The sequence below is a fragment of the Maribacter sp. C-4077 genome (genome assembly GCF_055378385.1).
In genome coordinates, this window is the sequence record NZ_AP038807.1 from 806,970 (window position 1) to 864,640 (window position 57,671).

The window sequence follows — 57,671 nt, forward strand, 5'->3', positions numbered from 1 at the left end:
CAGAAGCTGATACCGAAACCGAAATAATTGAACCTGAAGATTTAGTGGTTGAAGAAATAGAGGAAGAGGTCAATGTAAACTGGATAACGATAGAAGATGTGCCCGTTTTCCCAGGTTGCGAAAATGCCAAGGACAAACGGGAATGTTTTAACGAAATGATGCAAAAGCATATCCAAAAAAACTTCCGTTATCCAGAAATGGCCCAAGAAATGGGGATTCAGGGTAGGGTCAGTACCCAGTTTGAAATCAAAAGCGATGGATCTATTGGAACCATACAAAAAAGAGGACCCCATAAAATTTTGGAGGAAGAAGCTATTCGAATTCTTTCAAAACTTCCTAAAATGACCCCAGGAAAACAAAGAGGAACTCCTGTAAAGGTCTCTTTTAGTATTCCCATTCATTTTAAACTTCAGTAATACTTCGGCATACAAAAAATAAAACGGTCTCGCCAATAATGGCAGGACCGTTACTATTTTAGAAATAATTAAATAAAAAGGTCTTACTGAACTTCTTCCTTAACCTCTTCGACTACTTTTTCGATTTGGACTTTAACACCTTCACTAGATTTGTTGAAGGCCTCGATTTTGGCTTTCACTTCCTCCTCAGTTCCTTCAAAAACTTGCTCGCTTATGGACTTTTGACCATTTTCGGTTAAGGTAGTCACCACAGTAGCCTTTACCATGGTATCTCCAGTTTTTTCCATTTTTACCTCAACTTGTTTTTCAACTTGCTTTGCAACAACTTCGGTAGCGATTTTCTCTTCGTTATAAGCCGTCATGCTGTCGCCGCTCATTGCAATACTTGGCGCAATTACCAAAGCCACAACGGACATTAACTTCAAAAGAATATTCAAGGAAGGACCTGAAGTATCCTTGAAAGGATCTCCTACCGTATCACCTACAACCGCCGCTTTATGGGCGTCCGTACCTTTACGTCCGTCACTTTCTATGGTTTTTTTAGCGTTATCCCAAGCACCACCGGCATTGGACTGGAAGATGGCCATCAAAACTCCACAAGTAGTTACACCTGCCAAAAGTCCGCCCAACATTTCGGCACCACCTATAAAACCAACGGCAACAGGAACTGCAATGGCCAAAAGACCTGGCAATACCATTTCCTTAATGGAGGCCTGTGTAGAAATGGCCACACACTTATCATATTCCGCAACACCATCGGCTGCATCAAAAGTAGCTCTTTGGGCTTCGGTGGCTTTGGACATATCGGAATCCACCGCTCTCATAACCTCCAAGGCAGCCTTTAATTGGGGGATATCCCTAAACTGTCTACGAACCTCCTCGATCATGGCCATAGCCGCACGGCCCACCGCATTCATCGACAATGCAGAAAATACGAATGGTAACATACCACCAACCAGTAGACCGGCCATTACAGTCGGTTTTGAAACATCGATTGCCGTTACATTAGCCGTTTGCATAAAAGCAGCAAAAAGGGCCAAGGCCGTCAAGGCTGCAGAAGCAATTGCGAATCCCTTTCCAATAGCTGCCGTAGTGTTTCCTACCGCATCCAATTTATCGGTACGTTCCCTAACCTCGCTAGGCAATTCGGCCATTTCGGCAATACCACCTGCGTTATCGGAAATGGGTCCGTAGGCATCCACGGCCAATTGGATTCCCGTATTGGCCAACATCCCTACGGCAGCAATCGCAATACCGTATAATCCCGCAAAATGATAGGAAACCAAAATAGCAGCGGCAATCAAAAGAATAGGGAACATAGTGGACATCATACCCACACCTAATCCAGAGATAATGTTCGTAGCAGCTCCAGTTTCGGACTGTCTTACAATGCTATTAACAGGTTTTGTACCTGTTCCCGTGTAATATTCGGTAACCTTACCTACGGCAAGTCCGGCCACGAGTCCGGCCAATACGGCTATGAAAACACCTATTGAACCATACTCTACACCCCCAAAAGTCCAGCTTTCCGGTAACATATTGGTAATTATAAAATAACAGGCGACCAACATCAGACCAGCGGATCCAAATTCCCCAATGTTCAATGCGGTCTGTGGATTTCCGCCATCCTTTACCTTAACGAAGAAGGTTCCAATGATGGACATAATGATACCGACAGCTGCCAGTACCAATGGAAGGTACACAGCACCAAGACCATCGAATGAACCTGCAAAAGCGGGAATCTGAACAAAAGCGGCTCCCAATACCATGGTACCGATGATAGAACCCACATAGGACTCGAACAAATCCGCGCCCATACCGGCAACGTCCCCAACGTTATCACCTACGTTATCCGCAATGGTAGCTGGATTCAAAGGGTGATCCTCTGGAATACCCGCTTCTACCTTACCAACCAAATCCGCACCTACATCCGCTGCCTTGGTATAGATACCGCCACCAACACGGGCAAAAAGCGCAATGGAAGATGCTCCCAAAGAGAAACCTGACAATACGTTCAAAACTTCACCCAAGGACCAACCTTGACCACTATATATCATAAAAAGACTGCTCAAACCTAATACTCCCAATCCTACAACACCAAGTCCCATAACGGCACCGCCTGCAAAAGCAACCTCCAAGGCCTTTCCTAAGGAAGTCCTAGCGGCCTGCGTAGTCCTAACATTGGCCTTGGTAGCGACCTTCATTCCAATGAATCCGGCCAAGGCGGAGCATATAGCACCTACAACAAAGGATACGGCCACCATACCGTTGGAGCCAACTTCATTGGTCCCCTTAAAAAACAATAAAACTGCCACGGCAGCTACAAAAACGGCCAAGATTTTGTATTCGGCCTTTAAGAAGGACATTGCTCCATCCGCAATGTTTTTGGCTATTCTCGCCATCTTTTCACTACCTACATCTTGCTTGGAAACCCAGGAGCTCTTAATAAAAACATATGCCAGCGCCAAGAGGCCAAAAGCAGGTAAAAACTTTACGATTAAATCCATTTGATTAGTTATTTTTTTGTGGCTGCTAAAGTAGTAAAATAGAATATAATAAAAAAAGCCCCCTTTTATAATAATAAAGGGGGCTTTACATTCCTTAAAATAGCTATATCATAAAGGTGCGCTTATCCTTATGCTCGCTCTCCTGATACCTTGTAACACACTCATGATAGATTTTAATAGCTTCTTCATGATTGCCCCAGCCACCAGTGTCCACTTTCTTTTTTTCCAGATCCTTGTACACCTGAAAGAAGTGTTCTATTTCCTTGAGCCTATGCGGATTCAAATCGCTAATGTCATCCCTCTTGCTCCAAATAGGATCCGACACGGGAACACAAATGATTTTCTCGTCCGGTCCTTTTTCATCGGTCATGTGAAATACACCTATGGGCTTAACTTCCATGACCACCATAGGGAACGTTGGTTCCGTGCCCAAAACCAAAACATCCAGTGGGTCCCTGTCCAAAGCAAGGGTTTCCGGCACAAACCCGTAATCCCCCGGGTACATCATGGAAGAAAACAAGGTCCTATCGAACCGTATTTTGTGTAAGGTAAAATCATACTCATATTTGTTCCTGCTCCCTTTGGGAATCTCTATCAAAACATCAAATGTTACGTCTTTTTTATTGGCCATGTTCGTGTATAAAATAAATTCTGTTTGTTTTAGTAACGAAGCCTACTTCCGATAATTGCCCTGAAAATCAAAAACTAAATCCGAAGCTTCCGGTAATACCAAAGGGTCTGGCATCTGGATTGTCCAAGTAGTTGCCCCTAAAATTAAAGTCGATCCTGAAAATCCGAAAGATATTCCCTATTCCCAAGGAGTATTCATAATATATTTTCTCCGAAGGCGCCCTTAGCGGCGTATTAACGTTCGCCGGAGCACTTAGGGCAATATTTTCGTCCGATAGGCTTCCCCAAACACCCCTGAGTCCCACAATCTCCCTGAGGTTCAATTTACGTAAAAACGGTATCCTGGAGAAGAGTCTTCCATTAAAATTGTGCTCCAAATGCACCGATGCATAGGTATCGGTAACAAATTCATAAAAATCGAGATTGGGGAAAGTTCCATAATTTGAGAAAAAGGTCTGGTTTCCGGGTACCACGCTCAACAAGCCTAAAGGAACTTCCCCAAAGGTCTTGCCCAATTCCACAGTGCTCATCAATCTTCCAAAACCACCCAATTGCCAAGGTTGGCTATAGGAAAATTGTAATTTCTGATAGTTAAAATCACTGCCCAGGACACCCTCCGTTCCTTTTGTATAATTGAGCAATAGCGTACTATAGGTATCGTTTACATCGCGCCTTTCCACGCCATAGCCTATCGTTTTTTTCCCGGGTGTATAGATCAACAAGGTATTGAAGTCGAACTGCCGTATTTCGGATGATACACCACTGGGGGCATCTGGGTCTATATAATCCAGACTAAAATCGTTGGGCAGGGCAGAGCTCAGGGTCCTGAAGGTTCCGCCCAAGGAGATCCTAAAATTGGTAATGGGTTCCATTTCAAAATTAAGGGCGCTCAAATTAATATTCGTCAGTCTGTTATTTGCCCCCACCGTCAACAACGAAGAAGAAGCGATGCTACGGCCAAGCACATCACGGGTCGCCGTGAGGCTAACACCCAATTGCTCAATATCGCGCCTGTTTCCACCGGAAACTATCAAACGGGTCTTTGGGTCGATCAGAAACTTACCGCTCAATCCATGTTTCACCTTTTGGTCCGTAAATCCATAGGCCATGTAGCCCTCCAAGCGCCATAGGTCGTTCTGGCCCCTATAGGTCCTTGCTCCCAACCGCAACCTTGGTCCTTCCGCCGGATTGAACCCAAACACATCGTACACATTACCAATATCCAAGTCCCATGTATCGATCTCCACATATCCGGACCCAAGTATGCTCACCAAATTATAGTAGGATTTGAATTTTGGAACCGTTTTTAGGGTATCCAGCAGGGTGTAGATTCCCGCTTCATCCTTATTTAGGGATTCCAATCGGTTTTTCTGCCAGAATTCATCGTCCCTAACGATCAAGTTGATATCCAAAGGATTTTGGTCCTTTCGGTAAAAATCCTTCGGCTTTTTGTCGTTGAACACGTAATTGTCATAGACCGTGGTCCGTTTGCCATAAACACCTCTAGATTCCTCCTTTTTTTGAAAGCTGAAATCGCTCAGCATATAATCTCGCTTCAAAAGAAAAAGGGAATCGTTGACCACCTCAAAATCCTGCTCAATATATATTTCCTTGACCCAGTTGATGTTGGCACTTTTGGTAACTTCCAGATTAATGTTCTTGATAGCCCAGGTAGAGTCGTTCACCCAAAAATCGCCCTTAAACGTTAGCTCGTTTTTACGTCTGGGATAGTACACTATATTGTAGCACCACTTAGTATCGATAAAGGCACTATCGCGCAACGCGTAGTTATAGGTGTCTATTCCCGTTCTTGACAGCGGACTCGTAAAACTCTTGTCAAAAAACTTGAGATAGTTATCATAGATATCATAGCTCTGGTAAAGGTCCTGAACGAAGGCAATGATAGCTTGATTATTCTCAAAGCCGGAATTTTTATTGCCCAACACGTCCTCTTTTTCTTCGTTGATGATATTATCGCCATACACCTTTGAAAACGTTTCGTTCAAAAAGATGGGAAGATAGGTTTTACCCGTGATGCGGGAGGTATCCAGATCCTGAAACACGAATTCCAGCCCCTTGAAAATCTTCCTTTTCATCAAGGCACTATCAATGGTGTTCAAATCGAACTCCACCTTTTCGTATTTATCAAAGGCATACTGGTCGAATTTGCGAATACCGTTTTCCCGCTTTTTGGCCCATATCTTTCGTAGGATATCCACGGCGGGATTATTTTTTTTGGATTGCTTTCCCGATATCAAAACTACCTCGTTGAGTTGCTCGGCAGCTTCGGAAAGGACAATTTCCATGTTGAAGTTTATCTTGGAAGTGAGCGAAATCTCCTTGTTCTCATACCCAATGAACGAAACCACCAACACATCATACGTATTGTCCGATTCCAAATAGAACCGACCATTATCATTGGTTATGGTACCTTCCGTAGAACCTTGGAACAGTACATTGGCGAAGGCCACAGGCTGACCGCTTTCATCAGAAACGATACCTCCAACCTTTGTCTGGCCTAGAACACCTAAGGTAAAAAGAAGAAAAAAATGGAAAAAGAATCTATTCATGTATATGATGTACCATTAGGCCCCTGTACAAATAGCGTACCAATAAAAAAGCTTCTTCGACCTATGTCGAAGAAGCTAAGATACTTTACAAAAATTTCCAATTATTTATATAACACTTTTTTAACTGCCTTGATAACATCTTCGTGGTTGGGCAGCCATTCCTCCAATAAAACTGGAGAGTAAGGTGCAGGTGTATCCGCCGTATTGATTTTTATGATGGGGGCATCCAAATAATCAAAGGCATTTGCCTGAATATGATAGGTGATTTCCGTGGCTACATTACCAAAAGGCCAAGCTTCCTCCAAGACGACCAAACGGTTCGTTTTCTTTACAGATTTAACCACCGCATCGTAATCCAAAGGCTTTACGGTCCTTAGGTCGATTATTTCGCAGCTGATGCCCTCTTTTTCAAGTTCATCGGCCGCTTTGTAGGCCTCCTTAATAATTTTTCCAAAGGAAACGATTGTGACGTCGCTACCTTCTCTTTTGATATCGGCCACACCAATAGGAATGGTGTATTCGCCCTCGGGCACTTCGCCCTTATCGCCATACATCTGCTCGGATTCCATAAAAATGACGGGGTCGTCGTCCCTGATAGCAGATTTCAATAATCCTTTTGCATCAGCCGGATTTGAAGGAACGACCACCTTTAACCCGGGACAGTTGGCGTACCAACTCTCAAAGGCCTGGGAATGCGTTGCCGCCAATTGACCTGCGGAGGCCGTAGGTCCCCTAAACACGATTGGACACGGAAACTGTCCGCCGGACATTTGCCTAATTTTGGCAGCGTTGTTTATGATTTGGTCGATTCCAACCAATGAAAAGTTAAAGGTCATGAATTCCACGATGGGCCTGTTGCCAGTCATGGTGGAACCTACTGCCACCCCGGCAAAGCCCAATTCCGCAATAGGCGTATCTATAACCCTTTTGGGTCCAAATTCGTCCAACATACCTTTGGAAGCTTTGTAGGCACCGTTATACTCGGCAACCTCCTCGCCCATTAGATAAATGGACTCGTCCCTACGCATCTCCTCGGACATCGCCTCCGCTATAGCTTCTCTAAACTGTAATGTTTTCATGTCATTAAGAAATAATAGTCTTTAACCTTTCAATTGAAAGCAAGCAAAAATAGGAAAATATATATCAATTAATGGGATGGCCGTTTTAAAAAAAGTAATAAAATTTACTATGCATGCATAGTAAATTTGGAAAATATTGGTTATCTTCGTCTCCAACACAAAAAAGAATTTATTCAATGAAAGTACTAGTTTGTATAAGTAATGTACCGGATACTACTTCCAAGATAAACTTTACTGATGGCGACACCAAATTTGACACCAACGGGGTGCAGTTCGTTATCAATCCAAACGATGAGTTTGGACTTACCAGGGCCATGTGGTTCAAGGAACAGCAAGGTGCCACCGTACATGTGGCCACCGTTGGGGACGCAAGTGTTGAACCTACCATGCGAAAAGCCCTTGCCATTGGCGCCGATGAGGCCATACGGGTAAATGCAACGCCCACAGACGGATTCTTTGTGGCCCAGCAACTCGCCGAGGTCGTAAAGAACGGCGGATACGATTTGGTAATCGGTGGAAGGGAATCCATCGACTATAATGGTGGGATGGTACCAGGGATACTTGCTTCCCTTCTGGACATGAATTTTGTCAATACCTGCATCAAACTTGATATCGATGGCGATAATGTAACGGCCATCCGCGAGATAGATGGAGGAAAGGAAACCTTAAGTACTTCGCTACCCTTAGTTGTGGGCGGACAAAAAGGTCTGGTAGAGGAAAGTGATCTTAAAATACCCAACATGCGTGGCATCATGATGGCCAGACAAAAGAAATTGAACGTCGTAGAACCTATTGAAGGTATCAAGGCCACCCAAGATGTAAAATTTGATAAGCCTGCACCAAAAGGCGAAATAAAACTTGCCGAAACCGTTGACGAGCTTATTTCGTTACTTCACAACGAAGCCAAGGTAATTTAAAAGGTACTCTAAGCGGTAAACAAAAAAATAAAAGAAATGTCAGTTATAGTGTATACAGAATCAGAGAACGGAAAATTTAAAAAGAACGCTTTTGAAGTCGCTTCCTATGCTGCGGAAGTGGCCAAACAAATGGGTACCACGGCCACGGCGGTTTCCATCAATTGTACGGAAAATGAGAGTTTGGGAACGTATGGTATTTCCAAGGTGTTGAACGTTCAGAACGAAGTCCTAAAACCTTTCAATGCAAAGGCCTCGGCAGAAGTAGTTTCCAAAGCCATAGAAGCCGAGAACGCTACAGTGGTCATAGTGAGCTCCAGTTCAGATGCAAAATATATGGCCCCTCTTTTAGCGGCGCGACTCAAAGCAGGCTATGCCCCAAATGTGGTAGCGGCTCCAGAAAGCCTTTCCCCGTTTCAGGTGAAGAGAACGGCTTTTAGCAACAAAGGATTTGCGCATACGGTTATCGATACCGATATAAAGATCGTTGGGGTGTCCAACAATGCCTTTGGAACAGTGGAGACGCCTACCGATGCATCGGTGGAAGATTTTAATGTATCCTTGGATTCGGAATTTAATACCAAGTCTACGAACATCGATAAGGTGGTAGGGAAGGCGACCATCGCCGATGCGGATATCGTCGTATCCGCAGGAAGGGGGCTAAAAGGACCAGAAAACTGGGGAATGATCGAGGAATTGGCCGATGTTTTAGGTGCTGCCACAGCGTGTTCCAAACCGGTATCGGACCTTGGATGGAGACCGCATGGCGAGCATGTAGGTCAAACAGGTAAACCTGTTGCGAGCAATCTGTACATTGCGATAGGAATTTCAGGTGCCATACAGCACTTGGCGGGCGTAAGTGCCTCAAAAACAAAAGTGGTCATCAACAACGATCCAGAGGCACCATTTTTCAAGGCCGCGGATTACGGAATCGTGGGCGATGCGTTTGAAGTGGTACCTGAGTTAATCGAAAAATTAAAGGAATTTAAAGCTCAAAACAGCTAATTTTTGTTAATTTGTGCCCCACAAAGGGCTGTTCGAATAGTTGGGGTCCCAAGTGTTTGAACAGCTTTTTTAGTTTATACGATTTATGAGTTTAGTACGATTGAAAATAAAGGGGATTTCTTACAGCCAAACGCAAAATGGCGCTTATGCCCTTATATTGAACGAAGTAGAGGGAGACCGTAAATTGCCCATTGTCATTGGAGCTTTTGAAGCGCAGTCCATAGCCATTGCCCTTGAAAAGGAAATTAAGCCGCCAAGGCCCTTGACACATGACCTTTTTAAAAATTTTGCGGACCGTTTTGACATCGTCATCAAACAGGTAATCATCCATAAACTGGTGGACGGGGTTTTCTATTCCAGTATTATCTGTGAGCGTGATGGCATTGAGGAGATTATAGATGCCAGGACTAGTGATGCCATTGCCTTGGCACTTCGGTTCAATGCCCCCATTTTCACGTACAAGACCATTTTGGACAAGGCGGGTATCTTCTTGAAGTTTTCCTCCAAAGAGACCGAAAAAAAGGAGAGCGACGATAGTATCGTTGTAGATGAGATTCTGCAGGAGGGCGAAACCGTGGAAATAGATTCGGGTGCTACGGATGGCTATACGGAATTGACCATAGACGAACTCGAACAAGAACTCAAAAAGGCCGTGGCCAACGAAGATTACGAGAAAGCGGCAAAGTTACGGGATGAAATATCCAAAAGAAATTGATTGGACAAGCCCTAGCGCATGAAAAAAAATCCCTGCCTTCAACTTCTCTTTTTTTTCCTTTTTCCAGTACTATTGTTTTCCCAAACCCCGGATACATCCGAGACGATACTAAATTCCGTTGATAGTACCGTCCTAAATGATATAGCCGATAATCAATTGACCTCCGCCATCCCCAACGAAGGTTTTTCTTTCCACAGTTTGTGGCGGGGCATCCTGGGCATGCTGGTATTGATCGGTCTGGCGTTTTTGTTCAGTTCCAACCGAAAAGCCATCAATTGGAAGACCGTGGGAATAGGACTTGCCATCCAATTGGCATTGGCCATTGGTATATTAAAAGTTCCGTTTATCCGGGCCATTTTTACTGTACTCGGGAAAATATTCAACGAGATCTTAAACTTTACCGTTGCCGGAAGTCAGTTTTTATTGGGAAATCTCATGAATCTTGACAACCCTAATATCGGGTACGTATTCGCCTTTCAGATTCTACCAACGATCATCTTTTTTTCGGCTTTGACATCCGTACTTTTTTACCTGGGAATCATTCAGAAAATCGTGAAGGGCTTGGCGTGGCTGTTGACAAAATCCCTAGGAATCTCGGGTCCCGAGAGCCTTTCGGTAGCAGGGAATATATTTTTAGGGCAGACCGAAGCACCATTGATGATCAAAGCCTATTTGGAGCGCATGACCAAATCTGAAATCCTATTGGTAATGATCGGCGGTATGGCCACGGTTGCCGGGGGCGTACTTGCGGCCTACATAGGATTTTTGGGAGGAAATGACGAAGCCCTCAGATTGGAATTCGCCCGTCACCTGATCGCTGCATCCGTCATGGCGGCTCCAGGGGCCATCGTCGTTTCAAAAATACTTTGTCCACAAACCGAGGAGGTGGATACGAACATAAAGGTTTCTACAGAGAAAATTGGGACCAATTTGCTCGATGCCATAGCCAACGGTACTACCGAGGGACTAAAACTGGCAGTGAACGTGGGCGCCATGCTTTTGGTCTTTGTAGCCTTTATTGCCATGTTGAATGGTATTTTTGGGTATGTTGGCGATCTAACCAACATAAATCAATTTGTAGCGGAGCATTCGTCATTTGAAAAACTTTCCTTGGAAGCCATTCTTGGAACCATTTTCGCGCCATTGATGTGGCTCATTGGCGTGGCGAACGAGGACATCGCGTTGATGGGCCAATTGTTGGGCATCAAATTGGCTTCCAGCGAATTTGTGGCCTATACCCAATTGGCCGAGTTAAAAAATGTAGCCATTACCCCAAGCCTGTCCTACCAAAAATCCATCATTATGGCTACCTATATGCTTTGTGGCTTTGCGAACTTTGCTTCCATCGGTATTCAAATTGGGGGAATTGGCTCCTTGGCCCCGGGACAGCGCAAAACCTTGTCGGAGTTTGGAATGAAGGCAGTTTTGGGTGGGTCCTTAGCTTCCCTACTATCGGCCACTATTGCCGGAATGATTTTGGGGTAAAGCCCCCTAACCCCCAAAGTGGGAACCACAATTTGCCGTTAATAAATTTTAATAAAAGCCTAGAGTGATTTGGACAAAGAACAATGGGCATTCCTTATTTTTACAAAAATAAACCAAAGGGAATTCCCCCTTTGGGGGTTAGGGGGCTTATGAAACAATACCACGACTTACTAAAGCATGTTTTGAACGAAGGGAACCAAAAAGGTGATCGTACCGGTACGGGAACGTTGAGCGTTTTTGGTTATCAGATGCGGTTTGACCTGAGCGAGGGATTCCCTATGGTCACTACCAAGAAATTACATCTAAAGTCCATCATTTATGAGCTGTTATGGTTTTTGAACGGTGACACCAATATAGCCTATTTGCAGGAAAACGGGGTGCGTATTTGGAACGAATGGGCCGATGAAAATGGGGACTTAGGTCCGGTTTACGGACATCAGTGGCGAAACTGGAACGGCGACGAAATCGACCAGATAAAGGAGGTCGTGGAAACCTTAAAAAACAACCCAAATAGCAGACGTATGTTGGTATCGGCCTGGAATCCAAGTGTCTTGCCAGATACCTCCAAATCGTTTTCAGAAAACGTAGCCAATGGCAAAGCGGCCCTTCCCCCTTGTCATGCGTTTTTTCAATTTTATGTGGCGGACGGAAAATTATCCTGCCAGCTTTACCAACGCAGCGCCGATATATTTTTGGGCGTACCCTTTAACATTGCTTCCTATGCCCTTTTTACCCTGATGATGGCGCAGGTCTGCGGTTATGAACCCGGGGAATTCATTCATACGTTTGGTGATGCCCATATTTATAACAACCACATGAAACAAGTGGAATTACAATTAAGTAGGGAACCTCGGCCTTTACCAAAAATGGTCCTAAACCCCAACGTAAAGGATATATTCGATTTTAAGTTCGAGGATTTTACCTTGTTGGATTATGATCCGCATCCACATATTAAAGGGGTTGTGGCGGTTTAGAAAAGAACAATTAAGTCAAAAAGAAATAATCGATTGGTTTTTTGCCGTTGGAAACAAAACAAAGCCCGAACTTTTAAAGGTTCGGGCTTTTTGGCCGTTGGATGGTATGATACCATCAATTTTTTAAAATTTTCTTTTTCAATCGGCCATTGCCATTCTGGTAACTTGGATGGAGTTTGAGAAATCATAGAAGCCATCCAAATCCGCTGTATTCATGCCAGGCTCCAAGCCCATTAGTCCATCACTATATGTTAGGTGCCAAATAAAGCAAATACCTACGCCAGCACCATCAAAATCGACCCCTTCAACGGCTTCCAAGGTTGGGGGCAAGCCTAATATATTACCGCTATCATCCGTAATGACGTAGGTTTGTTTCATTCCGTTCAAATCGGTTTCATCCAAGGTAATCCCAGAGACCATATCCGGTGTTCCGTCCACCGTGAACATAAAGGGACCTCCTTCCAAGGCACCGGCATTCAGTGCATTTCTGGTGACCATGATGGAATTGGAAAGGGCAAAGTTGCCTTGCAGGTTTCCGGCATTGGCTCCTGCTTCCAATCCCATGATATCGTCTTCATAGGTGATATGCCAAATGAGGCAAATTCCTTCCCCGGCGGCGTCAAAATCGACCCCTTTAGCGGCCTCCAAGGTTGGGGGCAGCCCTAAAATGTTCAAATCGGCATCGGTAATGATAAACCTTTGATTGCTTCCATTAAGACCGGAGGCATCCAATGAAAGTCCGGTTGCCATATCGGGCGAGCCATCTACCGTAAACTCGTATGGACCGCCTTCCAATTTTCCTGCATTCAAAGCCAATCGATTTACCTCAATCGAGTTTGAAAGTGCGAAAACACCGTTCAAGGCCGCAGCATTGCCGCCTGCTTCAAGCCCCATGAGCCCTTCTTGATAGCTTATATGCCAAATGAGGCACACTCCTACCCCTGCACCATCAAAATCGACTCCTTTTACCGCCTCCAACGTTGGGGGCAATCCCAAGATGTTCAAATCTGCATCGGTAATCACAAAAGAGGAAAGTTCACCGTTTACATTCGACCCGTCAAAAGAAAGGGAAGTTACATTGTCGGTTTTTCCATCGACCACAAATTCATAGGGTCCGCCTGAAAGTAGTCCGGCATCCAGACCCACCCTATTTACCTCTATGGAATTGGATAAATCGAATTCACCCTGAAAATCGTTGATATTCATACCCGCTTCCAGGCCCATCAAAGTTCCGCTGTAGGTCAAATGGTATATAAAACAAGTACCTTCGCCAGCACCATCAAAATCAACGCCCAATACGGCCTCCAACGTTGGGGGCAATCCTAAAATTCCACCCATATCATCGGTAATTACATACGTTTGCATATCCCCGTTCAACTGTGAGTCGTCCAAGGATAACTCCGTAACCATATCCGGGATACCATCGACCAAAAATTCGAAGGGCCCACCTACAAGGGTTCCGGCATCCAACCCACTTCTACTCACCATTAAAAAGTTTGACAGTGCAAAATCACCGTTAAGATTGTCCAAATTCATACCTGGCTCCAAGCCTGACAGCCCTTCTTCGTAGGCCAAATGATAAATATAGCACGATCCGACACCCGCCCCATCAAAATCGACCCCTTCCAAAGCCGCCATATTGGGCGGAAGGCCCAGGATATTCTTACTATCATCCGTAATCACAAAAGTTTGTAAACTTCCGAAAAGATTGGTGGCGTCCAATGTGATATTGGTGACCATGTCCGGGATTCCATCCACGGTAAATGAAAAAGGTCCGCCCGATAAGGTACCGGCCGTAACCGTTGTTGCAATGGGTTCATCCTCATCATTCTTACAGCCAACCATAACCATGATAAGGGATAGAAATAATAGTGTTTTTAGTGTTTTTAGTGTTTTCATAATCAATTGTTTTTTAGATTCTTGGCAAAGGAACCCGTTAGCTGTAACAGAAAAGTCACGGAAAAATCAATTTTTAAATACTGTTTTTCCCTCACTCGTGAAATTTTTTCGAAAAAATGAAAGTAAAAAAGGCTTATACCGACCCAATTACCTACAATAGAGTGCATTCCCAATGCTTGTGAAGGTTTCGTGATAACTATTCCTTTATTTCGCTGTTATGAAAAGAGTTCTGATTATAGAGGATGATATCGAAATCGTCCATCTTCTGGAAATACATTTAAAAGATTTAAACTGTGAGGTAGTATCCTCACAACGGGGAGATGAAGGATTCATCAATGCCTTGGAAAAGGATTTCAGCCTAATCATCCTGGACATTATGCTGCCTGGAATGGACGGCGTGGAAATATGCCAAAAGCTAAGGGCCAAGAATATTGAAACACCCATCATCATGCTCACTTCCAAATCCGAAGAGATTGACAAGGTACTGGGCCTGGAAATTGGCGCGGACGATTATCTGACCAAACCCTTTAGTGTACGGGAATTCATTGCCCGTGTCAAGGCCATTTTCAGAAGACAAAAAATGACCTCCCACACTACCGATGAAAGTATAGAAAAAGTGAACCATTTTGGCCAATTATCCATAAACATAGAAACAAGAAAAATAACCTTGGACGGACAGCGGGTGGACCTTTCCCCAAAGGAGTTTGAGCTATTGGTACTATTATCCTCCAACCCCGGAAAAAGCTACGACCGTAAAAAACTCTTAAACCTTGTCTGGGGCTATGATTTTGATGGGTATGAACATACGGTCAACTCCCATATCAATAGGTTACGTTCTAAAATAGAGCCTGATATGGGCAATCCAAAATACATATTGACAACATGGGGTATCGGGTACAAATTCAACGAAGACTTATGAAGGCCTATTACGGACATTGGTCAGTTAAAGGTAGGTAAATAACAAGATATTAAACACTTAAACCATAGGTTTATAATAAAATATAGATGAAAAATTCCCTTCTTTCCATTTCCTTGATTCGGAAACTAATCCTCTCCTTTTTGGCCATATTGGTGGTGGCCGGAATTGCATATACGATTTCTTCAGTATACCTATCGGAAAAATATTATGCGGAAACCACGCAACGGTTGCATGCCAACTTGGCCCAAGATCTCATCGACGAAAAATTCACCAATGAAAGTCCGTTCCAAGGAAACGGGGAAATCAACAAAGCCTTGTTTGGTGATATCATGCACGATATGATGGCCGTAAACAGAGCTATTGAAGTGTATTTGTTAAACCCTGAAGGAGTGGTTCAATATTCCATAGTATTGGACCATGAGGCCCCTGAGACCAACAACATGAAGATTTCCTTAGAACCTATAAATACGTTTATTGAAAACAAAGGCCAAGGATACTTTTTGGGAGAGGACCCAAAGGACCCGTCCAAAAAACAGGTTTTTTCAGCAGCCAAATTCCAAAAAGAAAATATGGAAGGATATATTTATATTTTACTGGCGGGCAGGGATTTTTTAAACACTAGGGAATTGTTGTTTGGAAGCTATATCCTAAAAATGGGGCTTGGCAACTTGATGTTGACCCTATTGTTCACTTCGCTTTTGGCCATACTCTCAGTATGGTACCTTACCAAAAACTTGCGGGAACTGGTCCATGCCACAAGACGGTTTCAACAAGGCGACCTTCAATATAGAATAAAGGATGCGGAAAAATCGGACCTTGCTACGGTCACCACTACCTTCAACGAAATGGCCGATACCATCCTTGAGGACATGAACAAATTGCAATCCATTGAAAGTTTACGAAGGGAGCTAATCGCCAATATTTCCCATGACCTCAGAACTCCCCTTGCCATTATACAGGGATATATTGAAACCCTACAGATGAAGGGCAAAGAACTTACACAGGAACAAAAAGACCATTACCTGAACACTATAGAAAACGGTAGCAAACGATTGGCCAAATTGATTACACAGCTTTTTGAATATTCCAAACTGGAAGCCAATCAAATCGAACCAAAAAAGGAACCTTTTCTAATAAGTGAACTGGCCAACGACATTTACAGCAACTATGCGATTTTAGCACAAAAAAAGAATATACATCTGGATTTAAACATGGATGATAACCTTCCATTGGTTTTTGCCGATATCTCACTCGTGGAACGGGCCATTCAGAATCTCATGGACAATGCCCTGAAATTTACGCCAGACGATGGAACGATTACCATTGGTATTTTAAAGAAAAATGAGCATGTGGAAATTCACATCAAGGATAGTGGTCCAGGAATACAAACCGAGAACCAAGCCCTAATTTTTGAACGGTACAGACAAACAAAATCCGGGAAGAAAAATGAAGGGGCCGGACTGGGATTGGCCATTGTTAGAAAAATTGTGGAACTCCACAATTCCACCATCAAAGTCGACAGCACTCCCAATGACGGTGCCAAGTTTACGTTTACCCTTCCCGTACATGGGTTGCAGCAGGCCATGCCTTTATAACAAAAAAAGGGAACTTAAAAAGTTCCCTTAATTATCTAGTTTAAAATTATTTACAACTCCAATACCGCATTTTCAGAACCGGCATAATCGTTCCACTGGTAACGGTCCGCCTCAGTTTCGTTTACATAAGTGCCGTCTACCAAGTATTTAAATTCGAACGTACTTTCCTTTGGAAGGTCAAAAGTTCCCTTAAAAGTTCCGTTTTTTAATTTTTTCAATGTGCTTCCCTTAGGGCTCCAATCGTTAAAGTCACCTACTACGGCCACTTTCTTAGCATCCTCTGCAGGAACTGTAAAAGTTACCTTACAAACCGGTTTTGTCTTTAGATATTGTTTTGCGATTGCCATGATTTTAGTTTTTAAATTTAGGGCAAAGCTACGGCATTAAACTCCTCATTGTCAACGGTTAATGTCATTTTTATGAAATTGGCAAAAATTTAGCTGAAATTAACGACTGTCCAAAAATAATGTCTTTCAAATGTTGCAAGTAGGTAATTATCAATAGGATGTTTTTAAGACTTTTATAAGATGTTCAAAGTCATCCATTCCATTATAGAAGTTAAAGCTCACCCTAATTCCGTCTCCCCGCATAGCGCACAATATGTCATTGTCAGACAAGGTCTTAAACACTTTTTGACCTGCCTTTATATTAAATATGGTACTATGGGCTTCCCTGTCGACTATATGTTTCTGTAATAAGCCCATGCCATTTAAAGCTTCTTTTAATTTTTTGGACATATTTTGATTATGCTGAGTAATCTGTTCCATTCCAATGGAGTCCAAAAAATCCAAGGAGAATTTTAGACTTCCAAAGTTCAAACTGGACAAATGACCAGGCTCAAACTTTTTTGCGAGGGCCATGGTTTCCTTATTGTCGAAATTTCCATGCGCTGCATTAAACCCTGTAGTAGGTACCTTGAGCTCGTTCTCCAGATTGTCGGCAAAGAGCATAAACCCATTTCCATAACCGGACAGGAGCCATTTATAGCCGCTAACCCCCAAAACATCGATTCCCGAAGCTTTAAAATCAAAGGACATGGCTCCACAAAACTGTGTACCATCGGCAATAATCAAAAGGTTTGGGTTGTCACGTTTTAGTTTTTTGATGAACTCCAAATCGATTAAAAATCCGTCCAGCCATTGCACAATGCTAAAGGCAAATACATCGATATGCTTTTTTTTGACAGCCTCTGCTATTCTCTCCTCAAGGTCGGAAGTAATACCCAAGGTTGTAATAGCAAACTCCCGACTCTCAAAGGGCCAGTTCACGGAAGGATAGTCGTTCTCCAAAAGCAGTACATTCCTTTTTGCCTGTAACCCCTCCAATAATAAGTTCATTCCCAAGGAATAATTATACACCAAAGCGACCCTTTCCCTGTCGCAATTAAAAAATTGCCCAATTTTTTCACGTGTATCGGACAAGGTTTTAAGTGTTTGTTCCCACATTTCACTACCATGTAATAAAGCATCCAAATCATGTTCCTGTCTCCAATCGATCAAGGAATCATATAATGGCCCAAAAACGGCCGTATTTAAATAGGTACACTTTCTTAGCAGGGGAAACTCCATTTTTATTTTATCCATTAATCGATTCTTTTTTGGAACGCATTTGTTCGCTTTTTAAAACAACAGCTATCTCTATGTACAAATCCGTAACTTTGAATTATAAAGATAGCCATAGCAATTTATATGGCTCGTTTTTTGTTCAAGCATAGCTACATGAAGGCCGAAAAAATTATAATAATGATTGCTGCCGCAGGTGAGGATGATTCCCTTGGAAGGGATAATGATTTGCTTTGGCATCTTCCCGATGATTTCAAGAGGTTCAAACGATTGACCTCCGGACATAAGATTATCATGGGTAGAAAAACATTTGAAAGCTTTCCGAAGCCCTTGCCCAATAGGTTGCATATTATCATTACCCGTGACAAAAACTACAAGGTGTCTTTTCCCGATTGCATCGTTGTGCATTCCTTGGAAGAAGCCCTGGACCTAGTCAACGAAGAAAAAGCATATATTATTGGTGGCGGAGAAATATATAGACTTGGAGAAAAATATGCCGATGGTATCGAACTCACTAGGGTTCATGGTACTTTTAACGCAGATACCTTCTTCCCGCCTATCTACGCTACTGTTTGGGAGTTGGTGGCCGAGGAATACCATCCAAAAGATGAGAACCATGAATACGATTTCACCTATCGTACCTATACGAGAAAAAATAACGAAGCAATAAATTTAGGAGATTCTAACAATTAAAAGTCCAAGTATTGGGCCGTTACGTTAGGAGCAGCGTTTAAGACAAACCTTTCCAGCACTTCCAAATTTCCATTTGTATAAAATTGATACCTGCCAAAAGCATTCAAACTATTTTGGAGATGTTGTTTGGCCAGGATTGCTTTGGTCTGCCTTGCCACGGCCTCGCCAGAATCGATTATCTGTACGCCAGGGGGCAATATTTCCCTTAAAATCGGTATTAAATATGGATAATGGGTACAGCCAAGTACTAGGTAATCAATGCCTTTCTCCAACATGGGTTGTACAAACTGATTTAAAAGCTTTTTTAAGGAACCACTTTCCAAATCGCCTTTTTCGATCAATTCTACCAATCCCTTTCCTTGTCTTTCAATGACCTCTATCCCAGCTGCATGATTTTGGCTCGTACTATGGAACAAGGCACTGGACAAGGTTCCCTTAGTGGCCAAAATTCCAACTTTCTTGGACTTGGAGTTTAAGGCCGCAGGTTTGATGGCCGGTTCAATCCCTATAAATGGAATATCGTACGAGTTCCTAAGATAATCGATGGCGTTTGTTGTTGCGGTATTACAGGCGACAACGATCAACTTGCATCCCCGTTGAATCAAATACTCGGTATTCTTAATACTCAGTTGTAGGATTTCCTCGTTCGATTTTTCACCGTAAGGAGCATTTTTACTATCTGCCAAATAGATACAATGTTCATAAGGCATAAGGGTTTGTATTTCCTTCCAAATGGAAGTACCCCCAATACCGGAGTCAAAAATACCTATGGGATTATCGTTCATGACCCTATTTATTCCAATACCTCTGAAAGGGGCTTTCCTGTTGTTCCACTGGGAAAAGCGATTCCCAACAAAGCTGAAATTGTAGGGGCGATATCTGGAATTTCGGTTCTCTCCACAGTACTTCCCTTTTGTATCCCCTTTCCAAAGAACAGTAAAGGTACGTGGGTATCATAAATTTGGGGCGATCCATGGGTGGAACCCGTTTTAGGATAGGTAATGGTTCCCGGTTTTAGGACAAGAAGTACATCCCCTGATCTTTTTTGGTTGTACCCGTTTTGCAGAATATAGGGAATACCGGAGGAATAATTATTTTGCCACATTTGATAGCCGGTATACACGCGATCCACGTAATCATAGCTTAAAAACTCCTTGGCTATAGCTTCCTGCACATCCTTGATTTCCAAATCCAGATTTTTTACAATCTTATGATCCAGAAAAATTTGATAGTTTGAAAAATTCTTTACGATTTCCTCGGTTCCATAGGTATATCTTAAAAACTCCGTAAACTTTTCCTTTGTAGTGCTATTGTCCACATAACCGGCGGGAATTCTTGTCGATATTAGATATGATGGCACGTCGATTGCGGCGTGGTCTGCCGTCAAAAAGACGGTGTACTCCCCTTCGCCCACATTTTTATCCAAGGCCTTGAAGAGTCGCGCCAAATCCAAATCCAAACGGATATAGGTATCCTCCACTTCCTTGGAGTTTACCCCGAACATGTGCCCTACATAATCCGTGCTTGAATAGCTGACCGCCAAAAAATCAGTAATCTCGTCCTGACCCAATTGTTCACGTACTAGGGCCTCAATGGCAAAATCGGTCGTGATGCTATTGCCGTAGGGAGTTGCCTTTATGATCTCAAAATTATTGTTTTTGTCCAACAGGTCTTGAGGGTTGTGAGGGAATGACGACGAGGTTTCACCATCAAATAGTCCTTCAAAAGCATTGTCGTCCACGCCACTTTCTACATAGGTACTTATATCCTTCAAGGTGTTCCATCCTTTTTTATAGGATTGGGCGACTCCAGAACTATTAAAATCTTCCACCCATTTTGGAAGGGCATCCATATAGTAGCTGCTCGTAATCCACTTACCCTCATTTTTGCCATGAAACCAATACGCGGCATTGGCGGTATGTCCGCCAGGGAGTACGGCTCCTCTATCCTTAAGGGCGATGGCGATGGTCTTTCCCCTCATTTGCGTATGTAATCTGAGTTCATCCGTTATGGTCGTAACGGTCATTCTATGCGGGGACATTTGGCCGGCATCTGAAGTGGTACCCACGGATACATACCTATCGTCCGATGCACAATACACATCCACATCATTTTCTTTGTCGTACCATTCATTGCCAATAATACCATGCGTAGCCGGAGTGGTGCCGGTATAAACCGATGTATGCCCAGGTCCCGTACTGGTTGGGGCATAGTTAAAATGGTTGTTCTTACAGTTGAAACCCTCTTCCACCATTCTTTTAAATCCCCCTTCTTCATATTGATCATAAAAGCGGGTCAGATAGTCGTACCGCATCTGGTCCACAATAATCCCAACGACCAATTTAGGCTTGGTTCTCAATGCATCAGGCTCCTCAACCTTGTTCTTACGTTGGGAATAGCCTTGGAAACAAATCAATAGGATGGTAAAAATACTGGGTAATACAGTTGTGAAACGAAAGGTCATGCCTAAAATATTAAGGCGTAAAAATAAAGAAAATAGCCCTGAAAAAATTAATTGGAAGTTAAATCAAATCCATTATTGTTATTTTTACCGTAACAAATCTATTTTAAAGGGATGAATTATTTAGCGTCGATTGGCAGCTATTCCATGATGGTCGTAGAGGTTTTTAAGAAGCCCACCAAATGGCGCATAATGAAATCCCTGATTTTAAAAGAAGTAGATGAACTAGTGTACGGATCACTTGGCATCATTATCTTCATTTCCTTTTTTATTGGCGCCGTTGTTGCCATACAGACCGCACTGAATCTCACGAATCCCATCATTCCAAGAAGTCTCATTGGATTTGCCACAAGGCAGTCCGTTATATTGGAATTTGCACCTACGTTCGTATCCATAATCATGGCGGGAAAAGTGGGTTCTTACATCACTTCGAGCATTGGAACCATGCGGGTCACGGAACAAATAGATGCCTTGGAAGTCATGGGCGTAAATTCTTTGAACTATTTGGTATTCCCAAAAATCATTGCGATGCTCTTTTACCCTTTTGCGATTGCCATTTCCATGTATGTTGGAATTTTTGGAGGTTGGCTCGCTGGGGTGTTTGGCGGATTTTTAACGAGTACCGACTTTGTGACCGGGCTTCAGACCGATTTTATTCCCTTTCATATTGCCTACGCGTTCATTAAGACACTGATCTTTGCATTCATCATAGCCACCATACCTTCCTTTCATGGATACTATATGAAAGGCGGGGCCCTGGAAGTAGGAAAGGCCAGTACCACGTCCTTTGTCTGGACCAGCGTGGTCATAATCATTTTGAACTATTTGCTAACCCAACTACTTTTAGGCTAATGATCGAGGTGAACAACATACATAAATCCTTTGGTGACGCACATATTTTAAAAGGTATCTCCACCACCTTTGAAAATGGCAAGACCAATTTGATTATAGGTCAGAGTGGCTCCGGAAAAACGGTATTCCTCAAATGCCTTTTGGGGTTGTTTTCTCCGGAAAAAGGAAGCATTGTCTACGACGGAAAAAAATATTCAGACCTCACCGAAAACGAGAAACGCGATTTAAGGCAGGAAATGGGCATGGTCTTCCAGGGAAGTGCCCTGTTCGATAGTATGACTGTAGCCGGCAATGTGAAATTTCCTTTGGAAATGTTCACAAAACAATCGGCATCTGAAATGGACGATCGGGTAAATACCGTTTTGAAACGGGTAAACTTGGTGGATGCCCATAATAAATTTCCGGCAGAAATTTCCGGAGGAATGCAGAAACGTGTCGCTATTGCCAGGGCCATCGTTATGAACCCCAAGTACCTATTTTGTGACGAACCCAATTCTGGATTAGATCCAAAGACGGCTATCCTCATCGATGATCTTATCAAGGAGATTACGGAAGAATATAACATTACTACGATAATCAATACCCATGACATGAATTCCGTAATGCAGATTGGAGAAAAAATTCTATTCTTAAAAGATGGTCTTAAGGAATGGGAAGGCACAAAGAACGAAATATTCAAGACCGAGAACGAGGCGGTCACCAATTTTGTCTATTCTTCCGATCTTTTTAAAAAAGTACGGCAGATGTACATTGAGGAACGAAATTAATCCTCCATTACTTCCTTTACCTGAATATTGTCATTGTTCAAACGAAGCTTGAGCCAATTCAATAACTTTTGGGTATCCTTGACCGTTTGGTTTCTCCTGGCTTCCTTTTTCCAAGTAATTTCGAAAACCGGTATGGTATCCGTCTTTTGGAAATCCGTTGCTATTAAATAAGAATATCCCAGGCGTTCCAAATTCTCATAATTTGTTTTGGCTTCCATACTTATTTCTTTAAACGGAATCTGACCTACTGCCCCTTTGCTTAATCTTGACAATTCACTTTCCAAAAAGGCAATTTTTTCGTCCTTGCTGCTCAGCTGGTTCTTCTGGGTCTCGTACAGTTCATTAATGTATTTGAGCTGGTTTACCTCCTCGCTTTGCCCACCTTGTATAATCTGCAGATCGGTGTCCTTCAGTCGGGGGTTATCCGCTAATTGGGCACGCCAGGTAGCAATTATATTATCGGGAATGACCTCATTGCCCATAAAAACCAGTTCTATTGTAGAATTCTCCCCGTTGTTATATTCCAAATCCGTGAAATTCTCCAAAAACCTTCCCTGACCTGAAAATTGATAGGGCACCACATTCTCATCGATAAAAATAGTGGCCTGTTTCCTGAACAAAGATTCCTGTAACGCGTTCCAAAACGTGATGCTCGCGGGAATCATGACCGCAATGGCCACAGCAGAGGCCAGCCTTGCGATGAATTTTCTTCGTTTTGAGTTGACATAGCGTACCATTGGAAAACGCAACAACTTAATCACCAGAAAGGTGGCCAGTGCAATGAAGATGGTGTTTATGGTGAATAGGTACATGGCCCCACTAGCATAGTCCCAATTACCAATTGCCAATCCAAAGCCAACGGTGCATAATGGAGGCATCAAGGCTGTCGCGATGGCCACACCAAAGATGACACTTGCAATGGTTCCTTTTTTCGCCCTTGCGATTACCAATGCCAATCCACCAAAAAATGCGATCAACACGTCCCGTATATCCGGGGCCGTTCTTGCCAAAAGTTCAGAAGACTCGTCCCGCAGCGGAAAGAACCTGAAAAAAAGAAAAGCGGTCAGCACGCTTAAAACCACCATCACCCCAAAATTCTTTAAAGACCTTTTTAGGGTATCGATATCATTGATACCTACGGAAAGCCCAATACCTAAAATTGGGCCCATTAGGGGAGAAATTAACATAGCGCCAATAACTACCGCAGTAGAGTTTGCGTTCAACCCTATGGAGGCAATAAAGATGGAGCAAACAAGGATCCATGAGGTATGTCCCTTAAAGGGAATATCTGCAATGATCGCTTCCCTAGTGGCGTCCTGGTCCGTGTTGGTCCTTATGTCCAGCAATTCCAGAAGAAACTTTTTTATACTGCCCAAAAGTCCCTGAAAGTCCCTTTTTACCTCGTCCCCGCTATCCGGGGTATTGTCCGTTGGAGTAACGTTGTCCTGACCGAATTTATCCTGCATAGTTACGCGTACTTATCACCAAAATTTTCCTTGACCGAATTTAGTACCTTTTTAATATCCTGCTCCTTGGCTTTTGGATAAATTAACAATACTTCTTCCTTGTCCACTATGATGTAATCCTTCAGCCCGTCAACAACTACTATCTTGTCTTTAGGGGTACGGATCATATTCCCTGTGGCATCCTCGGCCGAAAGTTGGGCGTTGACGACTGCGTTGCCCATGTTGTCCTTGTTCAATTTATCGAACAAGGAACCCCACGTGCCAAGGTCGTTCCAATCAAATGTGGCTTCTAGAACAAAAATGGCACCGGACTTTTCCAAAATAGCATAGTCAATGGAAATATTTTCAGCTTTCGGATAATTTTCGGCAATAAAAATTTTTTCTTCGGATGTATTCAAACAGGAAAGCCCATCATGGAATAAATGGAATTGGGTTGACTGATACTCCTTAAAGGCATCTACGATCGTTCTAACGCTCCACATGAAAATACCGGCATTCCACAAAAAATTCCCCTGAACCAAAAATTCCTTGGCCGTTTCATAATCGGGCTTTTCCCTGAATTGATTTACCTTTTTGATTTGGTTATCATCGGATTTATCAAACTCGATATATCCAAATCCGGTATTGGGAAATGTGGGTTTTATACCCAATGTACAAAGCACTTTTTCCTTTTCACATTTATCGAAGCAAGCCGTAACGTCCGCGGCAAAAGCCTCTTCGTCCTCGATCCAATGGTCGCTAGGCGCCACGATCATTACCCCATTGGGGTTCATTTTCTGAATCTTGAGGGCCGCGTAAAGGATACACGGAGCGGTATTTCGCATGGCAGGTTCCAAAACCACCTGCTCTTGAGATACCATGGGCAACTGTTCCAAAACCAAATCGTTGTAGCGTTCATTGGTTAAAATTAGAATATTCTCGGTTGGAACGAACTTATTCAGCCTTTGAAAGGTCTTTTGAATGAGCGTTTCACCCGTGCCCAACATATCATGGAATTGCTTGGGATAATCCGTTGTACTTATGGGCCAGAATCTTGAGCCCACACCTCCTGCCATTAAAACGGCATAATAATTTTTGTTCATGTTAACTGGTTATAAGTTCTACCTCCGCATTGGGCTGAAAAAGGTATACCCTTCCCGTCTTGACCTCAACGCATTCAAATCTCTTAACTCTTTTATTGCCTTTCTTGAATAGCTTTCCATTATATATCCTGAAAACACTTCCAAAAGGTAATTGAAAAACGTATGTTTTGTCATTTTCTTGCGCATCAAATTGCTGTAAGGCCATTGACAATCTTGCATCCGTACTACTGCTTGCCTTGGGGTTTTTAAAATGGATGGCCAACAAGGGCAATAATTTGGACGGAAAAATTTCCGGTCGTAAAAAAGGTAACATTAAATACTGAAACGTTCTTTTCCACTCCAACCCGTGCGGTTTAATCCTGCGGCCATATTTTTCAAAAGCGACCAAATGTGCAATTTCATGAACCAAGGTAATTAAAAACCGATATTTATTGAGGGTAGCGTTTACGGTAATGATGTGTTTACCATCGGGAAGCCTCCTATAATCCCCATGTCTGGTAACCCTTTCGTTTACAATTTTAAGATGCACACCATTATCCTTAATGAGTTGCAGACAGGGATTTACAGATCGTTCCGGCAAATATTTACCCAAAATAGCTTCCATTAAAACAAAAATACCCGAAAAATTAAGAATTGAGCGGAATTGATTTTAATTAACAAAACACCAGTGGACATAGCCTTAAAGCCATCACTATTTAGGGTGTAGAATTTGAAACCTGAAGTAACTTCCCATTGAAGAGGGTGTGGCCGCCAAGCGCAAATCCCTTGATATATGTTGCCATTTCCAATGCCGTTACCGGGGCTTTGTATCCCGGAAAAGCTTCCTCCAGCATTTCGGTCTGGACAGCGCCCAAGGCCAATACATTGAACGAGGGACCTGTTTCCTTGTATTCCTCCGCCAGCAATTCCGTAAGTGTAATAACGGCACCCTTACTCGAACTATAGGCCGATAAGCCCGGAAACTTCATACTTCCCTGTACTCCTCCCATGGAACTGATGGTAATCACATGTCCCGTTTTTGACATATAGGGCACTACCAATTTTATCATGGCCGCCACCCCAAAGACATTTACATCATATACCTTTTTAAATTCATCCAAAGAAGTCTCGGCAAAAGGCTTGTTCAAAAGGGCACCTGCATTGTTGATCAGGACATCCACTTTCTGCCATTCCTTTTTTATAAATTCTTCAACTTTTACAAAATCCGAAGCACTGGACAAATCGAACGAAAACCCGGTAATGTTTTTATTTTCAAGGCTTTGTATGGGCTCCTCATTTCTGGAAAGTGCCAAAACAGAATGTCCTTCATTGGCAAACAATTGGGCCATTTCAAAGCCTATACCCCTGCTTGATCCTGTTATGATTACGTTGGCCATTACTTATATTTTATTTCCTTAACCGGCGAATTGGCGATCCCTTCTACAATGGGTATCATTTTGTTCACGATAGTGGCCATATGTCCATAATCCATTTCGGAGGTTTCGTCGTCCACTTTGTGATAGTAGGGGAAGTTCGTAAAGTCAAACGTACTGTACGTTTGGGAGGGAATATTGAACTCTTGATGGAAGGCATAGTTATCCGATCTTTTAAAGAGATTGAATTCCTTGGCCTGGGGCAAGAACCCAACTACCTTTTCCCCGGCGTAGGCGTTACTAACCTCGGCCATGTTCGATAATTCATACCCGGTGAGATACACCAAATGGTCCTTGTCCACCATGGGTACGCCCACCATTTCATAATTCAACATGGCATACATATCCAATCCTTGATCTTTCAGCTTTTTGGCCAAATGCCTTGAACCTAAAAGTCCTTTTTCTTCCGCACTGAACAATGCAAAAATAAGACTTCTTTTATTCGTTTTTTCCTTGCCAAAATATCGGGCGAGTTCCATGACCGTTGTGGTTCCAGATGCATTGTCATTGGCGCCGTTTGCAATATCGTCCCCATTCTCAGGACTTACAATCCCAAGATGATCATAATGTGCGCCCAGCATCACATATTCGTTCTTCAAAGCTGGGTCGGTACCCTCCAAAACCCCTACAACGTTGAACGCTACTCCTTCAAAGTTTTCCAAGGTATCCTTATAGGTCGTAAAATAAGGTGCGATGCCACTGGATGAAAATCGGTCTTCTATAAAGTCGGCCGCCATTTCGATGCCTTTGGTACCGGATCCTCTTCCCTCTAATGCATCGGATGCCAAATAATCCATAATTACGGCGATATCCTCCGAAGTTGAAAAAACAACCTCCTTGCCACTGAATTTTCCCGAATCGTTCATGGAAGTCTTAATTTCCTCCGAAACCATTCTTCCTTTAAGTCTCTCAGGACCATCTGGGTTCAATACCGTTTCATTGTTTATCTTTTTGGACCCACAGGAAACCAAAATCAGGACGGAAAGAAAACTTGTCAGCGTTCGTATCATATAAATGTGTTTGAGTGATAAAGATAAAAAAAAGCATCTCCGTTAAGAGATGCTTTTACACTATATTGTTCTGGGCCGATTAGGCCAACATGGTCACAGGGTTTTCCACATAGTACCTAAGCGTCTGTAAAAATTGCGCTCCCACGGCACCATCAACAGTTCTATGGTCGCAGGCCAAGGTCAATTTCATGGTATTCCCTATCACGATTTCCCCATTTTTGACCACCGGTTTTTCAACGATGGCCCCAACGGAAAGTATGGCGGAATTGGGTTGATTTATAATCGATGTGAATTCCTGTATCCCGAACATTCCCAAGTTGGAAACGGTAAAGGTACTTCCCTCCATTTCGGCAGGAGCAATTTTCTTGTTTCTCGCTTTACCGGCCAACTCCTTCACTGCTGCACCGATCTGCGTAAGACCCAGTAAGTCCGCATGCTTGATTACCGGCACAACCAACCCTTCGTCTACAGCTACGGCAACACCCATATGGATATGTTTGTACTGCTTCGTGGTATCACCGTTCCATGTAGTATTAACCTGAGGATGTTTTCGTAATGCCATGGCACAGGCCTTTAATACCATGTCATTGAAAGACACCTTGGTATCTGGCAAGCTATTTATCTGGGCCCTTGAAGCGATGGCGTTATCCATATCCACCTCAATGGTCAAATAGAAATGGGGTGCGGTAAACTTGGAATTCCCCAATGCCTTGGCGATGGCCTTTCGCATATTGGAATTCTTGCTTTCCTCCACACCTTCCTCACCAGCAGGAATTGCCATGGAAACAGCAGGCGCACTGGCCTTTTCCGTTTTTGAAACTTCCGGTGCAGCTTTTGGTGCTTCCGCAGGTTTGTAGTTTTCTATATCCTTTTTAATGATTCTCCCATTATCGCCCGTACCGGACACCTTGGAAAGGTCAATTCCCTTATCCTCTGCTATTTTCTTTGCCAAGGGCGATGCAAAGATTCTATTGCCATCCGAAGTTACGGAAGTAGATTCCTTACTCGATGTATCTTCTGTTTCGGAAGCCTTTGATGCTTCTTCTTTTTTCACTTCTGTCTTTGTACTTTTTTTGGAGCCTGACTTTGCGTTCAAAACCGCATCAACATCGGTACCATCGGGCCCTATGACGGCTAAAACAGCATCAACGGGCGCGGATTCCCCTTCCTGGATTCCAATATGAAGTAACTTTCCGGAATAGAAAGACTCGAATTCCATGGTTGCCTTGTCCGTCTCGATTTCGGCCAAAATATCACCTTCCTCAACCACGTCTCCCACTTGTTTCAACCAACTGGCTACGGTTCCTTCTTCCATGGTATCGCTTAGGCGCGGCATCTTCACGATTTCAACTCCTTCAGGAATTTCAGTGGCCGATGTGTCGCCTTCTTCATCCTCCGAATCATCCGAAGTTTCAGCGCTCTTTTCTTCGGCTTTGTCTTCCGAAGCATTTTCTTCTTTCTTTTGACTTCCCCCACCGTTCAAAAGTCCGGAAATGTCCTCTCCTTCTTCACCGATAATCGCCAACAATGTATCTACAGGAGCCCCATCACCTTCCTCAATACCAATATGAAGCAATGTACCTTGGTAAAATGATTCAAACTCCATAGTAGCCTTATCCGTTTCGATTTCGGCCAAAATATCGCCTTCTTCTACCTTATCCCCTACGTTTTTCAACCACTTTGCAACGGTACCTTCTTCCATGGTATCGCTTAATCGCGGCATATTAATTACTTCTGCCATTTAATTACAATTTATGTTGAACGAATGGAAAATCTTCTTGCTCGTATACCATATCGTATAATTGTTGTACGGGCGGATACTCTGATTTCTCCGCAAACTCTTCGCATTCCTTAACCAAATCCTTGACCCTTTTGTCGATCTTCTTGATTTCCTCGTCTGTTGCGTATTTATTTTCCTTGATAATATCCAAGACCTGGGTGATCGGATCAATTTTCTTGTATTCCTCTACCTCCTCCTTGGTTCTATAATGTTGAGCGTCTGACATAGAGTGACCCCTATATCTATACGTTTTCATTTCTAGGAAAGTTGGACCACCTCCAGAACGTGCCCGTTCAATGGCCTTGCTCATCTCTTGGGCAACGGTTACCGGATTCATTCCGTCTACCGGACCGCAGGGCATTTCATAACCCAATCCCAATTTCCAAATATCGGTGGAAAAAGAGGTTCTGGCCACGGATGTTCCCATGGCGTACCCATTATTCTCACAAACGAAAACCACGGGCAATTGCCAGAGCATGGCCAAGTTGAAAGTCTCGTGAAGCGACCCCTGCCTTACGGCACCATCTCCCATGTAACATAGGGTTACGGCATCACTACCGTGGTATTTATCACCAAACGCCATTCCTGCCCCTAGTGGAATTTGTCCACCAACGATACCATGGCCTCCGTGAAAACGATGCTCCTTTGAAAATATGTGCATGGATCCACCCATACCTTTGGAGGTTCCGGTCACCTTCCCATATAATTCGGCCATCACCTTTCGTGGGTCCACTCCCATCCCAATGGGCTGAACATGGTTCCTATACGCCGTAATCATTCGGTCCTTTGTCAAATCCATGGCATGCAAGGCTCCCGCCAATACTGCCTCCTGACCATTATACAAGTGAAGAAAACCTCTTACCTTTTGCTGAATGTACACGGCAGCAAGTTTGTCCTCGAACTTGCGCCAAAACGACATGTCCTCGTACCATTTCAAATAAGTTTCCTTGGTGATTTTTTCCATCGATTTTAAAATTTATTACAAATTAATCGGACTCCGTAGCAATGTTCAAGAAGCACATCACAAGAGAACAAAAATACACATATAAATGAATGGATAAAAATAATAGAAATAAAAGCGAGAAGAAATTACACCCTTAACAAAAAAAGGAATTTACGTGTTTAAAAGGTCTTCTTAAAACCTATATAATCATAGATAGGTTTTATCAAAGCCCAAGGGTAAAATAGCGGCAACCGATGGACATTCTACGACCTTTCCTTGGGCTCCCATCATCAATATCCGTATGGGCGATTTTTGTCGGTGTTCATATTCGAATAAGGACTGCCTGCAATTACCGCACGGAGCGGCCGGTTCCAACACCTCACTGTTTTTTGATTGTACGGAAATGGCCAATGTTTTGATCGCTACATTGGGAAACTTCGCCCCGGCATAAAAAACGGCCACACGCTCCGCACAGAGTCCGGAGGGATAAGATGCGTTTTCCTGATTGCTCCCTATTACGATTTCACCATTTTCCAGTTCCAAGGCAGCACCTACCTGAAAATTGGAATATGGGGCATAGGCGTTGCCCCTGGCCTCCATGGACTTTTCCAACAAGGTCCTGTCACTTTTCTTCAAAGCTTCAAAGGAATCATATATAAGGATATCAAACCCGATTTTTTTCTTCTTTGCCATCTTTTGTTTTTCCTCTTCGAAGATACAAAACAAAAAAACCCGCAAAATGCGGGTTTCTATTTATTACGTTCTGAAATCAATCGTTATAAAACTCTTCGCCCAAACTAAAGGTCAACCCAAAGCGTAGCGTGTTTTCCAAAGGGTTTCTAACTTGGGAAGTAGAGAACAAATAGGATAAGTCGATTTGTGCCGACTTAAACTTGAATCCCGCTCCCAATGTAAAAAACTTTCTAGAGCCCTTTACCTCGCTTTCGTTAAAGTACCCTGTTCTTACCATAAAGGAATCTTGGTATACGTATTCAGCGCCTAAGGCCCAAGTCATCTCTTTTAGTTCCTCACTGAAACCATCAGGGGCGTCACCAAAGGAGCTGAAAATTCCACCAAAACCACTTTCATTTTGGTAAATATCGTTATCCGCAGAATCGATTACCCCATCACCATTTTGATCTTGCGGTGTTGGAACCAACAATTTGTTAAATTCTGAAGTAATTCCAATAACGTTGTCCTGATCTAAAATAAAATCAAATCCAACCCCAAATTTTAGGTTGCTGGGCAAAAAGTTTTCCTGACCACCCTCATCATATTGTATCTTACCTCCAATATTGGAAATATTGAAACCTGCCCTCCAACGCCCATCAAAATTATTGTAGGCAATTTCCCGGGAACGATAGAATCCGGCCACATCCACTGCAAAAGAGCTCGCCGCTTGGGAATCTACGGAACCGCTCTGTTGCGGCAAACGTAGGTTGGAACGAATGTACCTACCAGCAACCGCCATGGAAAAAGTTGGGCTTAGTTTTAGAGAGTAGGAACCATCCAAAGCCAGTTCATTAGGTTTTGCCAAAGTACCAGGGTCATTCGCAAATTGGCGCAATTCTATTTCCCCTAATGTAAAGTATCTCAAACTAACGGCAAAAGCGCTCTGCTCATTAATTTTATTATAGTAACTACCGTTCAATAAAGAAATGTCTGTAATGATACTTTCTAGATATGGTGTATAGCTAAGCCCTATTCCCATTTTGCGCTCCGCAAATGCAAATTTTGCAGGGTTCCATTGTTGTGAAAAAGCATCGGTAGAAGTTGCGACCCCCATATCACCCATACCCGCGGAACGAGCATCGGCCGCAATAGTCAAAAATGGGACCGCCGTAGTTATAACCCTATTATCGTCTTGCGCATTGGCCTTCACAAAAAAGGCAAGCATTAAAATAAGTGTAAGTTTTTTCATTAATTCAATAGTTGATATAAAGTGGGCCAATTTAGTGTTTCGATGACTTTGGTCCACATAATTTTATATGTAAACGCTGTTTTCAACGTTATCTTGCACCATTAAGTATATATTTTTGGTTTTTTTTAATACTCGTGCGAAAGCCAAGGCATTCTCCCTTTTTAGTTAAGCCTCGAATATACTATATCCTTTTTTGCTGCGTTATTCCTCATAGAACAAAATTGCTATCAAAAATTTTTTAAGGCTGGATTTGCCAAAAATATTTTAAACGATAAAATATAATAATCAAAACATCGTTTTAACCAGCAAAAGCGATAAAATTAAATTAAAATCCAAATCAAATTAGACTAGCGAACTATTAGTTTAAACAGATTGAACTCAAGTCCTAATTATGAAAAAACAGTTTTTTAAAGTTGTACTCTCATGCACCGTGATTGCGGGAGGTTTTACAGTTACCAGCTGTTCCAAATCTACATCCTCCAAAAATGTGTCCAGAGCTACAGGTTGGAAGATAAATGAAAAGGAAGGTGGTTTTCAATACAATACTGACTTCAAAGAGCAAGAGACCGCTCCTGGACTAGTGTTTGTTGAAGGTGGAACTTTTACGAAGGGAAAAGTACAGGATGACGTAATGCATGATTGGAACAATACCCCTACTTCACAACATGTTCAATCCTTCTATATGGATGAGACAGAGGTCACGAATGTCATGTATCTGGAATATTTGGATTATCTAAAAAGCGTTTATCCTCCTGAAAATCCCAAATACGCTAACATTTACAAAGGTGCCTTACCTGACACCTTGGTTTGGAGAAACAGATTAGGTTTTAACGAAACCATGACCAACAACTATTTAAGACACCCTGCCTATGCAGAGTATCCGGTAGTTGGAGTAAACTGGATCCAAGCTACCCAATTTGCGGAATGGAGAACGGACAGAGTAAACGAAATAATGCTTGAAAGGGAAGGTTATTTGGCAAAAGACGCAAAATATCAAGCTCTGAATGGCGAAGTTGCCGGAACTTTTAGTACGGAGGCTTATTTAAACAGACCGGAATCCGTTTACAATGGTCAGATCGACTCCCTACAAGGGAAGATGAAAAAGGATAGTGTCCCTGCCTATGCTAAAAGAAGTAGCGGTATTATTATGCCAGAATATAGGCTCCCTACGGAAACTGAGTGGGAATATGCCGCACAGGCACAAGTAGGACAAAGGGAGTACAACAACTACAGAGGTAGAAAAAAATATCCTTGGGAAGGTGACTATACCAGAAACGGACAGCGAGTTGGACGTGGCGATCAATTGGCCAACTTCAAGCAAGGAAAAGGAGATTATGGCGGAATCGCCGGATGGTCCGATGACGGTGCCGATATTACCGCAGAGGTTATGTCCTACAAGCCCAACGACCTTGGTCTTTACGATATGGCCGGTAACGTTGCTGAATGGGTAGCCGATGTTTACCGACCCATAGTCGACGATGAAATAAGCGACTTCAACTACTACAGGGGAAATATCTACATGAAAACAGCCATTGGCGAAGATGGAAAAGTAAATATCCTACAGGATTCGATTGTTTACGACACCTTACCAAATGGAAAAGTAGTTGCCGTTAACCTACCTGGCGAGATTAAAATGGTTCCTGTTGATGAAGAAGAAACCTATTTGAGAACAAACTTCTCTTCCAGTGACAATAGAGGATACAGGGACGGTGACCCGGGATCTTCAAGATTCTTTGACAGATTTAGCGATGAGGAGGAATCTGAAGAACTATCCATGTACAACTCTCCAAAACATAAAGTTGAAAGAGATTCAGCCGGTAACCTCATCAGACAGTACGATCAGTCAAATGATAGGACGTCTTTGATAAACGATGAAGTACGTGTATACAAAGGTGGTTCATGGAGAGACAGGGCATACTGGTTAGATCCTGCACAGAGAAGGTACCTACCACAGTATATGGCAACGGATTATATAGGATTTAGATGTGCCATGTCCAGAGTAGGTTCTAAATCCAAGACAAAGAACAAAACTGTTAGAGGACAAAAAGCCAAATAATTTTTGGCATCCAAATAAGATAAAGCCCTTTGAAAAAAGGGCTTTTTTTTTATCTTCGATTTCATGAAAGTAAAAGAGCTGCACAACCTTTTTTTAAACTACCCTAGCGTTTGTACGGATACCCGAAAAATCAAACCAGGAGATCTATTTTTTGCCCTGAAGGGCGATAATTTCAACGGGAACGAATATGCAGGGGAAGCTTTAAAAAAAGGAGCCGCCTATGCCATTATCGATGAAGAAAAGTTTTCCGGTAAGCAAAGAATCTTGGTTGCGGATGTGCTAAAAACACTCCAGGACCTAGGTACCTTTCATAGAAAATTTTCCAAGGCAACGGTGATTGCCCTGACTGGAAGTAATGGCAAGACCACTACAAAGGAACTTATCAATAGCGTGCTTTCCCAAAAATACAGGACCATTGCAACTTCGGGCAACCTCAACAATCATATAGGAGTGCCATTGACCTTGCTCTCCATTAAAGAGGACACGGAGATTGCTATTGTGGAGATGGGTGCCAACCATCAAAAAGAAATCGCTTTTCTAAGTTCCATTGCGGCACCGGATTTTGGCTATATAACGAACTTTGGCAAGGCGCATTTAGAAGGTTTTGGCGGCGTGGAAGGGGTTATAAAAGGGAAAAGCGAACTATACGATTTCCTGATGGCCAACAACAAAGGGATCTTCATGAATGCCGATGACCCCATTCAAAAAGATAAGCTCAAATACTACATCAAAAAATACGGGTTTAGCACCTCCGACTCCAAATTCTATCCAATTTCACTAATAGAATCGAATCCATTTGTAGTCGTAAATGTTGAGGAAAGCATTATCAGGACCCAACTCATAGGCGCATATAATTTCTCGAACTGTTGCGCCGCGATTATCATGGGGAAATACTTCAATGTACCATTGGAGAAAATTAAAGTAGGGCTTGAAGGTTATATTCCATCGAACAATAGATCCCAGATCATTGAAAAAAATAGTCTAAAGATTGTCCTGGATGCTTATAATGCAAATCCTTCAAGCATGTCTGCCGCTATAGAAAATTTTGCAAAAATGGCAGGAAATACTAAAGTCCTGTTTTTGGGCGATATGTTTGAGCTGGGGCAAAGCGCCCATGAAGAGCATCAGAAAATAGCCGATTTGACCAAGGAACTAGGTTTTGAAAACGTTTTTCTAATCGGTGAAAATTTCTTCAAAGTAACGAGTGAATTCAAAAAAATGAAATCGTTCGACCAATTGAAACAAAACCTCCAAACCGATGAGATTCAAAATGCCCTATTATTTATAAAAGGTTCCAGGGGAATGGCCATGGAAAGAATTCTTGACCTCCTCTGAATTACTTCTGGATATCAAACCAAATACAAAAAGAGAGTGGGATATACTGGATTCGAACCAGTGACCTCTGCCCTGTCAAGGCAGCGCTCTAAACCAACTGAGCTAATATCCCATTTTGGAGGGCTAAGGTACTACTAAATTTTAGTTCGATAAAGGAATAAAATCCAATTTGGATAAAATTTAAAGATCCGTTTAGTCCATACTTTGGAATCCAAACCAAACTTCGTTCAATGTTTTTTTCAAAAAAAAGTGTACATTTAAGGGAGTAACCTCGATTCCTATATAGATGAATTTCAAGTATTTCGTATACTTCGTTCTTGCCTTGCTACTTTTTGCATGTAAATACAATCTTCCGGAGGAATTAGAGGTTGCCTATTCGGACCTACCTGAAAATATTGACTTCAATTACCATGTAAAACCAATTTTGTCTGATCGGTGCTATGCTTGCCACGGTCCGGATGAAAATACGCGTAAAGGAGGATTGCGATTAGATATTGAAGAATCCGCATTTCAGATACTTGAATCAGAAAATACCGCATTCGTGAGAGGAAATCCGGGTGATAGCGAATGTATTCAACGTATCCTAAGTGACGACCCGGAACTTCAAATGCCTCCACCGGAGTCAAACCTATCACTTACAAAAAGGGAGAAGGCCCTATTGATCAAATGGGTAGAACAAGGAGCCAAGTGGAAAAATCACTGGGCGTTTCTCAAACCAATGAAACAAGCAGTTCCTTCACGTATAAACAAGGATTGGCCGTACCAAAATGAAATAGACGGTTTTGTGCAGGCAAAGCTTATAACTAAAAAATTTGCTCCCTCACCAGAGACCGAAAAGGAAAAATTGATTCGAAGGGTAACCATGGATTTGACGGGACTTCCTCCCACCCTTGAGGAAATCGATGCTTTTTTGAAAGACCCAAGTGATGATGCTTATGAAATAGTAGTGGATAGGTTGCTTCAAACCGATGCACATGCAGAACGGTTGGCCTTGGATTGGTTGGACCTTGCCAGATATGCGGATTCCCATGGACTACACGCCGATGGTGCCCGCTTGATGTGGCCATGGCGGGATTGGGTCATAAACGCTTTTAAGGACAATATGCCCTACGACCAATTTGTTACTTGGCAATTGGCGGGAGATCTTTTCCCAAATCCAACGAGAGAGCAGAAGCTGGCCACGGCGTTCAATAGAAATCACCCAATGACCGCTGAGGGTGGAGCTATTGAGGAAGAATTTAGACTAAACTATGTCTTTGACCGCACGGAAACCGTTTCCACCGCTTTTATGGGACTTACCGTAGCCTGTGCAAGATGCCATGATCATAAGTTCGACCCCATAAGCCAGAAGGACTACTTTGAAATGTCGGCTTTCTTTAATAATGTAAAGGAATTGGGAATGACCGGCGACGATGGTAATTATGGGCCTATGCTTGCTCTCCCCAATAAAAATACGGAGGCCAAGTTGAACGACCTCCAAAATGAAATTGCCAAAAAGGAAAAAGAGCTCGCCCTAACAAAAAATGAACTCGCCCAACTTGAGGAATATATCGAAACCCTACCGGATTCCTTCATCGAGACCGGAAAGTTGGATTACTATCCTTTGGACAAGCTCTCCAACTCCAATAAAGGTCATATTGCCGACCAAAATAAGAATGCTACCACAAGGGAGGCCCCAAAAGTAGTAGAGGGCATAAAAGGCAATGCTTTTCTTTTCAATGGGGAATATGACGAATTATATCTTCACAATATTCCAAATTTTGAATGGATGGATTCCTTTTCGGGAAGTCTATGGATCCAAACCACAAAAAGGGATTCGGCCAAAACCCAGACCATCATGGGTACATCCGGGGACAAAAACAACTTTTGGCGTGGTTGGGATTTTTACTTGGATGGGACCAATCGACTGAACGCGAGACTCATACACTCCCTACCCCATAATTATATTCATGTTAGGTCCAAGGATTCCATCAAAACTAACGAATGGAATCATGTGGCCTTCACCTATACGGGATCATCAAAAGCAAAAGACCTCAACCTGTTTATCAATGGTGAAGAGGCAGATTCAGAAATAGTTTTCGATAATTTGTATAAAAGCATAAAGACAATCCGAAGTGGGGACCATTCCGCTTACCACGCTCCGGTAAGGGTGGCAAAGAGTTACAGAGGTTTTACTGGCGAAAATGGGATTTTTCTTGGTAAAATTGATGAAATCCGATTATTTAATAGAGGCCTATCCCCTATTGAAATAAAAAGATTGGCCTCGTTACAAAACGAAACCGGCACACCTCCAATAGACAAGACATATTGGATACAGCAATCCGATGCAGTTCAAAACCTGGAAAAGGAATTACGAACGTTACGGGCAGATTGGTTAACAGCCATGGAACCTGTCATGGAGGTAATGGTTATGGAAGAAATGCCCACAAAAAGGAAAGCCTTTTTATATGACCGTGGAAATTATGACCAACCCACCCAAGAGGTCGAAGCGAATACCCTATCCATTTTACCAGAATTTTCGGATGATTTGCCAAAAAATAGATTGGGTCTCTCAAAATGGCTATTTTCAAAAGAACACCCTTTAACTGCCAGGGTAACGGTCAATAGATACTGGCAACTACTTTTTGGGAAAGGATTGGTGGACACGCCTACGGATTTTGGTGTACAGGGATCGCTACCCAGTCATCCGGAACTATTGGATTGGTTGGCCATTTCGTTTATGGACAGTGATTGGGATGTAAGGGAATTACTAAAAAAAATGGTGATGTCACATACCTATAGGCAATCTTCCAAGGTATCTGAGGAATTGTGGCAAAATGACCCTGAAAACATATACCTGGCAAGAAGCAATACCTACAGGTTACCTGCGGAGCTAATACGGGACAATGCATTGGCAGCCAGTGGCCTATTGGCAACAACGGTTGGCGGGAAAAGCGTTAAACCGTATCAACCCGCCGATCTCTGGATTGAAAAAACAAGCTTTTCGCATGAACTGATGCGATACAAAGAAACCAAAGGCGATAGCCTGTACCGGAGGAGTCTCTACACATTTGTTCGACGCACACAGCCCCATCCGGCTATGATAGCTTTTGATGCCCCATCCAGAGAGGTATGCACCATATCCAGGGAAAATACCAACACACCGTTACAGGCCTTGGTCCTGTTAAACGACAAACAGTTTGTTGAAGCATCCAGGGTCTTGGCAGAAAGGATTCAAAAGGAAGCCGGGGACACTTTGGATAAACAAATAACCCATGCTTTTAGACTTGCGACAAGCCGTAGGCCCAAAAAAGAAGAATTGCAATTGTTAATAGAGTTTTACGACCAGCAAAAAAAGAGGTTTCAAAAAAATCCGACTGAAGCCACCAAACTTTTGTCCGTTGGGGATAAAATTGTCGATAATTCACTGGACATGACAAAAACCGCCGCCCTCACCATGGTGACCAATACTTTATTGAACCATGATGAGTCATATACCAAAAGATAATCCAAATAGTTATGTGCAACAACCATAATAAAAATTATACACGAAGGGATTTTTTGATCAAGACATCTTTGGGCATGGGAGCACTTAGCCTTGGTTCCCTAATGGACTCCTCATTGCTTTTTGGAAATACCCCAAAAACAGTCCAAAGAGATTTCGCAAATGGCGGAGGGGTTTTGGGTCAACCACATTTTGCGCCAAAGGCCAAACGAATCATTTATCTTTTTCAGAGTGGTGCCCCGTCACAGTTGGACCTGTTTGATTACAAACCCCTGTTGAACAAGATGCAAGGTCAGGATTTACCTGAAAGCGTGCATGGCGGACAGCGATTAACGGGGATGACCTCCGGCCAGGCCTCCCTGCCCTTGGCGGGAACCTTATCTACTTTCAATCAATTTGGGGACAGTGGGGCTTGGATGACAGACTTAATGCCGCATACTTCCAAGATAGTGGATGATCTATGCTTTATCAAATCCATGTATACGGAAGCCATCAATCACGATCCCGCCATTACCTTTATGCAAACAGGTTCCCAATTACCGGGTAGGCCCTCCATGGGTTCATGGCTTAGTTATGGTCTTGGTACAGACAACAAAAACCTTCCAGAATTTGTAGTACTCGTGACCAAAGGAAAAACGGGGGGACAACCGTTATATTCCAGATTATGGGGTAATGGATTCCTGCCTTCACAGCACCAGGGTGTACAATTTAGGGCAGGAAAAGATCCAGTGCTTTACTTAACTAATCCACCAGGTGTGGATTCCCAAGGAAGAAGGGAGCAATTGGATTACCTACAAAAGTTGGAACAATTGAACCAAAAGGATATTGGGGACCCGGAAATAATGGCACGTATGGCACAATATGAAATGGCCTTTAGAATGCAAACCTCCGTACCTGAAATTATGGATACTTCAGACGAGCCTGAATATATCTATGACATGTACGGCGAGGACAGTAAAGTACCAGGAACTTTTGCAGCTAACGCCTTATTGGCAAGAAGGTTGGCCGAAAGAGACGTGAAATTCATACAATTATACCACCAAGGATGGGACCAACACGGAAATTTGCCCAGTGCCCTAAAGAGACAGTGCAAGGATACGGACCAAGCAACGGCCGCCCTTATAACAGACCTTAAACAAAGGGGGATGCTTGAAGACACCTTGGTCATATGGGGCGGAGAGTTTGGCCGGACCAATTACTCCCAAGGCCAATTAACGGCGACGAATTTTGGCAGGGACCATCATGGTAAATGCTTTACGATTTTTATGGCAGGTGCTGGAATAAAGGGAGGAATGACCCTAGGTGCCACGGACGAATTTGGGTTCAATATTACACAACGGCCCGTTCACATCCATGACTTTCAGGCTACAGTAATGCATTTACTGGGTATAGATCATGAACGCCTAACGTTTAAATTCCAAGGAAGAAGATATCGCCTTACGGATGTACATGGAGAGGTTGTAAAGGAAATTTTGGCCTAAAATATATCGGTATATGAAAAATAAGAGACGAATATTTATAAAAAATACGCTTGCCGCTACTACGGCAAGCATGATCGTACCAAAGGAAACTTTCGGTATTCTAAAATCCAAAAAATATATGGACGGTATTGTTGGACATGGTGATTTTATATACAAAGTGGATAAGGAATGGGGAGTTCAAGACCCTTCCAAAATACCTGTAAATGATTGCCATGAAATGGTAATGGACAGCCAGGGAAGAATATTGATGACGACTACCGGTGCAAACAATGATAACATCATCGTTTATGACAGATTCGGTAAGGTATTGAAATCATGGGGAAGGGAATTTCCCGGGGCACACGGACTTTCCATCATGGGAGAGGGAAGCGACCAATTTCTACTCATTACAGATCCGGAAACCCATAAAGTCCATAAAACAACCTTGAATGGCAGGATTATATTGACCCTGAAGCGACCTAGGGAAGTTTCAGGATATCAAAGTGATGAACAGTTCAAACCTACGGAAACGGCAATTTTACCCAATGGGGATTTCTACGTGGCCGATGGCTATGGGGAAAACTACATCATCCATTACAACGAGAAAGGCGAGTACTTAAACCATTTTGGGGGAAGCGGTAATGGGCCGGTCGAATTTAACTGTTGCCACGGAATTACCCTTGATACAAGGGACGCCTCCAACCCAACGCTTTTGATTACGTCCAGGGCGAGTCAGGAATTCAAAAGGTTCTCTCTGGATGGCGAACATTTGGAAACCATTAAGTTGCCAGGGTGCTCCATTTGTAGACCTGTCATTCATGAGAATCATCTCTATTTCGCGGTGATCGTAACCAAAACATGGGACACTTGGGACGGTATGTTGGCGGTACTGGATGCAAACAATAAAGTAGTTTCCCTACCTGGCGGAAGCGCTCCAGAATATGTAAACAACATTCTGGTAGAACCTCAGTACGACGGTAGCACTTTTAGAAACCCCCATGACGTCTTGGTCGATGCGGATGGTAACCTTTATGTTCCGCAGTGGGCTTCGGGAAAGACGTATCCCATCAAACTCCATCGGGTTTAAATCCCGACCATTAAAATGACATTGTTCCTGTTTACAGACTTTACCTATTTTTTGGGTCGGTTTCATCCTGTTTTGGTCCACTTGCCGATCGGGTTTCTTTTGCTGGCTATCTTACTGGAATGGTATCAACGTATCAGAGGAAGAAAAATAGGTCAATTAATAGCCTATGCTTGGTTATTGGGCAGCCTTGGCGGCTTGGCATCCATCATTTCCGGATGGTGGTTGGGCGATACGGGATTATATCTGGAGGACGATCTGTTTTTTCATCGCTGGCTTGGAGTCTCCTTGGTGTTTATGGGTTTTATAGGCTGGTGGCTTAAAAAAAATTGGAAACGCTATGCCCCTGGAATTCAGAACACCATAAATATCCTCGTCCTATTGGTGATTTTTATAGAGGGACACTTGGGGGGAACGTTGACCCACGGACCGGACTACCTTTTGGAATATGCCCCTGCCTTTATCAAAAACAAGTTTGCCGAAAAGGAATTTGGTAAAACCGATTTTTCAAACCGGGATTCCATAGTGGTTTACGAAGATTTGATAGCACCTATTTTACAGGAAAAATGTTGGGCATGCCACAATGCCGAGATCCAAAGGGGACACTTAAATATGGAACACCCGGATTCACTGTTCAAGGGCGGTGAAAGTGGTCCAACTTTAATAGCCCGTATCCCTACCGAAAGTGAACTTTTTAAAAGGGTTACCCTATCCCCAAAAAGTCAAAAATATATGCCACCCGTAGGGGAGCCCCTTACTTATACCGAAATTCAATTATTGGATTGGTGGATTACCAATGGGGCCGATTTGACAATGAAAGTTGAAGAAGGAAACGCCATAGGTCCCATAAAATCGATATTGTCTAAAAATTATGGAATCGATACCACCCCAAAACCTTGGTACGAAATGGTAAAAATAGAACCGGTGGATTCCCTTGTAATTGATAAACTCATTAATCAAGGTTTTTCGGTCAAAAAATTGGGACAAGAAAATTACCTATTGGATATCAAATACAACGACCAAGAACTAACAGAAGAAAAATTAAAATCATTGTTGGAAGTGTCCGATCATATTACATGGCTATCGTTCGCCAAAAGTAATATTTCCGATAGCCAGCTCAATTATATATCAAAATTCCCCAATCTTACCCGGCTTCAGTTGGAAAAGACCCCCCTCACCGATACAGGAATAAAACATCTTTCGACACTTAAGCACTTGGAGAGTATCAATCTATATGAGACCAATGTTTCGGAAAAATGTTTGGAGGACCTCTCCAAAATTTCAAGCCTAAGACGCATTTATCTTTGGAATACAGCGGCAGACAAAAAATTAGTTCAGGAATTCAAAGTGCAAAACCCCAAAATGGAAATAATTTTCTAGTAAAATCAGGAAAAAGTAATTCTTTGTCCAAGCAGAAACAAAAAACCCGTACTATGTTAAGTACGGGTTTTTTTTTAATCCGTGGGCCCTACTGGATTCGAACCAGTGACCCCCTGCTTGTAAGGCAGATTTTAATTAAATTCATATAAATTAAAAAGTCAATGAATACGGGAATTTTCAGAGATTAGTTGTATCTTTTAGTACATTTAAGACCATAAAAAACCACTTTTTGCGTGCAAACTGCGTGCAAATTTGCACACAGACTTTAACATTTGATATGGCTACATACATAAAGCTCTCATTGGATAAACGAAGGAAAGATATCAAAATATTCCCATTAATTTTTCGATTGACCCATAATCGAAAATCCACAAGTATAGGTACAGGATACAAATTATCAGTTTCCGAATGGGACGATAAAAGGCAAAAAATCAGGCCATCCTTCAAAGGCACAGAATCGCCTTCCCGTCTGAACAATCTTCTGCAAAAGAAAATGGCACGTATGGTCGATATCCTTACTAAATTGGAGGAGGGGGACAAATTGAAATATATGAGTGTAACCGAAGTCAGGAGCCACATTACCCGTACTACAAAAAAGGTAACTTTTTACCAGTTTGCCGAAAAGCAGATAGCAGACCTGATAAAAGCGAACCGCATTGGAAATGCAAGGGCTTACAAACATGCATTGAAAGCGGTAAAGAATTTCAGAAACAACAAGGATTTCACATTTGATGAACTGAATCTCGAATTCCTAAACCGATTTGAAAAGCACCATTTGGCCAAGGGAAATAAACTGGGCGGCCTTAGTGTCTATTTGAGAACCATTCGGGCCATTAACAGGAAAGCTATAAAGGCGGGGGTCGCAGACAAGGAAGGTTATGCCTTTGATGATTATGTGATACGTAGCGGAAAACCTGAAAAGCGGGCCTTGCCCATCGATGCCATTCGGAAAATTGCTTCGCTTGATCTTGAAGAAGGCACTGCTATTTTCAGGGATAGAAATATTTTCATGATGAGCTTCCTGCTCAACGGCATGTCCTATGTAGATATGGCTCATTTAAAGTTGTCTAATATTGTTGACGGTCGGATAAAATACTCTCGTAAAAAAACAGATCAACCTTATAATATTAAAATCCACGACCAACTTACACCCTTACTATCCTATTTTACAGAAGGCAAGAAAAAAGTTGATTACCTTTTGGATGTTGTCAAAAGTGAAAATCCAATCGAAAGTTATAATCAAATTGTTTGGGCCAGAAAACGTTATAACGATAATTTGAAAAAGCTTGCTGAACTTGCAGGTATAGAAGAAAACATCACGAGCTACGCCACACGCCATTCATTTGCATCCGGGGCAAATGAAATGGGAATTCCGCTTACCGCAATTTCCCAAATGTTGGGTCATAAACGGATTAGCACGACTCAGGCGTACCTAGCCAATTTGAGAAAAAGCAAAATGGATGAATACCAAGACGAAATTTTCGGACAACTATCAGATAAATAGGAGCTTTAATTGAGTTATAAAACGTTAAAGCTTCATGTCTTTCCTTCTTCTCCCTAACCAAAAAAAGGCACCCGTAGGGTGCTTTATTTATATGGTATGCCAAATTACAGTGAAGGCATTTAGTTCCATAAAAGGCGAATTACCGGAACTACTAAAAAGAACATCAAATAGGACTACAATTCCATTATTCCGTAGTATAAATATTCAGTGCCATAAAATTGCCGATTGTCGGAACTACAGTTAACTCCCCTTAGTTATTAATATTTACCGAACATTCAAATTGGTTTATAAGTGTAGGTAATTCAAACAAAGTTGTCGTTTTTGCATCTATGAGGCCACTACCTAGAAATCATCGAAGTCGTAAAATTACTTCTTTACTGCAATATCCCTCAAGGTGCCGATAAGTATACCCTTTAGGTCAGTTTCCTGAGAATCTCAAAGGTCTACCAGCCGATATCGGCGCGCTCGACCTTGCAATACTCTCCAATTGTTTCGGCTTTTTCGACAATTCCATGAAAGCACATAACCCTAAATAAACATCTTTGAAAAGCAACCAAATTTAAAATATGCGTCTTATCTATTAGAAGCAAAGGTAGGAATTAAAAAATTTTATGTAAAGTATTTTCCTACATTAATTGAAATTTAGTTAACTTAAACCAGTCAAAATATGAAAAAAGAAATCTCCAAAATGAAAATAAGCTTCCTGTTTCTTCAGATAGTTTTCTTTATGTTCTCTTGTTCAAACTATAATCCTGAACCGGGCTGCTATCAGGACATGGGACTAAAAATCATTGAGACCATAGAAGAAGAGAGCGGAATCATATACGCACCAGGGGCAACAAGGTGCCCGACCACTTATGTAATAGAAACAGAGGATAAAAAGGCCAGCCGCCCTTTAGGGCTATTGGAGCCTTGCAATTTAGAAAAGGAATTTGAATTGGACAGTGTCAGGGTAATCTATAGCGGATACGTTTATGAAAGGCTAAATGACGGAGACCAATGTGCCGATAAATTTGAAATAACGAGCATAACCTTTGCTAACCCTTAAACTTAAATACATGAAACACATTTACTTTTTAACAGCCATTTTTTGTTTAATCTCCTTCTCTGCTTTTTCACAAAAAAGGATTCCTTCGGAAATAATCCCGGCTACCGCCTTGGAAAAACAAGAGCTATCCAAGTTGTTTAGGAATTTCAAGGTAATACGACTCGATTTAAAACAGCTGAACAGGGAAGTTTCCGGAAACCGCCCGCAAAGGGTCATTTTGAACGTAGGCGGTGCCAAGGATGTGGATATGGAGATATTTCCACATGACATTATCTCCACTGATTTTAGGGCGGTCATTGTTGACGATGAAGGAGAAAAGGAGGTCGAATTAATGAGCAGGACCTTCCAGGGGCTGGAAACAGATACTCCCCACGAAATACGTTTGACCCTTTCGGACAATTTTATTTATGGCGGCATCGAAACCGACGAGGGCATGCTTATGATATCCCAAATAAAGAATACCCTCAAAGACAGGGCTATAGGCCCAAACAGGTTGGTTGTTTATAGGTCTACAGACGTTATTGAAAATGATTTGGGTTGTGGTACGGACGACCAAATCAAAAGCGACGGATTTATAGAAAATAACTTGATGGCCAATTCATCCTCCTCTGGTTGTAATATTGTGGAATTAAATTTGGATTGCGACACCGAATATTGGAATTCGTATACCGATGCATTCGACCAAATGTTGGCAGAGATCAATTTGATACAGGGGGTCTATGAAAACCAGTTGAACACAGTTTTAAGTGTTTCAAACATGCATGCTTTTATCGGAAGTATGTATTCCTCCACAAACACCGCCACAATCATTAATGAGATTAAAAGTATTTGGTCCAGTTCTCCATATTCTTACGAGTTAAGGGATATGGTCCATCACTTCACAGGGAAGACCACCAATTATTTAGGTCAAGCATCATCTATAGGGGCGACATGTAACGAAACAACCCCAGCAGTAGTAACAATGGATAGAACAAACATGCATCAAACACTAGCCCATGAAATTGGTCATATGTTAGGTGGAATTCACCCTGACGGGGAGAATTGTGGCACTCCATTTCAAAGGACAATTATGTGTCAAGGTCTTGATAAACAATTGAGTTTTTCAACTGCTTCCATAAACAGGATAACAAACTTCGTTGATCCAAAATCATGTTTCAATTATAATTCCGTAAACATAAGTGGCGATAGTGAGATGTGCATAAATAATACGAGAACCTATAGTTTGACACATTTTGAACAGACCGCAGGGACAACGGTTACCTGGAGTACAAACAGTAGATTGAGTATCCAGTCGGGACAAGGAACCGCAAGCGTTGTGGTTAAAGGCGTTTCAAATGGTACAGGAACATTAACGGCAGTTTTGAACTATCCCGGCTCATGTGGTTCTGTAACCGAAACGAAAACAATCAAGGTCGGGCCTCCCATTATAGGGATTTCAGTTAGCGGACCGGATCAATATGGTTGGATTAGTGCTACTGCCAATTCCGGTTCTTCTCCTTGGACTTGGACTTTCAATGGAAGTACCACTTGGACATCAACCAGTGCTACGACTTCGAAATATGTAGGTTGTAATGGAGGTTATCTATATGTGCAATCCTCTAATAATTGTGGACAGGGAAGTGGATCAACATTTGTCTCCGGTTGCTCTGGCGGATATTATACGGTAGTTTATCCAAATCCCGCTACTTCGGAAATTACAATATCAAGAAAAGCTGATTCCAAGACCTTAAGTGGTAGTGCTTTTATGTTTGAGGAAAACCTTAAAATAGATCTTTTTGACTTTAGTGGCAATAAGGTAAAATCTGTAAGGGCAAATAAGAACACGGCCGATATAAAAATTGAATTAAATGGGTTTCCAAAAGGAAATTATTTTCTGAAAATCAAAGGGCGAGATATAGATGAGACCCATTCCATTATTGTTGAATAGTACTATATAACATAGTGAATAAAGTGCGGGATTCATCCCGCACTTTATCTTTTATTAAGGTGTTTAATGATATTGGTAACCACGCCCATATATTGAGCGTGGTATCCCCCGATATTACAATGGCGCGGTATTAGAATATTCTTACCCTGTTCTTTTTTGTTGCGTTTCACAGTAAAATGGCAATTATTGCGACCCATTGCGAATAAAGAATATATAAATTACTTTAGTTAGCCCGTCTAATTTTAGTGCTCTTATCCCAAATAACTTTTATAATTCCTTCAAATTTTCGATATTGGCCAAAAAGCCAAGAATTTCAACAGTATTGTAAACTGAACGTTTTCCGAAACTAGAATACCAAGAAATAACAGGAGAATCCTACATCGAAATCCCTCTGCTTTTATACTTCGTAAAATCCGTAAACTCGTCCTTGAACCCGTTGTACATTTCCTCCGTTTTGTTACCGCTACCGCCCAATAACGAATTAATGGCGTAAACACCCTTTTTAAGCAAACGGTTTTGTTGGACACTTGCTTTTTGTTGGATTATATGGTTCATACATTTTCGAAGTCCGTTGTCCATTTGGTGCCGGACCATTTCCCCATGAAGGTTGGGATAAACGTTTTCAACTGTCAACATAAAAGAGGCCTTGTCGTACATACCTCTTTCAATCAGATGCCCCGCCCATAGATTTTCGAGTTTGTTTCTTTCCTCTGCAATAAGGTTATTCATGACGGGTGGTTGTCCTTGTAATGTTGTCGCCAAATCGGGAATCGAACATAAATACTGGCTCGTCCTTTTCGGCAACGGACAACTTGTTGTGTTGTCCGTATAAATAGATTTGACCTCGATTCCTTTTTCCCCTTTGACAAAATAGAACCCTTTGGCATTGAAAAGGGCAATATAATCTTTCGCCGATTTCTCGAAAGGCGCATGCATATGTACGGCATGCTGTACATAAGCACCCAACGCGACACTTTCATACTGCTTTTTGTAATCGGGATTCATTCGTTTATAAAGATTTGGAAATATCATCGGCAGGAAAATGGCAGCTGCCCCCAGCTTAAGACTATTTTCAGAAGACTGTTCCGTCAACATTTCCAACATCAAATGGTTCTGGCGGAGAAAACCCGAGGACAGATATTTTGCCATTTCCTTCGGAAAAGGTAGATTGCCCAATTTAACAGGTATGGTATGCTTGTTGGAATTGGTAAAAGACAATTGATTGTCATGATACTTTAAACCCAAAGCTTGGAATAAAAGACGGATACTTCCCTGTTCCGTGCCGACATTGAAAATCCTTTTTTCCAATATGTTTCCTATAAGTTTGAACTTGTCATCCAATAGGGCTTTCTCCTTTTTGCTCTCCTGTTCGTACATGTTATTTCTGACCATGGGGAATTCATTTTCCATGGCTTTTCTGAACTCCACCCTTTGGTTCCGTGGAACATAACGTTCCAAGAATTGATACCTTTCCGAGGCCGACAAGTTCGTAACGATATCCTTGAACTTCATTTTACGGATATGTTCCGATAGCAACCCGTTCTGTTTTGGGGATTTTAGATAAGATGACTTCAATGCCTCTTTGATAGCTTTTTGGACTTCCAGTTGGAACTGCTTGCTTTCAATATTGATTTTCGTGGGTTCGTCCCCATTGCCAAAAATTTCCAAACGGTTCTTCATCCGTATATTTTTGCCAAGTTCCCTTGCCTTGAATACATATCGTGATTTGTCATAGATGGTATACCCTTCTATAACATCTTCCTTTATGTCCAGTTTGATGTCGATGTCCTGATATTCCTTTAGCACGGCTTCCAGGTCATGCGGACGTATGGTCCGGAAAAGGTCGTAAGTGGTCTCTATTTGCTTCAAGAGGCGTTTCCGGTACATCGGCAGCAGCTTCGATTTGGAATGGATATCGAATACCTTTTGAAGTTTTGGGCCGCTCAACCCTCTATGCACCTCGGAGCCATTGATAAATCGGGTTTTATACCCTTTTTGGTTGTTCAATCCATAGGCGACCCCAATCCTTCCCGTTTTGTTCTTTGTAGTTCTTATTTCTATATGATAGGGCTTGACCAAACGTGCAAGTTCATCAAAACTGCGCACCTTATATTTTTGGTTAATGCTGTTCAGGACATCTTGAAGATAGTACTTCGTTCCCTTTTCCGCTTCCATCCCGAACTGTTTTTCCGGTAATCGGTATATCGGTAGTTGGCTTTTCTGTTTTATGGTCGGTGCAGGTGTAAGTCCGTACTTTTTTTCGAGGCGTTGCCGTATCGCCATACTCCTTTTATGGCTATTGAAAATTCCGAGTACTTTTCCGTCTTCCTTTACTGTGGTGGTTACAATATGAACATGCTCGTGCTTGGTATCGTTGTGGCGCACCACTACATAGGGTTGATTTCCAAAGCCCATATTTTCCATATACTCTTTGGAGATTTTATAGAAGGTTCTATCGTCCAAATGTTCACCATGGGGAAGGTTCAAACTTATATGGGCATACCGGTTCTTGGTGGCGTTGCGCTGTCCCTGAAAATACAGCACGCTCCCGAAGAATTTTGGCGATATGCTTTGTGAAAATGTATTGCCGTAGCCTAGAATTTGCATATCTTCCTTTCCGAAGACATAGTTCAATGTTCCGGTACAGGTTTGGCCGTAAATAATCTTTGCTATCATGCTGGTTTTTCTACCATCGTAATTTTCAAAAGTGTGCAAAGCAATTCGTTCGTTTTTTGTATCTCGTTCTGCAAACTACTGTTCGGACTTCTCAGGTTCTTGTGGTGTGCTATCTTGACCAATTGGTTGATGTTGTTTCCGATTTTGTTGATTTGGTAGGCAAGGTTCGAGGTGTCGGGAAGCCTATCCTTTTCTTCGGATATGCTTTGCAAAACCAATCTTCTCAAGAGTGGACTTATCGTTCCCCTTTGCGAAATATCCAGATGATACGATTCGCAAATCCCCCTCAATTTATCATATTCCGTATCGTTGAACCTTAGCATTACATTATGGTATCGCTTCTTGTTTCCCAATCGTTTCCGGCCTCTTTTCTGTTGTTCCATTTTAGTTGCTTTTTAAGCAAAACACTTCGCCAGAAGTAGACAATTCTAAGTTACTTAGAATGCACCTCGCTATCCGTTTCACGGATAAATATAGATAATCAAAATAAAACATAACTAATTAATAATCAATATTTTAATACGTTAAATCATATAAAGCCATATAGGTTTAAATGAGTGCAAACATGAAATTAAAATGGTCTAATATGGTGTTTAAAATTTGGAAGAAATATGGAAGCGTTCAAGTTTTTTGTGGGTAGGGAGAAAAAAGGTAAAGCGGCTTTTCTGCCGCTTTTGCTTTTGAGCGGCCTCGAGGGTGTCGGGCAAAACTGGAACGGAAAGAATTCATAGTCGGACCTGCGTAGCGTGTCCGAACGGAAGGATTGGAGTGGAAGGTTTGTGCGACTTCCGTAGGGCGGAAGTATAAGAAGACTAACTTGATAACATAGAAACATTGATTGTCCTACTATAGCTTTATAGCTATATTCCTATAATCATATGCTCATTTCATCATTTGGCCATATGAAGGCTTAAAAATGGGAAGGTTGGCTTCTTTATTAGTAGCTAACCCTTAGGGAAACAAGGTCTAATAAATCCGGGCTTATAGATTCAAAGTCCTAAACCTTTGCCCTTTCTACCTTTTTCATTTTTTTCTACTGAATTTTGCTGTCTCTTTGTTTTTGACAGTTTGGACTCTTCAATAAACTGTTGCATACCCAAATGCATAGGGTTTTCGGGTATTATTTTTTCTTGGTTATGAAGCAACGGAACTTTGAGATTTAGTTCGGCCGCTAGTCGGTAGCCAAGGTTAAAGGATTTTTTAAACGTTTCATCTACTTTGATATCTTCTTCCATAGTCAAAAAGTTTCTCGGGCGTGTTTTTCGATATATTCCATAATTGATTCCCTATCGTAAAGTATGATTTTCTTTTGGGGCTGGGAGAACCTTATTTTACCTTCATCCCTCAATTTTTGGAGTGTCGTGGTCGACTTGATCCGTAAAATGGACATGGCCTCTTCACCATCGATCCATCTGTCAAGTGTATCCCGCCTTTTCGATTCTACATGTTCGATAACCTTTGTGAACAGGGCATAAAAGGCTTCTTCTTGTAGACAGACGACTTGCATAGGTTCTTGAAAAGCAAATTGATTTTTTAAGTTACCTTATTTCTTGTTTTGGGAACTTCCATTTCGACCAGTCGTTCAATAATTCGTTGTGAAGCTCTTTTATCAAGTGTTTGATGTAATCCAAGGTCTGAAATGGTTTGTTTAACCACCTCATTTTTAAAACTATGAATGGCCAAATAATTATTGTCTTGATCCTTTAGGTGGGGATTTTTATCAGAAATAGGGAACCTAAAATTTATCCTGCAATTTATACCGCAATTTAATCCGCAGGTTATCCCGCAACTTTATCCATATTCGTAATGTCCAAGATTTGTTTAATAGTATCCTTGAGAAAATACCCTCCTGTCTTTTTACTGCCCCTGTATTCAATAAAATCTCCGAGCCTTTTAATATCAGATGTTATCGTTCTTTCGGATACATTAAGTACTTCTTGTAGCTCAGTCGATTTAATGCCGGGGTTACTATAGGTTTTGGCAACAAGCGTAATCAAACGGTTTTTTACTCCCCCAGTTACTCCCTCAATTACTCCTTCAATTGCTCCTTCAATTACACCCTCATTAGCTCCACTAGTTTTTAGGTCACCTGCTCCACGAATAGGAACAGGAATTATAGTTTTAAAAGTAGCTCCTTCAATAAATTGAGGGTTATCCTTTCCCGAATATGCTTTGATGTACTTATTAACATTTAAAATACCAGACCCTAATTCATCGAACCTGCCCAATTGCATAAAAAACTTCGCGATGGACGGGTTTTTGGGAAAAGGCGAAAAATCAATCGGTGAGATAACCCCTTCTCCATGCGGATTGTTCGCATTCTCGGTTTCGACCCTATCCCTAAAAATAATGAAAGTGGCCGGCTGAGCATTGGTATATTCGCGATGCACAATCATATTCACGATAATTTCCCTGAAAATGATTCCTCGCAAACTTCTTCGTTGTGTACCTTCTAAAAAGAAAGGATCCGAAAGATGTTTTTCAACGAAATCCATCAATTCGTCATATGCATCAATTAGATTGGTGGTACAGTATAACCGATCGTCATAACGCTCAACATTATCTTTGCGTACCAAAGCATCGATTTTATAGTGTGGTAAAATTTGCTGTATGGTTTCGTCTTTACCAAATAGCAAAATGGCTGCCAATGTGTACCCTTCTTTACCAGTGGCATAGTCCTTTTTCCAAAGCCCTGCTTTTTGCAACAATTGTTCGTCCGAGAGTGATAACCACGGATGGTTTTGATTATTCCCCCGAATCAATTTCCTTGCTCGCATGAACAATTTCGAATTAAAATCAGAAAGCTGAACAAATGGATAAATCGTACCCTCAGAATAATGGTTGCGTTTGCTATTATAGATATCCGCAATTAATTGCGGCTCGCCCACCTTAAAATCCCCATCACTACTTCTGTCAAAAATATGTCCTGCGCTTTTGTGCATTTGGGAACTTGCTGGCACCTGGATATGAATTACCGTTTCATTCCCAATTTCATATTCTTGGGGGAATAGTATAAAAGGAGGTTCCAATTTATTGGCATTGTTAGAGAGCGTGATCAAATTACTTTTGAGTTCTTCGACCTTCATTTTATCTACTCCAGTAACAACACCGCTATCATTTACGCCCAAAACAATATCCCCGCCGTCTCTATTGAGCATGGCGCAAATGGACTCAAATAGGTTTTTGGGCAGCTTTGACCGAGATTCCTTGAATTCGGTTCTAGTACCCTCGCCCTGCTCGATAATATGTTTTAGCCGTTCTAGAAGCACTTTGTATTTCAGTTTTGATAGTACAAAACTAGCTATAATTTATTGTTGTGTCTATAGCCGCAGAAGTTAGTGTAGCTGAAATGTAAGGCTGTTTGTGATAAAAATATGCACCTCAGGTGAATTTTTTGATAATTAAAGAATTTCAGTAACCACTAATAGATTACTTAAGCTTAGTTGAGATGCAATTGTCTCTCCATCAATTGATTATTACTAATTTACCAAATTAGATAGATGGAAAAAATATACCCTCTACATGCGTGCAATCTACGTGCAATAGGGTGAAACAAAAAAGCCTCCACATCTGTGAAGGCTTGATTTTACTAGTGGGCCCTACTGGATTCGAACCAGTGACCCCCTGCTTGTAAGGCAGGTGCTCTGAACCAACTGAGCTAAGAGCCCTAAAAGGAGTGCAAATATAGAATAGTTTTATTTACACCAAAAGAAAAAAATAAAAAATTTAAACAACTTCTGCCACTACAAAAGTACTGCCTCCCACAAAAATAAAATCGGATTTTGTAGCAGCTTGTTTTGCAGCATTATATGCTTTTGAAACGGTATCAAAAACAGTCCCATGTAAATTATAGTCTTCGGCCATTTCCTTTAGTAAATTGGCAGGGAGACCACGAGAAATATTCGGCTGGCAAAAGTAATAGACGGCATGGACTGGAAACATGGGGAGTATCGATGTTAAATCCTTTTCCTTTACAAAACCTAGGACTATGTGCAATGTTTCATAAACCTCTTCCATTAGCTGATCCAAAACCAACTGCAATCCTTCCTTGTTATGTGCCGTATCACATATAATCTTTGGCGCTTGTCCCAATTGTTGCCAGCGACCCATCAGGCCCGTATTTTCGATAACCTTATGTAATCCTTTCGCAATATTTTCATTTTGAATGTTAAAACTTGGCAACGCCGCAATGACCGCCAAAACACCTTTGATGTTCTTAGTTTGATATTTTCCTTTTAACGATGTCTGGTACGTTTCAGAAATTTCCTTTTCCGCAAATATCAATTTAGCATTCCTTTCTTTAGCTATTTCCATAAACACAGGTGCGGTTTCATCGTGATATTCACTAACGACGACAGGAACATTTGTCTTGATGATTCCTGCTTTCTCAAAAGCGATTTTAGGAAGGGTATCCCCTAGCATTTCCATATGGTCAAAGCCAATATTCGTTATCAAGGAAATTTCAGGTGTGATGATATTTGTAGAGTCCAATCTTCCTCCCAGTCCTACTTCAACCACGGCAATATCCACCTGTTGTTCCGAAAAATACCGAAATGCCATACCTACAGTCATCTCAAAAAAGGATAGGTGTCGGTTATCAAAAAAATCCCGATTTTCGGAAATAAATTTTGTTACGAAGCCTTTTTTGACCGGTTTTCCATTGATCCTGATACGTTCTCTGAAATCCTTAAGATGGGGCGATGTATAAAGACCCACCTTGTATCCTGCTTCCTGTAGAATGGACCCGAGCATATGGCTGCTCGACCCTTTACCATTGGTTCCCGCTACATGGATACTTTTAAAGGTTTTGTGTGGATTCCCTAGATATTCTGAAAATTCTAGGATTCCATCCAATTTTGTGTTGAACGCAATCTTGCCCTTTTGCTGGTACATTGGAAGTTGTGCGAACATCCAATCCAAGGTCTGCTGATAGGTCACTCCCCTAGTTTAAAGTTCACTACTACAAATCCGATCTGTTGACTTGGTGCATTGGAATCAAGGTTCCATTTGTGCATAAAGGCCGTTTTTCTGGCGGGTTCCAACAGGCATGGGTTATTATTGGTGGTACCTCGTACACCTGGCGTTGCGGAAATTACCTTACCGCTCCTATCAACCACAATTTTGACCACAACCCGTCCGGATTCGTTACAATCTTGGGGTACTTTTCCCTTATCCACCAAAGAGCGTCCATTAAGGCCGTAACCTCCAGTTCCACTACCGGAACCCGGACTCCCATAGTAACTAGTTGCATAAGGGTCTCCATCTGGGCTGCCTTTATCACCGGCCCTGTTGTCATCGCCCTCACTCCCGGAAGCCGTTCCGTCAGATTTATTTAGTCCGCCCATAAGTTCGTCCAACTTACGTTTTTTGGCCTCCTGTTCCTGCCTGGCTTGTTCTTCGGCTTCCCGTTTTTGTTGTGCAATTCGTTCCGCTTCGGCCTTTGCTTTTTGTTCGGCGGCCTCGGCCTTTCGTTTTTGTTCCGCTGCAGCGGCATCTGCCTTTCTCTTGGCCTCTTGGGCCTGCTTTATCCTGATAGATTCCTCATCCTCTTGGGTAAGCACTTTTTCTGATGGTGCCTCCTTGACCTGTTCTTCCTGTACTTTTTCCGGAACCTTTTCAATAGCTTCCGATACTTCTTGTTTTGTAGGTTCTACCGGAGGAGTTTCCAAAGGTTCCGAACGTACGCGCTCCTTAGGTTGTACCCTTCCGCTACCAAAATCGGTCGTGCCAAAATTCACGGATATTCCGTTTTCAATCGGTGGATCCATATAGGTCAGACCAATGTAGAAAAGCACCAACAACAGAATGCTCAAAAGCAAAGTTGTTAGTGTAAGGGATTTTTTCTTGTGTCTCGTGTCTAAAAATGCCATTAGTTAGGCCGCACCGCCAAAATGACCTTGTAATTATTCCTATTGGCGATATCCATTACGTTTACCGCTTCCTTTATGGCAACGCTCTCTTCTGCCCTTAGGATAATTGTAGGCTTTTCCTGGCCTTCCAGTGCTTTTTTTAATTCAATTTCAATGTACTCTCCGTTAATTCTCTGGTTGTTCACAAAGTACTGCAAGTTCTTGTCGATACTCACGGATACATTTTGTGTATTAGTGGACTTTCCCTTTGCCTTTGGTAATAATAAATCCAGGGCATTAGGAGAATTGGCCGTTAGCATGAAAAATATCAACAACAGAAATACGATATCTGTCATGGACGACATGCTAAAGTCTGGACTAACTTTATTCCTTCCTTTTAATTTCATATTGAAATATTAAAGTGGTTCGTTCAATAAATCCAGAAACTCTACGGCATTTGCTTCCATTTTATGGACCACCTTATCCGTTCTGTTCACCAAATGGTTGTAACCCATATAGGCGATAATACCCACGATCAAACCTGCAACGGTAGTGGTCATGGCAGTATATATTCCAGAGGCCAAAGAGCCCATTTCTGCCTGGCCTCCGCTACTTGCCATTTCATGGAATGCCAAAATCATACCGATCACGGTTCCCAAGAAACCAATCATTGGTGCGGCCCCGGCAACTGTGGCCAAAACACTTACATTTTTTTCCAGTTTATACACTTCCAGTGTACCAGCATTCTCAATGGCGGTATTGATATCATCCAAGGGTTTCCCAATGCGGGAAATTCCTTTTTCAGTCAATCTGGCCACTGGGGAATCCGTCTGGGCACATAGAATTTTGGCCGCTTCCAATTTTCCGGAAGTGACATGATCCCGTATTTGGTTCATGAAATTCTTATCGATTTTGGAAGCGGCATTGACGGCCAAAAGCCGTTCAAAGTAAATGTAAAGGGCCACGCCCAACATCAAAAACAATACGGTAATGATAACGACGCTACCCGTACCGCCATTAAAAACCAAGTCCATTACGGAAAGTGTTTTCTCTTCGGAAATCACTTCGCCCATAGCCGGATCTTGTGACAAATCTTGTATTAACAACATAGTATTCTATAAATGAAATTTGCCATTATAACGGTGAATTGCAGATTAAATTATCCGTGCAGGACAAAATCTCTTAATAAAATGAACACTCCGGCACCTGCG

Annotated in this window: 48 protein-coding genes and 3 tRNA genes (2 of these 51 cut by a window edge); 20 read left to right on the forward strand and 31 right to left on the reverse strand. The window is 42.1% G+C overall.

Annotation, left to right across the window (positions count from 1 at the left end; genetic code table 11):
• A protein-coding gene (locus tag ACZ41C_RS03595) for an energy transducer TonB (protein WP_464564386.1) crosses the window boundary here: on the forward strand, positions 1-416 show its 3' portion. It extends 286 nt beyond the left edge of the window; only the last 416 of its 702 coding nucleotides appear in the window; the start codon falls outside the window, past its left edge; it ends in the stop codon at positions 414-416.
• 83 nt (positions 417-499) lie between these two features.
• Here ACZ41C_RS03595 and ACZ41C_RS03600 read toward each other — a convergent pair whose 3' ends face one another.
• The 4 genes from ACZ41C_RS03600 to ACZ41C_RS03615 all read right to left on the reverse strand — a co-directional run bounded on the left by ACZ41C_RS03600 (position 500) and on the right by ACZ41C_RS03615 (position 7,202).
• On the reverse strand, positions 500-2,923 hold the full coding sequence (locus tag ACZ41C_RS03600; RefSeq protein ID WP_464564388.1) for a sodium-translocating pyrophosphatase: 2,424 nt from the start codon (positions 2,921-2,923) through the stop codon (positions 500-502).
• Between the two features lie 103 nt (positions 2,924-3,026).
• Positions 3,027-3,554: an inorganic diphosphatase gene (locus ACZ41C_RS03605; protein WP_138259616.1), complete on the reverse strand. Its 528-nt coding sequence runs from the start codon at positions 3,552-3,554 to the stop codon at positions 3,027-3,029.
• A gap of 67 nt (positions 3,555-3,621) precedes the next feature.
• Positions 3,622-6,123, reverse strand: coding sequence for a DUF5686 and carboxypeptidase-like regulatory domain-containing protein (locus ACZ41C_RS03610; protein WP_464564391.1), 2,502 nt, complete (start codon positions 6,121-6,123; stop codon positions 3,622-3,624).
• 101 nt (positions 6,124-6,224) lie between these two features.
• Positions 6,225-7,202, reverse strand: coding sequence for a pyruvate dehydrogenase complex E1 component subunit beta (locus ACZ41C_RS03615; RefSeq protein WP_464564393.1), 978 nt, complete (start codon positions 7,200-7,202; stop codon positions 6,225-6,227).
• Positions 7,203-7,378: 176 nt separating this feature from the next.
• On the opposite strand from ACZ41C_RS03615, the gene ACZ41C_RS03620 reads away from it, so the two are divergent.
• From ACZ41C_RS03620 to ACZ41C_RS03640, 5 genes are all read left to right on the forward strand, one after another.
• The gene (locus ACZ41C_RS03620) at positions 7,379-8,119 is read left to right on the forward strand and encodes an electron transfer flavoprotein subunit beta/FixA family protein (protein WP_464564395.1); all 741 of its coding nucleotides are present in this window, start codon (positions 7,379-7,381) and stop codon (positions 8,117-8,119) included.
• Between the two features lie 36 nt (positions 8,120-8,155).
• Positions 8,156-9,121, forward strand: coding sequence for an electron transfer flavoprotein subunit alpha/FixB family protein (locus ACZ41C_RS03625; protein ID WP_464564397.1), 966 nt, complete (start codon positions 8,156-8,158; stop codon positions 9,119-9,121).
• 85 nt (positions 9,122-9,206) lie between these two features.
• The gene (locus tag ACZ41C_RS03630) at positions 9,207-9,836 is read left to right on the forward strand and encodes a bifunctional nuclease family protein (protein WP_138259611.1); all 630 of its coding nucleotides are present in this window, start codon (positions 9,207-9,209) and stop codon (positions 9,834-9,836) included.
• An 18-nt stretch (positions 9,837-9,854) separates the two neighbouring features.
• The gene (locus ACZ41C_RS03635; protein ID WP_464564399.1) at positions 9,855-11,321 is read left to right on the forward strand and encodes a NupC/NupG family nucleoside CNT transporter; all 1,467 of its coding nucleotides are present in this window, start codon (positions 9,855-9,857) and stop codon (positions 11,319-11,321) included.
• Between the two features lie 149 nt (positions 11,322-11,470).
• Positions 11,471-12,295 (forward strand): thymidylate synthase, encoded by an 825-nt coding sequence (locus tag ACZ41C_RS03640; RefSeq protein WP_464565697.1) that lies wholly within the window; start codon positions 11,471-11,473, stop codon positions 12,293-12,295.
• Between the two features lie 138 nt (positions 12,296-12,433).
• Here ACZ41C_RS03640 and ACZ41C_RS03645 read toward each other — a convergent pair whose 3' ends face one another.
• The gene (locus tag ACZ41C_RS03645) at positions 12,434-14,194 is read right to left on the reverse strand and encodes a hypothetical protein (RefSeq protein WP_464564401.1); all 1,761 of its coding nucleotides are present in this window, start codon (positions 14,192-14,194) and stop codon (positions 12,434-12,436) included.
• A gap of 217 nt (positions 14,195-14,411) precedes the next feature.
• Here ACZ41C_RS03645 and ACZ41C_RS03650 point away from each other — a divergent pair, with 217 nt between their 5' ends.
• Together ACZ41C_RS03650 and ACZ41C_RS03655 are read left to right on the forward strand one after the other, a co-directional pair.
• Positions 14,412-15,113, forward strand: coding sequence for a response regulator transcription factor (locus ACZ41C_RS03650; protein WP_138259608.1), 702 nt, complete (start codon positions 14,412-14,414; stop codon positions 15,111-15,113).
• 86 nt (positions 15,114-15,199) lie between these two features.
• Positions 15,200-16,708, forward strand: coding sequence for a sensor histidine kinase (locus ACZ41C_RS03655; RefSeq protein ID WP_464564404.1), 1,509 nt, complete (start codon positions 15,200-15,202; stop codon positions 16,706-16,708).
• Positions 16,709-16,758: 50 nt separating this feature from the next.
• Here the strand turns inward: ACZ41C_RS03655 and ACZ41C_RS03660 are convergent, their stop codons facing one another.
• Together ACZ41C_RS03660 and ACZ41C_RS03665 are read right to left on the reverse strand one after the other, a co-directional pair.
• Positions 16,759-17,055, reverse strand: a complete 297-nt coding sequence (locus tag ACZ41C_RS03660) for an isoamylase early set domain-containing protein (RefSeq protein WP_138259606.1) — start codon at positions 17,053-17,055, stop codon at positions 16,759-16,761.
• Between the two features lie 150 nt (positions 17,056-17,205).
• Positions 17,206-18,291, reverse strand: coding sequence for an aminotransferase class V-fold PLP-dependent enzyme (locus ACZ41C_RS03665; RefSeq protein ID WP_464564406.1), 1,086 nt, complete (start codon positions 18,289-18,291; stop codon positions 17,206-17,208).
• 135 nt (positions 18,292-18,426) lie between these two features.
• Between ACZ41C_RS03665 and ACZ41C_RS03670 the strand changes: the two genes are divergently transcribed.
• Positions 18,427-18,963: a dihydrofolate reductase gene (locus ACZ41C_RS03670; protein ID WP_464564408.1), complete on the forward strand. Its 537-nt coding sequence runs from the start codon at positions 18,427-18,429 to the stop codon at positions 18,961-18,963.
• On the opposite strand, the gene murI is transcribed toward ACZ41C_RS03670, so the two are convergent.
• Entirely contained in the window at positions 18,960-19,748 is a 789-nt protein-coding gene (gene murI / locus ACZ41C_RS03675; protein WP_464564410.1) for a glutamate racemase, read from the reverse strand. The genes ACZ41C_RS03670 and murI overlap by 4 nt on opposite strands.
• 8 nt (positions 19,749-19,756) lie before the next feature.
• On the reverse strand, positions 19,757-21,427 hold the full coding sequence (gene pafA, locus ACZ41C_RS03680; protein ID WP_464564412.1) for an alkaline phosphatase PafA: 1,671 nt from the start codon (positions 21,425-21,427) through the stop codon (positions 19,757-19,759).
• Positions 21,428-21,538: 111 nt separating this feature from the next.
• On the opposite strand from pafA, the gene ACZ41C_RS03685 reads away from it, so the two are divergent.
• Positions 21,539-22,276, forward strand: coding sequence for an MlaE family ABC transporter permease (locus ACZ41C_RS03685; protein ID WP_138259602.1), 738 nt, complete (start codon positions 21,539-21,541; stop codon positions 22,274-22,276).
• Complete coding sequence (locus ACZ41C_RS03690; protein WP_138259601.1) at positions 22,276-23,043, forward strand: ABC transporter ATP-binding protein; 768 nt, start codon at positions 22,276-22,278, stop codon at positions 23,041-23,043. Before ACZ41C_RS03685 ends, ACZ41C_RS03690 begins: the two co-directional genes overlap by 1 nt.
• On the opposite strand, the gene ACZ41C_RS03695 is transcribed toward ACZ41C_RS03690, so the two are convergent.
• From ACZ41C_RS03695 to porV, 9 genes are all read right to left on the reverse strand, one after another.
• Entirely contained in the window at positions 23,040-24,509 is a 1,470-nt protein-coding gene (locus ACZ41C_RS03695; RefSeq protein ID WP_138259600.1) for a DUF389 domain-containing protein, read from the reverse strand. The genes ACZ41C_RS03690 and ACZ41C_RS03695 overlap by 4 nt on opposite strands.
• Positions 24,510-24,511: 2 nt before the next feature.
• On the reverse strand, positions 24,512-25,591 hold the full coding sequence (locus ACZ41C_RS03700) for a mannose-1-phosphate guanylyltransferase (RefSeq protein WP_464564415.1): 1,080 nt from the start codon (positions 25,589-25,591) through the stop codon (positions 24,512-24,514).
• Between the two features lies 1 nt (position 25,592).
• The gene (locus ACZ41C_RS03705; protein ID WP_464564417.1) at positions 25,593-26,195 is read right to left on the reverse strand and encodes a SprT-like domain-containing protein; all 603 of its coding nucleotides are present in this window, start codon (positions 26,193-26,195) and stop codon (positions 25,593-25,595) included.
• Positions 26,196-26,286: 91 nt separating this feature from the next.
• Positions 26,287-26,967: an SDR family NAD(P)-dependent oxidoreductase gene (locus tag ACZ41C_RS03710; RefSeq protein WP_464564419.1), complete on the reverse strand. Its 681-nt coding sequence runs from the start codon at positions 26,965-26,967 to the stop codon at positions 26,287-26,289.
• Entirely contained in the window at positions 26,967-28,013 is a 1,047-nt protein-coding gene (locus ACZ41C_RS03715) for a M28 family metallopeptidase (protein ID WP_464564421.1), read from the reverse strand. Before ACZ41C_RS03715 ends, ACZ41C_RS03710 begins: the two co-directional genes overlap by 1 nt.
• 79 nt (positions 28,014-28,092) lie before the next feature.
• Positions 28,093-29,754 carry a pyruvate dehydrogenase complex dihydrolipoamide acetyltransferase gene (locus ACZ41C_RS03720; protein ID WP_464564423.1) on the reverse strand — a complete coding sequence of 554 codons (1,662 nt, stop codon included), beginning with the start codon at positions 29,752-29,754 and terminating at the stop codon, positions 28,093-28,095.
• Between the two features lie 4 nt (positions 29,755-29,758).
• On the reverse strand, positions 29,759-30,757 hold the full coding sequence (gene pdhA, locus ACZ41C_RS03725) for a pyruvate dehydrogenase (acetyl-transferring) E1 component subunit alpha (protein ID WP_138259594.1): 999 nt from the start codon (positions 30,755-30,757) through the stop codon (positions 29,759-29,761).
• A gap of 186 nt (positions 30,758-30,943) precedes the next feature.
• Complete coding sequence (cdd, locus tag ACZ41C_RS03730) at positions 30,944-31,429, reverse strand: cytidine deaminase (protein ID WP_464564426.1); 486 nt, start codon at positions 31,427-31,429, stop codon at positions 30,944-30,946.
• A gap of 76 nt (positions 31,430-31,505) precedes the next feature.
• A complete protein-coding gene (gene porV / locus ACZ41C_RS03735) occupies positions 31,506-32,657 on the reverse strand; it encodes a type IX secretion system outer membrane channel protein PorV (RefSeq protein WP_464564428.1) in 1,152 nt (383 codons plus the stop codon).
• 391 nt (positions 32,658-33,048) lie between these two features.
• Between porV and gldJ the strand changes: the two genes are divergently transcribed.
• Both gldJ and ACZ41C_RS03745 read left to right on the forward strand, forming a co-directional pair.
• On the forward strand, positions 33,049-34,713 hold the full coding sequence (gene gldJ / locus ACZ41C_RS03740; protein WP_464564430.1) for a gliding motility lipoprotein GldJ: 1,665 nt from the start codon (positions 33,049-33,051) through the stop codon (positions 34,711-34,713).
• Between the two features lie 63 nt (positions 34,714-34,776).
• On the forward strand, positions 34,777-36,048 hold the full coding sequence (locus ACZ41C_RS03745; RefSeq protein WP_464564432.1) for a UDP-N-acetylmuramoyl-tripeptide--D-alanyl-D-alanine ligase: 1,272 nt from the start codon (positions 34,777-34,779) through the stop codon (positions 36,046-36,048).
• A 37-nt stretch (positions 36,049-36,085) separates the two neighbouring features.
• Here ACZ41C_RS03745 and ACZ41C_RS03750 read toward each other — a convergent pair.
• Positions 36,086-36,160, reverse strand: a tRNA-Val gene (locus ACZ41C_RS03750).
• Between the two features lie 174 nt (positions 36,161-36,334).
• Between ACZ41C_RS03750 and ACZ41C_RS03755 the strand changes: the two genes are divergently transcribed.
• From ACZ41C_RS03755 to ACZ41C_RS03770, 4 genes are read left to right on the forward strand one after another with little or no spacing between them, the layout of a single operon-like run.
• Positions 36,335-39,535 (forward strand): DUF1553 domain-containing protein, encoded by a 3,201-nt coding sequence (locus ACZ41C_RS03755; protein ID WP_464564434.1) that lies wholly within the window; start codon positions 36,335-36,337, stop codon positions 39,533-39,535.
• A gap of 11 nt (positions 39,536-39,546) precedes the next feature.
• Positions 39,547-41,013, forward strand: coding sequence for a DUF1501 domain-containing protein (locus ACZ41C_RS03760; protein ID WP_162850223.1), 1,467 nt, complete (start codon positions 39,547-39,549; stop codon positions 41,011-41,013).
• 13 nt (positions 41,014-41,026) lie between these two features.
• On the forward strand, positions 41,027-42,079 hold the full coding sequence (locus tag ACZ41C_RS03765) for a 6-bladed beta-propeller (RefSeq protein WP_464564436.1): 1,053 nt from the start codon (positions 41,027-41,029) through the stop codon (positions 42,077-42,079).
• A 15-nt stretch (positions 42,080-42,094) separates the two neighbouring features.
• Complete coding sequence (locus ACZ41C_RS03770) at positions 42,095-43,456, forward strand: c-type cytochrome domain-containing protein (RefSeq protein WP_464564438.1); 1,362 nt, start codon at positions 42,095-42,097, stop codon at positions 43,454-43,456.
• Positions 43,457-43,538: 82 nt separating this feature from the next.
• On the opposite strand, the gene ACZ41C_RS03775 is transcribed toward ACZ41C_RS03770, so the two are convergent.
• Positions 43,539-43,598 (reverse strand) — tRNA-Val (locus ACZ41C_RS03775).
• A gap of 135 nt (positions 43,599-43,733) precedes the next feature.
• Here ACZ41C_RS03775 and ACZ41C_RS03780 point away from each other — a divergent pair.
• The 3 genes from ACZ41C_RS03780 to ACZ41C_RS03790 all read left to right on the forward strand — a co-directional run bounded on the left by ACZ41C_RS03780 (position 43,734) and on the right by ACZ41C_RS03790 (position 47,935).
• Positions 43,734-44,960 carry a phage integrase SAM-like domain-containing protein gene (locus ACZ41C_RS03780; RefSeq protein ID WP_464564440.1) on the forward strand — a complete coding sequence of 409 codons (1,227 nt, stop codon included), beginning with the start codon at positions 43,734-43,736 and terminating at the stop codon, positions 44,958-44,960.
• 667 nt (positions 44,961-45,627) lie between these two features.
• A complete protein-coding gene (locus tag ACZ41C_RS03785) occupies positions 45,628-46,008 on the forward strand; it encodes a hypothetical protein (protein ID WP_464564442.1) in 381 nt (126 codons plus the stop codon).
• A 10-nt stretch (positions 46,009-46,018) separates the two neighbouring features.
• On the forward strand, positions 46,019-47,935 hold the full coding sequence (locus tag ACZ41C_RS03790) for a T9SS type A sorting domain-containing protein (RefSeq protein WP_464564444.1): 1,917 nt from the start codon (positions 46,019-46,021) through the stop codon (positions 47,933-47,935).
• A 375-nt stretch (positions 47,936-48,310) separates the two neighbouring features.
• Here ACZ41C_RS03790 and ACZ41C_RS03795 read toward each other — a convergent pair whose 3' ends face one another.
• From ACZ41C_RS03795 to nhaD, 11 genes are all read right to left on the reverse strand, one after another.
• Positions 48,311-50,611 carry a relaxase/mobilization nuclease domain-containing protein gene (locus ACZ41C_RS03795; protein WP_464564446.1) on the reverse strand — a complete coding sequence of 767 codons (2,301 nt, stop codon included), beginning with the start codon at positions 50,609-50,611 and terminating at the stop codon, positions 48,311-48,313.
• Entirely contained in the window at positions 50,608-50,994 is a 387-nt protein-coding gene (locus ACZ41C_RS03800; protein ID WP_464564448.1) for a hypothetical protein, read from the reverse strand. Before ACZ41C_RS03800 ends, ACZ41C_RS03795 begins: the two co-directional genes overlap by 4 nt.
• A gap of 606 nt (positions 50,995-51,600) precedes the next feature.
• Positions 51,601-51,846, reverse strand: coding sequence for a hypothetical protein (locus ACZ41C_RS03805; protein ID WP_464564450.1), 246 nt, complete (start codon positions 51,844-51,846; stop codon positions 51,601-51,603).
• Between the two features lie 2 nt (positions 51,847-51,848).
• Complete coding sequence (locus ACZ41C_RS03810) at positions 51,849-52,118, reverse strand: helix-turn-helix domain-containing protein (RefSeq protein ID WP_464564452.1); 270 nt, start codon at positions 52,116-52,118, stop codon at positions 51,849-51,851.
• 271 nt (positions 52,119-52,389) lie between these two features.
• Positions 52,390-53,880 carry an AlbA family DNA-binding domain-containing protein gene (locus ACZ41C_RS03815; RefSeq protein ID WP_464564454.1) on the reverse strand — a complete coding sequence of 497 codons (1,491 nt, stop codon included), beginning with the start codon at positions 53,878-53,880 and terminating at the stop codon, positions 52,390-52,392.
• Positions 53,881-54,204: 324 nt separating this feature from the next.
• Positions 54,205-54,279: transfer RNA gene (locus ACZ41C_RS03820), tRNA-Val, on the reverse strand.
• A gap of 58 nt (positions 54,280-54,337) precedes the next feature.
• Positions 54,338-55,549, reverse strand: coding sequence for a bifunctional folylpolyglutamate synthase/dihydrofolate synthase (locus ACZ41C_RS03825; protein ID WP_464564456.1), 1,212 nt, complete (start codon positions 55,547-55,549; stop codon positions 54,338-54,340).
• On the reverse strand, positions 55,546-56,481 hold the full coding sequence (locus tag ACZ41C_RS03830; protein WP_154920346.1) for a cell envelope integrity TolA family protein: 936 nt from the start codon (positions 56,479-56,481) through the stop codon (positions 55,546-55,548). The genes ACZ41C_RS03825 and ACZ41C_RS03830 overlap by 4 nt, the downstream gene beginning before the upstream one ends.
• The gene (locus ACZ41C_RS03835) at positions 56,481-56,867 is read right to left on the reverse strand and encodes an ExbD/TolR family protein (RefSeq protein WP_094997637.1); all 387 of its coding nucleotides are present in this window, start codon (positions 56,865-56,867) and stop codon (positions 56,481-56,483) included. The genes ACZ41C_RS03830 and ACZ41C_RS03835 overlap by 1 nt, the downstream gene beginning before the upstream one ends.
• Positions 56,868-56,876: 9 nt before the next feature.
• Positions 56,877-57,569, reverse strand: a complete 693-nt coding sequence (locus ACZ41C_RS03840; RefSeq protein ID WP_138259584.1) for a MotA/TolQ/ExbB proton channel family protein — start codon at positions 57,567-57,569, stop codon at positions 56,877-56,879.
• Positions 57,570-57,619: 50 nt separating this feature from the next.
• Positions 57,620-57,671, reverse strand: the end of a protein-coding gene (gene nhaD, locus ACZ41C_RS03845) for a sodium:proton antiporter NhaD (RefSeq protein WP_464564460.1). It continues 1,283 nt past the right edge of the window; only the last 52 of its 1,335 coding nucleotides appear in the window; its start codon lies beyond the right edge, outside the window — the gene reads right to left on this strand; it ends in the stop codon at positions 57,620-57,622.

Coding starts and splice junctions, on each gene's coding strand:
- ACZ41C_RS03600 (WP_464564388.1), bottom strand. CDS start 2,923: ATGGATTTAATCGTAAAGTTTTTACCTGCTTTTGGCCTCTTGGCGCTG.
- ACZ41C_RS03605 (WP_138259616.1), bottom strand. CDS start 3,554: ATGGCCAATAAAAAAGACGTAACATTTGATGTTTTGATAGAGATTCCC.
- ACZ41C_RS03610 (WP_464564391.1), bottom strand. CDS start 6,123: ATGAATAGATTCTTTTTCCATTTTTTTCTTCTTTTTACCTTAGGTGTT.
- ACZ41C_RS03615 (WP_464564393.1), bottom strand. CDS start 7,202: ATGAAAACATTACAGTTTAGAGAAGCTATAGCGGAGGCGATGTCCGAG.
- ACZ41C_RS03620 (WP_464564395.1), top strand. CDS start 7,379: ATGAAAGTACTAGTTTGTATAAGTAATGTACCGGATACTACTTCCAAG.
- ACZ41C_RS03625 (WP_464564397.1), top strand. CDS start 8,156: ATGTCAGTTATAGTGTATACAGAATCAGAGAACGGAAAATTTAAAAAG.
- ACZ41C_RS03630 (WP_138259611.1), top strand. CDS start 9,207: ATGAGTTTAGTACGATTGAAAATAAAGGGGATTTCTTACAGCCAAACG.
- ACZ41C_RS03635 (WP_464564399.1), top strand. CDS start 9,855: ATGAAAAAAAATCCCTGCCTTCAACTTCTCTTTTTTTTCCTTTTTCCA.
- ACZ41C_RS03640 (WP_464565697.1), top strand. CDS start 11,471: ATGAAACAATACCACGACTTACTAAAGCATGTTTTGAACGAAGGGAAC.
- ACZ41C_RS03645 (WP_464564401.1), bottom strand. CDS start 14,194: ATGAAAACACTAAAAACACTAAAAACACTATTATTTCTATCCCTTATC.
- ACZ41C_RS03650 (WP_138259608.1), top strand. CDS start 14,412: ATGAAAAGAGTTCTGATTATAGAGGATGATATCGAAATCGTCCATCTT.
- ACZ41C_RS03655 (WP_464564404.1), top strand. CDS start 15,200: ATGAAAAATTCCCTTCTTTCCATTTCCTTGATTCGGAAACTAATCCTC.
- ACZ41C_RS03660 (WP_138259606.1), bottom strand. CDS start 17,055: ATGGCAATCGCAAAACAATATCTAAAGACAAAACCGGTTTGTAAGGTA.
- ACZ41C_RS03665 (WP_464564406.1), bottom strand. CDS start 18,291: ATGGATAAAATAAAAATGGAGTTTCCCCTGCTAAGAAAGTGTACCTAT.
- ACZ41C_RS03670 (WP_464564408.1), top strand. CDS start 18,427: ATGAAGGCCGAAAAAATTATAATAATGATTGCTGCCGCAGGTGAGGAT.
- murI (WP_464564410.1), bottom strand. CDS start 19,748: ATGAACGATAATCCCATAGGTATTTTTGACTCCGGTATTGGGGGTACT.
- pafA (WP_464564412.1), bottom strand. CDS start 21,427: ATGACCTTTCGTTTCACAACTGTATTACCCAGTATTTTTACCATCCTA.
- ACZ41C_RS03685 (WP_138259602.1), top strand. CDS start 21,539: ATGAATTATTTAGCGTCGATTGGCAGCTATTCCATGATGGTCGTAGAG.
- ACZ41C_RS03690 (WP_138259601.1), top strand. CDS start 22,276: ATGATCGAGGTGAACAACATACATAAATCCTTTGGTGACGCACATATT.
- ACZ41C_RS03695 (WP_138259600.1), bottom strand. CDS start 24,509: ATGCAGGATAAATTCGGTCAGGACAACGTTACTCCAACGGACAATACC.
- ACZ41C_RS03700 (WP_464564415.1), bottom strand. CDS start 25,591: ATGAACAAAAATTATTATGCCGTTTTAATGGCAGGAGGTGTGGGCTCA.
- ACZ41C_RS03705 (WP_464564417.1), bottom strand. CDS start 26,195: ATGGAAGCTATTTTGGGTAAATATTTGCCGGAACGATCTGTAAATCCC.
- ACZ41C_RS03710 (WP_464564419.1), bottom strand. CDS start 26,967: ATGGCCAACGTAATCATAACAGGATCAAGCAGGGGTATAGGCTTTGAA.
- ACZ41C_RS03715 (WP_464564421.1), bottom strand. CDS start 28,013: ATGATACGAACGCTGACAAGTTTTCTTTCCGTCCTGATTTTGGTTTCC.
- ACZ41C_RS03720 (WP_464564423.1), bottom strand. CDS start 29,754: ATGGCAGAAGTAATTAATATGCCGCGATTAAGCGATACCATGGAAGAA.
- pdhA (WP_138259594.1), bottom strand. CDS start 30,757: ATGGAAAAAATCACCAAGGAAACTTATTTGAAATGGTACGAGGACATG.
- cdd (WP_464564426.1), bottom strand. CDS start 31,429: ATGGCAAAGAAGAAAAAAATCGGGTTTGATATCCTTATATATGATTCC.
- porV (WP_464564428.1), bottom strand. CDS start 32,657: ATGAAAAAACTTACACTTATTTTAATGCTTGCCTTTTTTGTGAAGGCC.
- gldJ (WP_464564430.1), top strand. CDS start 33,049: ATGAAAAAACAGTTTTTTAAAGTTGTACTCTCATGCACCGTGATTGCG.
- ACZ41C_RS03745 (WP_464564432.1), top strand. CDS start 34,777: ATGAAAGTAAAAGAGCTGCACAACCTTTTTTTAAACTACCCTAGCGTT.
- ACZ41C_RS03755 (WP_464564434.1), top strand. CDS start 36,335: ATGAATTTCAAGTATTTCGTATACTTCGTTCTTGCCTTGCTACTTTTT.
- ACZ41C_RS03760 (WP_162850223.1), top strand. CDS start 39,547: ATGTGCAACAACCATAATAAAAATTATACACGAAGGGATTTTTTGATC.
- ACZ41C_RS03765 (WP_464564436.1), top strand. CDS start 41,027: ATGAAAAATAAGAGACGAATATTTATAAAAAATACGCTTGCCGCTACT.
- ACZ41C_RS03770 (WP_464564438.1), top strand. CDS start 42,095: ATGACATTGTTCCTGTTTACAGACTTTACCTATTTTTTGGGTCGGTTT.
- ACZ41C_RS03780 (WP_464564440.1), top strand. CDS start 43,734: ATGGCTACATACATAAAGCTCTCATTGGATAAACGAAGGAAAGATATC.
- ACZ41C_RS03785 (WP_464564442.1), top strand. CDS start 45,628: ATGAAAAAAGAAATCTCCAAAATGAAAATAAGCTTCCTGTTTCTTCAG.
- ACZ41C_RS03790 (WP_464564444.1), top strand. CDS start 46,019: ATGAAACACATTTACTTTTTAACAGCCATTTTTTGTTTAATCTCCTTC.
- ACZ41C_RS03795 (WP_464564446.1), bottom strand. CDS start 50,611: ATGATAGCAAAGATTATTTACGGCCAAACCTGTACCGGAACATTGAAC.
- ACZ41C_RS03800 (WP_464564448.1), bottom strand. CDS start 50,994: ATGGAACAACAGAAAAGAGGCCGGAAACGATTGGGAAACAAGAAGCGA.
- ACZ41C_RS03805 (WP_464564450.1), bottom strand. CDS start 51,846: ATGGAAGAAGATATCAAAGTAGATGAAACGTTTAAAAAATCCTTTAAC.
- ACZ41C_RS03810 (WP_464564452.1), bottom strand. CDS start 52,118: ATGCAAGTCGTCTGTCTACAAGAAGAAGCCTTTTATGCCCTGTTCACA.
- ACZ41C_RS03830 (WP_154920346.1), bottom strand. CDS start 56,481: ATGGCATTTTTAGACACGAGACACAAGAAAAAATCCCTTACACTAACA.
- ACZ41C_RS03835 (WP_094997637.1), bottom strand. CDS start 56,867: ATGAAATTAAAAGGAAGGAATAAAGTTAGTCCAGACTTTAGCATGTCG.
- ACZ41C_RS03840 (WP_138259584.1), bottom strand. CDS start 57,569: ATGTTGTTAATACAAGATTTGTCACAAGATCCGGCTATGGGCGAAGTG.